Below are 57671 nucleotides of genomic sequence, written 5' to 3'. Positions count from 1 at the left end.
ACCATTTTTGCACCGATTTGGGAAGAACTTTTATTTCGGGGGATGTTTTTTACGAAATTATCCCAGCGCTTTTCTGCACTTACTAGTGCCATTATAAGTGCTTTCATATTTACTTTTGGCCATCCCCTTACAGTAGGTAGTATTTTATATATTTTTGGTATGGGTATATGTTTAGCATACACATATAAGAAAACGAAGAATTTACTCGTTCCAATTGGGATTCATTTATTAAATAATTCGTTTTATTTATTAGTAAATTTTCAACTATAAAAAGACGCCTTTTAAAAAGGAAGTCTTTTTTATTTTGTAGTAGATAGAAAAGTATTTACAAGTATTGTGTAGAGGAAAGATAATAGAAAAAAATATGCGCATGGGGGAAGATGATGAGTAAATATAAATTACATATAGATAAAGAACAACTATGGAAAGGCTGCGTTTTAAATTCGATTGCCCATGCAATTAATGTAGCGCATTGTCCAGATTTCTCACATGAAAGTTCATGGGATGGATTTAACTATAGTATGCAAGATAGCCAAGGCGGACAAGGGACAATTACGTTTCATCCGAATTACACGATTGTATGTCTTCAAGATGTGAATAGCGAGAGAATTGATGAGTGGATTGATGCGAAAAATTATTTTGAAGGGGCACCTTCGGAAGTAATAGATATTGCGAAAGAAGAAGCACTTCAATACGTATTAGAAGAAGTAGAAGGCGAAACAGTTCCTTTTATTACAACTGCATTTTGGATTGAGGATAGTGGTGCGTATTCAATTGATTCATTTGAAGAGATGGAAGAGCACGGCGGATTCTTATTAGAAATTCCATTAATTGATACAGAATCAGCAATAGAAAGACTGGAAGAAGAGTATGAACTGACAGAGGAACAAATAGAGCTTTTACAACTCGTGTATAAGAAAAAAATCCAAAGTCCAAATGAGGAAATTAAGTTGTCTAAAGAAGAAATAGCAATGATTGGAACGGAAGATAGCGAAGGATTGGAAGTTAGTAAGGACTCATTTGAAGAAATGAATATTACTTGGGAGTTGTAGGGGGATAACATGTTTCCGATTGGTGATCAGCCGAAGATTATGAAAGACTTAGCAAGTATAGCTGGTGATTTAGAAGAAGTAGCGATTGAGGGGAAAACAAAAAATATAGAACGACTAGCATCTTTGAAAGTTAAAAAGTTATGGATGTTCACAGTAAATCAAAAGCAGTTTGATCATATTCTTACGTATGTTTGTCCCGATATATTATACGTTTACGAAATGAGGGTCGAGGATTTAAGTAGCCTTCAGAAATTGTCTAATTTACAACAGTTGTATATGTGCTGGAATACAAAAGCGAAGACGTTATGGGATATTGATTATAATAAAAAACTCAAATCCTTACTAATTGATGATTTTTCTAAGTTAGAAGATTTAAGTGCTTTAAGTAAGTGCACACAACTTAATACCTTCTATATGGGTGGTGGAATAAATACAGCGATGAAAGTACAAACTTTAAAACCACTCGCTGAATTACAGCAGTTGCAAAAGCTTACTTTGATGAATTTAAAGGTTAAAGATGATTCATTAGAACCGTTAATGCAATTGAAAAATTTAAAGGAGTTAAGCTTATCTAATCAATTTAAAGTGGAAGAGTATGCAAAACTCTCTGTAGCATTGCCATATACGGTATGTGAGTCTTTTAAACCTTACGTATATATGAACGATGCAATAGATGGGAAAAATATAATGGTGACTGGGAGAAGAAGGCCAGTCCTTAATTCAAAAACGGATACTGTGAAGATGCAAAAGTATGAAGAACGATTTAAAAAGTTACAAGAAGAATATAAAGCACTAGTAGAAAGCACAATGTGAAATTACATTGCACTTTTTACTAGTTTTTTCATATACATATCAACTTCATGAAAGAATATGGGCTCTTTTTCCTCGGTATTCAGATGCACGGCGCAATGTAAATATTGCTGTAAGTAGCGAGTAGCTTGTTCGTACTGTTTTAATTTGTAGAAAGAAAAACAGGTAAGAAGTAGAAACGCTTTTTCTTCTAATATTGGAACGACAGCTAGTACGGGAGTAATGGAATGTATATTTATTTCCACTAAATTTTTATAAGATGCCCACGTTTGAAACCAGTCGAAAATAGTAGAAAGGTAATTCGGAATTTCGATAGTTTCATGTGAAACATTATGCAATAACTGGTTCTGTTTGATATGCATAGGCTCTATTCTCGTTTGTAGAATGCAATCGAATATTGAAATGTTCTCTTTTATTTGTAATTGGTTCGTAATAAGCTGCGGGAGACCGATAGGGTGGACTCCTATATTTATATAAAAGTCATCTCCAAACTGGCTTTTTTGTATGTTAATGAGCTTATAAAATCCGTTTTCAGCTTTGAAAAATGTATGTCTTTTTTTCTTAAAGCCGAGTGATTTTAAAGTGGCGTGTAAATTTGTAATAAAATCTTGCTCCTTTTTAGAGCCAGGCTTACTCTTCGTCATATTCATACGTAGTTAAGTTTTGTAAGAAACTTTCAAAGTTAGGTGCTAATTCAATAATTTCCTCAAACTCATTATCGATAAATATAACTGGAGGATTTTCAGCTACATTTCGATAGTCTAATGCAATCCATGTATGTCCATCACCAGATAAAAGTACGATATTCTCAGGCATTTCCCATTCTCGAATTAAATAGCAGCTCTCTAAAATACTAGATTCATTTTCATCAAAAGAAATACCATATAAACCAGATACATTAACGTGATCGTCTGCCCAAGGATTTGGCTTTGAAGTAGGGTGAACATCGAGACGAAGAGTTCCCCCATTTTGTTCTTTTAGAAGGGTTATATATGATTCTGGAAGCTTTACGTTCAGTACTTCTTCTGCTTTTTTGATTAGTTCATCGTTAATGGGTGCTAGTTTTAAATAGTCATCGTCTGCCCAAATTGTACTCTTCATATTCGGTTACCTCAAATAATAGTTTTAAGAATCTTATGTCATATATTATAGTTAGTTTAGATAACACGCAATAGAGGGAGGGACGGAGTATGGATGTGTATGAATACCTCGATCACGTAAATTCTAAAGAAGATTTATTAAAATTTCTTGTATACCTCCAAAAGGATTTTAAAGTGAATAAAGATGAATGGGAGAATGTAGAGGTAGAGACTTATTTAGAGGCATTAAATAGTTGGTTAGGTTCTTGTGAATCGGTTTATATAAATCAAGGAGAGAAGTTTCCAGAAAATATTTCATGGAAGTTTATTGCTCAAATGTTACTTGCGGCAGCTCATTATGAATAAAATTAGATTTTTAAAAGATAGAATGGAGAAGATATCATGATTAATCATAATAAAATTAAACAACTTTTAGCACATGTAGATCGTGCTGAGGATAATGAAATTGAGCTAGAGTATGAATCTGAACCTATGACGATAGAATTGTTTAATAGTGAAGAAATAGAAGAAGGGCAACTTGGTTATAGTTTTGATGAAGAAGGAGATTGGAAAGAAGGATGGATTGTAATAGGGATAGATTCATATCTTGGAGACCCGATTTTTGTAGATAGTAATGATGAGAACTGTCCAGTTTATACAGCTATGCACGGTGAGGGAGAATGGGAGCCGGAATGTATAGCGGAGCGTATAGAAGATATTATTGAGAAAGTGAAGGGGAATGTGCGAGAAATAAAATAGTATTTCAATGTGATTAAGAGGGAGGAAATGTAGTATATATTTACTAAAAAAGATGTATAAAAATGATTTTGATGCATCCTTTTTAGTGAATATATAAAATAATTAACTTAGTGTATTAAAGATATGATACATGATTATTTTAATATATTTAAAAGTAAAATGAAATAAGAAACGGATAATTGTCGGAATATATTCGATTTCCGTTCATTTTTATGAAATATGTGTACTTTTTGTTAGATTCCTTCATTTTGTCCATATACAATAAATGTATATAGAAATAAGAAAAGGATGAGGTACGTGAAGGACACTGTTTTACAAGAAACGATTTCTCCACAAGAATTACATAAAGTTGTTCAAAAGAATACAGCTTATTATGATTTTAAGTGGGGTAAAGTAGAAAACCCTGCGCAAGGGAATACATGGAATTGGGTAGCCTTTTTCTTCCCAACCTTTTGGTTAGCTTATCGCAAAATGTATAAGTTATTTATTATATTTGCGTTATTGGCTATACCTAGTATAGTTATAACCCCTTTTATAGATATTCCAGAGGGGATTTATGTAACATTTAGTTTAGCTCTTCAATTAGGAATGATGATATTTACTGGATGGCAAGGAAACCGTTTATATTATAAGCAGGCTGTTCGTGTTTTTCGTAAGGGAGAAGATGCGTCTGATCATGAGAAGGCGTATTTCTTACAATCTAAGGGTGGCGCTAGTGTAGCTGGTATGATTGGTTTACAAGTTATAGTCGGGATTGTGTTTGGCGGAGCTATGCTCGGACTTTCTCTTTTACCAACTGAGCCGAATATTAAAAACGTTGTTCGTTCAACTGGTGAAGGGGTTACTTTAGAGATTATGACTGATAATCCAAACTGGAAGTTTGTGAAGAAAGAAAAAGATTATGATGTAGTAGAGTTTACTGGTTATGATTATACAGAGAAGAAAAACGTGAAAATTAAATTTGCTGTTTATTTCGATGAAGATTATTTCGAGTGGCAAGAGGTATATGAAAATAATAAGAAGTTAAGTGAAGAAGAAGTAGAAGAATATCAAATTTATATTGAAGAAAATAATTGGGGTTTCTAGAGGGAACTCGTTCATTTTGAAAAGAAGAATCTTGTGAAGGTTCTTCTTTTATTTATTAGGGGGAGAGAAATGATTTCAGCATTAATAGAAGCTCTAATAGGATCTATTAGTTTAAGTACGGGTTTACACACGAAAAAGATTGATGCTAACATACTTTACTTGCAGCAGTATGAATGGTTTCGAATGATATATGAAGACGAGAAGTATCGAAAGTTATTTATTACGAACTACAAAGTTCGCTCATATTTACAAAGTAAGTTAAGAGTTCGATTGCTCGTAAAAAATAAAAATGCACAACGAAGATTTTTAAAATTAGTAGAAGAACAAATAGAAAAAAAGCATACGAATTGAAATTTTGTAAAATACAATAAAAAATGAGAATTTGAGGTAGGCTTGTCAATAACGTGAGACTATGGCACTATAAAGAAATGCTATACAAATTTTATTTATCGAGATGTAAACATCAATTTTGATTTTTACGTATAAATAATGAACGGAGGAAATGAATTTATGGCTACTTTACCAAATTGTCCAAAATGTAATTCAGAATATACGTATGAGGATGGTGTTCTTTTCGTATGTCCAGAATGTGCTCATGAGTGGGGCCAAGACGCAGAAGCTGAAAATAATGATGGTGCAAAAGTTGTAAAAGATGCGAACGGAAACGTTCTTCAAGATGGCGATGCAGTTACTGTTATTAAAGACTTAAAAGTAAAAGGAACTTCTTCAGTTGTGAAGATCGGTACGAAAGTAAAAAGTATCCGTCTAGTTGATGGCGATCACGATATCGATTGCAAAATCGACGGTTTCGGAGCTATGAAGTTAAAATCACAGTTCGTTAAGAAGGCGTAAGACAATAAAAAGAGGAGGCGAATAGCCTCCTCTTTTTATTATGTCACTTTTTGTCGGTAAATCGATATTTCGTACAAAATCGTTGATATATTCTGAGTTATGATAGATATATTTGAAAAATCGTTGATATATTGCAAGTTATGATAGATATATTGAAAAAATCGTTAATATAATTTCATTCATCGTGAACTACGCAAGATTCACCGTGCATCATAGTCAATTTCTTTCAACTGACATCGTTTAGTAAAGAATGTTTTATATCCAAGCTGTAAAAAGATAATGACAGCAAAGGCAGTACTTCCAGAAATACCGAGTATGATAGCGATTTGATATTGAATGGCTGTGAATGGTGATACACCGGATAATATTTGACCAGTCATCATGCCTGGTAAGCTTATAATCCCCATTCCGACCATAGAATTAATTGTTGGTAAAATAGCAGAATCAAAAGCGTCTCGAATGAGCGGAGCAGCAGCTTCTTTCGGTGTTGCTCCGAGCATAAGTGCACCTTCAATTTGACCTCTTTGCGACTTCATATTGTTTAAGAACGTATTCGCGCCGAGAGAAACACCAGTCATGGCATTCCCAACTAACATTCCTGTAATAGGGACGATATATTGCGGAGCATACCAAGGGTCATGACCGATAATAACGAAGATAAATAGTAGAAGTGGCCCAATTGATCCGGCGACCATGGAAAGGGCGGCTACTCGTTTTAATTCTTTAGACATCGGGATGTTAACTCGTTTATAAATATTAAAAATTGCAAAGGTAGTAATAGAAGTAATGAGAGCAATTGTATAAAATGGATTACTGTTTTCAAATACGTATGTAAGGACATATGCAACAAGTACGAGCTGAATGGTCATACGGAATGTTGCGAGCGCGATTTGTTTTTCGCGAGGTATTCCTTTTAATTTTACAAGTCCAATTAAAATAAGAATAAAAATATAGGCAGCTGCAAGTTGCCAAATTTGGAGTTCAATAACGCCCTTCAACAGAGAGCACTTCCTTTCTAGTTGCACCGTTTGCTTTACTAATCTCAATAATGTCGTCTGCAATTTCTTCTGGAAGTTGTTGTGAGTGTGTGATGAAGATAATTGTTTTTTTCTTTTTTCGTGCTAGTTCAGTAAATTGTTTCATAACGCGGCGTTCTGTATCACTGTCTAATGCTGAAGTTGGTTCATCTAATAAATAGACAGGCGGATCCATAAGTACGATACGTGCAAAGGCAAGTCTTTGTTTTTCACCGCCGGATAATGAGGAGGCGCTATCTTCTAATTGCTTGTCTAAGCTAACGGTTTGTAGTGCGCTCCGCAGGGCATCATCATTTGGAAATGGTTTTTCAGAAAGACGAAGTCCCATTAATAGATTTTCTTTAACGGTTCCATCAAAAAGAGGTGGAGTTTGCCCAAGCATAACTACGTCACGACGTAATTGAATAGGCGGATAATCAGAAATTAACTTTCCGTTATATTCAATTGTGCCGGATGTTGGAGATTGTAAATCGTTTAACATGCGAAGCAATGTGCTTTTTCCGCTTCCGCTTTCACCGATAATGCAAGTGATCTTTTCTTTTTGAATCTGTAAATAAGGAATGTGTAGTATATCTTTATATATAACGTCTTTTAATATAAACATAAATCGCTCCTTTCTGATTCTAGTTATATCGTATCAAAAAAGAGGGGGAAATGGTTATAACGAACAACGTTTTTTCTGCGTCTTGAGTTTTATTAATAAGTTAAGTAAACGATCTAATTCTTGGCTGAAAGAAATCACTTTATCATGAGTGAATCCGTATCGTTCAACGAGATAGATTAACTCTTTCTTTTTCGCTTCTATTCGATTGTTTAGTTTCGATAAGTTCATAAGTGGAATGTAATGCCTCCTACAAAAGTATTTATAACATAAAAAATAAGACCGAATGAATTCGGTCTTCAAGGAAATAATAAAACAACTTACAAATAGCATACACTGTTTATCAATAGTTTTTAATATAAAAATGAAAAATAAATCATTATACATATTGAGAAAGATGTGTCTGATAATTTTTAAAAACTGATGCAAAGAAGCTGCCTACATAGTAGACAGCCTGTAAAGTATTAACCTTTATGATATTTGTACATCCAAAGAAGGCCGGATTTTAATAATCTTGGTACACGTCCCATTAACGGTTGATTTGCGAGTAAACCGAATCCATGCTTCTTACCAAGAGATCCTAGAACACCTTTTAATTTAATAACAGGTAGTTCATCAGGGAGTGGTTCATTATTCCAACGTTTTAATAATATTTGGACAATTTGTTCTCCTTGACCTTCAGCAAGTTGGGCAGATGGTGCATGTGGAAGTGCTGCGCAATCTCCTACAACGTAAACGTGCTCGTTGTTTGGAATATTGTGATATTTCGTTAAGACAACCCGTCCGCTACCATCTTGTTCAACTGGAAGGTTTCGAACAACTTCATTTGCTTGAATACCAGCTGTCCAGACAATTGCATCACATTCAAGTGGTTCATCGTGATTATACACAATATTTGGTTCCACTTTTGTAATGTTAGAGTTTCTTATAATATTAACTTTATGTTTTACGAACCATTCTTCTACGTATCTACTTAATTTCTCTGGATACGGGAATAAAATTCTATCTTTTCGATCAAATAAATAGATTTTTAAATCAGAACGGCTTTCGCGAAGTTCACTTGCAACTTCCACACCACTTAAGCCAGCACCAACGACAGCTACTGTTGCATTTGGTTCTAGACTATTTAATTGTTCATATGTTTTACGTGTTTGTTCAATTGATTGTAGACTATGTGTATATTCCTTCGCCCCAGGAACGTTATGATATTTATCTTCACAGCCAAGTCCGATAATTAAATCATCATATTGGATTGCTTCGCCGCCATCGAGATGAACCGCTTTTTCTTCGAGGTCAATATTTGTTATTGTGCCGTATTGAATATTGAGGCGTGGGTGCTCAGGAAACGGTATACGAATATGCGTTTCTGAAATAGTACCCGCAACTAATGCATAATATTCAGTTTTGAAGCAATGATATGGTACTTTGTCGATTAATGTCACTTGTACATCATCTGGAAGTTGGTTGCTTGGAAGTAGCCTTTGTAGAATTCTCATTCCACCGTAGCCGCCACCTAGTATTACGAGGTGTTTCATGATGGATTACCCCTTTTCTGTTGAAATATCCCCTAATCATAAAAATTTATATTAATAAAATATTTTGACTTTACTCAATCAAATTATATCGAATTTGTGAACAAATAACAATGCATGAATGAATACTCTGTTGTACAATAAGAAGAAAAGTAAAGTAAACTGTTTTGCCCTTTTAGTTACTATTTCATTGCAAGTAGCATGTTATATAAAATAAAATCATCTACTTTGAAGTGAAATAGTGAAGTAACTAAATAGTTTAGGATGTATAACGAAAACAACAAGAGACAGCTTAGTTTTCTTCTTATAGATGAAGTCAGAAGGTAATTTGTTTTGTAGTACAGGGGGGAGAATTTTGATTAAACCATTAATTGAATTTTGTGTAGGTAACCTTGCAAGTGGTTCACAAGCAGCTCTAGAAAAATTAGAAAAAGATCCGAATTTAGATGTAATGGAGTATGGTTGTCTAGGGTATTGTGGTATTTGTTTTGAAGGACCGTTTGCACTTGTAAATGGTGAAGTTGTACAAGGTGCAACAGTAGAAGAGCTTGTTAATAATGTATATGAGTATTTGGATGAAAATCCAATGTTTTAAGGTGTTGCGAATGAGCAACGCCTTTTTCATTTTATTTTAGATAAAACGTTATTTTGGAGGGTAGTTTAATACTATAGATAAATAAAAAAAGGCCCTTTTTAGAAGGGCTTTTTTCTTACACAATGTGTGTAAGAGTGGCTCATCGCCAAACGTTGTCAAATATGAGAAACGGGGGACATTCATATTGTGTTCTAAAAGCATGCATTCTATACTTAAAATAACAAATTATTTTTGGAGTGAATACAAATGAGCCAATTTTCTTTTACAAAAATGCATGGTCTTGGCAATAGTTATATATATGTAAATATGTTTGAAGAGCAAATTCCCGAAGAAGATTTAGCTCTTGTGGCGGAAAAGGTTTCAAATATTAATACTGGTATTGGAGCAGACGGAATGATTTTAATTTGTCCGTCTGATGTAGCTCCGGTGAAAATGCGTATGTTTAATAATGATGGATCAGAAGGAAAGAGCTGTGGTAATGGTTTGCGCTGCGTAGCGAAATATGCGTATGAGCATAAACTAGTAGAGGAAACAGTTTTCACAATTGAAACGTTAGCTGGCATTGTAACGGCTGAAGTAACAGTAGAAGATGGTTTCGTGACATTAGCGAAAATCGATATGGGAGCACCGCGTCTAACACGTGCAGAAATACCGATGCTCGGTGAAGGTGAAACACCATTTATTCGTGAAAACTTCTTATATAATAATCATCGTTATGCATTTACGGCTGTTTCAATGGGGAACCCGCACGCGGTTATTTTTGTTGAGGATGTAGAGAAGGCACCTCTTACAACACTTGGTCCAGTTCTTGAGACACATGAAATGTTCCCAGAGCGAGTGAATGTTGAATTTATCGAGATTTTAAACGATGAAGAAATGAATTTCCGCGTTTGGGAACGTGGTTCAGGTGTAACGCAAGCTTGCGGAACAGGGGCATGCGCTGCCGTTGTAGCTGCTATTTTGAATGGGAAGATGGAACGTGGTAAAGAAATTACAGTCCATTTAGCTGGCGGCGATTTAATGATTGCGTGGACAGAAGAAGGAAACGTGTTAATGAAAGGACCTGCGGAAGTAATTTGCCGCGGAGTGTATGAGTACAAGATAGAAGCGTAAAGATGTATAATAGAATGAGAACAGAAAGGATGGTGTATTTCATGATTGAAGTAACAGAACAAGCAGCTTTTCAAATTAAAGATATGTTAAAAGATGCTGAAGATGGAGAGAAGTATGTGCGCCTTGCTGTACATGGCGGCGGATGTACTGGCCTTTCTTACGGCTTAGGATTTGAAGTAGAACCAAAAGAAGACGACACAGTTCTTGAGTTTTTCGGTGTTGAATTTGTTATCGATACAGAAAGTGCTCCAATTGTTAAAGGAGTAAAAATTGATTATAAACAATCTATGCTTGGTGGCGGATTCACAATCGACAATCCAAACGCAATCGCATCATGCGGATGTGGATCATCTTTCCGTACAGCGACGAATGCTGGTACGCCAGAAGAGTGCTAAGGTTTTAGCCGAAATAGAAAAAGACCTTTTTAGCGATGGAATAAAATCGTTAAGGAGGTCTTTTCTTTTGCCGTAAAAGCCCGATTACCAAGGTGAATCAATATTTCACTTTATTTTTGCATAGATGCAAGTATCAGTTAGTTGTTTGCTGTCAGCTGAAAAATCTTCATTACGTAATATCCCTTCAAGTTCAAAGCCTAGTTTTTCAGGGAGTGCACGACTTTTCGTGTTATTACATTCACATCGTATTTCAATCCTTCTAAATTTGAATAACTGAAATCCAAGGTTTGTTAACGCACTTACTGTTTCTGTCATATATCCACTGCCACTAAATTGCGTGTTAATCCAGTATCCAATTTCACATTTAGAAACCTTCCAATCAATTCGATGAAGGCTAGCTGTTCCAACAAAATCATTCGTCTCTTTATGATAGATAAGATAGCGAAAGCTTTCTCTTTTCAAAAAATCTATATGTGCATTTCTCAGAAGAATTTCCGTTTCTTCAACAGTAGGAATGGACTGAAATAAAGACAACCATTGCTTTAATTCATTAATGGAATCTTTAATAGCTTGTTGTACTATATCCCCTTCACCAGCTTGAAGTGGTGCTCGAAGAATGAGTCTGTCTGTTTCTATTTGTAACGGAACATCTAATAAAATAGAGTTCATATCATTTCTCCTCTCGAAAACTTTAAATTAGGACAGAATGAAACTTATATCATAAAAAAACTTTCACCCAAAAGAAATAATTCTGGAGGACGAGAGTTGCAATTTATAATAAATGAATTGAAAAATACTTTATCTCACTAATAGAAAATCACGTCACAGCATCACCATTAGTTATTATAGAACTGTGCGAAGTACAGGAATATAGTAAAGCTTATCTCCCATAAAGGAACCTCTCAAAAACGCGTAAACAATAAATATATATTCAATTCATTATTTAGAAATCCCTTTTCACATATTGAAAACTAAACTATCATTCGGTACAGCAGCATTAGGCTGTTAAACTAATGCATATGTTAATTGAATAAGGAATTATTATTTTTTAACCTGCTTTAAATTGAACGCATAATTCACGATTGATTATCTAAACGCAATCGCATCATGCAGATTTGGATCACTTTTCCGTACAGCGATGAATGCTGGTAAGCCAGAAGAGTGCTAAGTTTTTAGCCAAAATAGAAAAGACCTTTTTAGCGATAGAATAAAATCGTTAGAAAGGTCTTTTCTTTTGGCGTTAAAACAGAAAATGCATGTAAAGTTACTTTAGAATTTAATTTGAATGTTATTATATAGAGAATATATGATAATTATTGTGAATTCGACTTTCATATTGTTCGTTTAAGACAAGATTATGCAACAGAAATGTAAATGAATAGAAGAAATATACTATTTATTAGTTATATTTAATGTTAATATTTGTAACGAAGATGATTGGTGAGGGCTGATTAAAGTTTCACTTTATATAAAAAAGGTGCATGAGAGAGAAGGCTATAGCAAATTGTATAGAACTGAATAGTTCCGTATTAATTAAAATACGTTGATTACTAGATATTAAAAAATACCGGGGGGATTAGAGTGAAGTCATTTAAGAGAATACTTATAGTAGGGATGGCGTTGACTACAGTATCGATTTTGGGAGCTTGTTCTAGCGATACAGACGTATTAACAAAAGTAGGAGCAAAGCAACCAGCGAAGGAGGAAGGTGACGTACTAAAAGATCAGAAGAAAACACCTATGACTACGAGTAAACGTGAAAGTATTAAAAATGAGGACGCTTCATCATCACAGAAGCGTTATATTTCTCATGATGAATCTCAAAAAATTGAGGAAGGTATGACGTATACGGATATTCTTAATACGATTGACTACGGTGGTGAGAACATAAAATATTATAATAACAATGAAAAACGCGTATTTTATACTGAAAAAGATACGGATGGTACATATGAAATTATGGTTGAATTAAATACATATGGTTACGTTGTGAATATTGAACGTACTGCTATAAAAGATACAGATACAGATAAAGATAAAGATAAAGGTAAGGAGAATCGGGTATCTACGAAACGTATTGAAGAGCCTGTAAAGGAATATGAAGAAAAAAACGATCGTGTACCGTGGTATAAAGATGTAAATAACAATTCGGCAGCAGTAAGTTACAATCAATATTTGAAAATAAAAAAAGGTATGCCCGCGAATCAGGTAAAAGCTACAATTGGACAGCCACATGTGATTGAGAAATATAAATCTTATTCAGTATATGACTATACTGGTTATGGTGGAGAAGGATCATTACGTGTAATCTTTGAACCGAATGGAACTGTTACGGATGTAGTGGAAGATGGTTTACCACGATAATAAATTAATTACGGGAAGAATTGTAGTAAAGTTGTCTTTGATTTTATAAAGTTTTTGGGAGCATCTCCCAATATAGGTGAAAAAATAATTATAGTATTAGTATTTACCGAAGCTTCTTCCAAATTCAATAGCGTTATTGTGGATGTTGTTGCCGTATTATTTTTGTTGATATATACCGCAGTAGGGCAGCAATTGTAATTGGACGTAAAAGGATGCGGAGGAGTAGCAGCTTCCTTTTGAAAGAAGGAGGAAAATATGATGGAGGATATTTTTGAATTCATAGGGAGATACGTAATTAAACCTATTATTAATTTAGTAAGATATCTTGTAATAGAGATTATAATTGAGGGCATAATAGAAGGCGTAATAAACGGTATAAGGAAATTACGTGATAAGTTGCGAAATTGGCGTGAAAGACGTTATTGGCGGTAGTGTAGCTGATGAGAGTGTGAAACAAAAACGTTATACAGAAGTTATGAAGAAGTTTAATGAAATGATAGCAAACCACCCGCATTTAGAATCTGTACTCGTTCCAATTGGTGATGGAATGACAATTTCTAAAGTGAAGAAATAATTATTATCTTACAAAAGTGTAATGTTCATGTCATGTTTTTGAATTTCTTCTTTAAGCTCTGGGCTTTAAGATAAGAATATAAGAAAAAACATATGAGGTGAAGGAAATGAAAAGATACATTGCACTATTTAGTATTTTAGTTGTATTCGCAAGCTTGTTAGTTGGTTGTGATTTAAACCGTATGGGTAAAGATGAGTACTACGTTCAAATTACAGTAGATGGAAAAGAAGTTCATAGTAAAGCTGATAATGGTCAAAAATTTAAAGATTATGAATATAAGTTGACTGGCTTTGATAAAGACGGTAAAGAGAAAGAATTAGAATTTACAGCTCAAAAAAATCTTCGTAAAGAAGCATTCCTACGCGTATATCACTCAGATAAAAAAGGTGTATCAGCTTGGGAAGAAGTAAAGAAAGACGAGCTTCCAGCGAAAGTGAAAGAAAAATTAGGCGTGAAATAAGACAGATAGAAAAGGAATTGACGAACAGGGTCAATTCCTTTTTTTGCTTTCAAATTCTTCTTCTGAAATGACTTTAAATCCGTGTCTTTTAAATAAAGCAGTAGTTACCCCGTAACCAGTTTGCTTATTGCCATTAAATTCACCAGTGTAAATCGTAGAACTGCCACAAGATGGACTACGTTCCTTTAAAATAATATATTCTGGGTGTAAATTTTTAATTTGTTCTAATGCTTTATAAGCACCATTTACGAAAGCTTCTGTGACATCTTCACCATCTTTTGTCATCACTTTCGCTTTTCCGTCCAAAACGTCGTCGCCATTCCCGCCAATAATTTCAGCAGAAGGACGAGGTGTTGGCAGTCCTCCTAATACTTCAGGACAAATGAGGACTGTATCTTCTTTTTGTAGTAGCTCCTCTATTTTTGAAACGAGATTGTCATTTCCGTCATATCGACAAGCTATACCACCTAAACAAGCGCTAATTACGATCATATTTTCATCTCCATTAAAAAAATATTAAATTCCACGCCAAATTCTCTTCCTGCCTCTTACTTATAAATGAGGTGATATAAATGGGAAGCTTATATAATTTAATGAAACCATACAGTGAATTTCGAAGTAAAGAAGAGTTTAATACATATCAAAAACAAGTTTTGAAGTGCTATCGATTTCAATTGAATAAAACGGATGCTACCATTATTCATTTTTTAGGAAAGTATGCGGTGAATGAGAAACAAAAAACAGTAGGAGTCGCCTGTCCGTTAATGGAGACGATTGCGAAGAATGTTGGAAAGAGTATTCGTACAGTACGCCGTTCAATTGCAAAGTTAGAGGAACTAGGAATTATAAAGCGTGTTGCAACAAAAGAAAGACATAAGCGCGGCGGGTATAGTGCGAACTTATATATTTTTCTTATATCTGCAATTGACCGCATGGATGACCGTATGAAAATGTCCGCATGTGAAAGTGAGGATTATACAGCTGGCTGTAGCGGAAAGGAGCAAAAAAGCGAAAGGGAAACAATTCTTTCTAAAAACATTCCACAAATAAAAGAGAAAAGAAAAATAACGTACGAGCTTGATGAGACATATTGCCGTCATGATATACCGAAGCCTTTTATATACGCACTGGTACCGATGACGAGTAATCCGCAGAAAATTAATATATTTTGGAGTAAGGTCGAGCTTGCGTATAAAAAGAGCGGGTTACTAGAACAAGGTGTTTTACTAGAGCAAATATTAGCTGATGAAGAAGTGTATGGAAATTTCATTTGGCGAGTGAAGAGTGTTGTGAGAGCTTATAAATATGGGGAAATCCGTAAAAATGTGAAGGCACTTTTATATAGTACAGTGCGAGATCTATTTTTAGAGGTTGGATTAGAGTGGGGAGCTGCATTAAGGAGAAGTAAGGGGATAGTGCTGTTTGAACCATTTAAAAAAGAGCCATGCGTATAATACATGACTCCAAGTAGCTAGTCGAACTTTCTTACAACTGGAACACGAATCGCTACAAATAGTACGAAGACGATAACAGCAATTGCACCGCTTTTCATAACGGTTACGATTGGAATTTCCATTGCAAGTGCGATTGATGTGAATGCATAAGAGAGCGGGATAAAGCCCATTGATGATAGCATAAGTAAGCTCATTACGCGTCCCATCATTTCCTCTTTTACTGTCGATTGAATCATCGCCATAAGCGGAACGATAGCCATTGCGATTGTAATACCGTAAAACATGCCGGCTAATAATGCTTGCCAAAGTACGGTGCTAAAGTTGATGGATAAGAAGAATACACCAGACAGTAGCATCATGATAATGCAAAATAGTCCGCGTCTACGATTAATATTTTTTAAACCGACAATGATAGCGCCTATTGCCATTCCGCCGCCTACAGATGCTTCTAAGTAACTGAAATGGAGCGAGTCACCGTGCAGAACATTTTTAACGAAAAGCGGGAAACCGACTTGCATCGGACCAATTAAAAATAAATTTAAAAAGGCGCTACAAAGAAGGAAAGTTGAAAGGAATGGCGATTCCTTTACATATAAGATTCCTTCTTTAATGGAAGTGAACATACCTTTATCTGTATCTTTTAGTTCTGGCATCGTAAATTGTATTTTTTGAACGAGTATGGCTGCGACAATCAGTAATAAAATTGTAATAGAAAATATTGTCTCGTAGTTTGTAAATTTGATCAGAATTCCGCCAAGTACAGGGCCTAAGATGACCGATGCTTGGTTCGTCATTTGTGTAAGTGAATTCGCTTGTGTTAACCGGCTTTTTTCTACCAATTCAGGTAAGATAGATCCATCTGCTGACCAGAAAAAAGCATCAGCAAGTCCAAAGAATAAAGCGAATAAAGCAAATGTATATAGTGTTACATCACCAACGATAAACCATGTGAGAATGGTTGCGACAAGAATCGCTCGAATAATATTGGAGTAAAACATAATGTTTTTTTTCGGGAATTTATCAGCTACAGCGCCGCCGATAATCATAAAAATAAGCCTTGGAACACTAAGAGCTACGAAAACAACACCGAGTGAAGCTTCAAGGTTTAATGTTTTTGCTATGTACCACGTTTGTGAAAAAGTAAAAAAGGCTAAAGCAAAGCTTGAAAAAAGAGTAGCTGCCCAAAGAAAAAGGAAATTCGTATTTTTTAATAACGGTTTTCCGCTTCCTTCTAAAGCAGTTTTATTTTGTTGTAGTTCCTCCATATTGCTTCCTTTCTATGTGACAAATTTAAACTAAAAAACCAGTAAACGCCCGATTGGTGAGGGCTAATACTTAATGGGAGATGCCCCCACTGATTATAGTTTCACTTTATACAGTTTCTAATATTTCTATACTGCACTTTCTCATTGTAGACAATAATAATGAATTTGCCCAGTAGCTATTTAACGACAAAAAAAGATGCCGAATGGGCATCTTTTTTTAGGCTAACGCAATATAAATATCCAATTGTGCATGATTTGGATCTAATGCTCTTTCGTCGTAAAGCTCGAAGTCTGTTGTGAAGGCACGTTTATTTTCTTTCGACCATTGCCAAATATATTCCCAAGCTTCGCAAACGACTTCAGCAACTGGTCCCTTTCTCGTTGTAAATACCGCATACGTAGCGGCAGGTATTGTTAAAGTTGTCATATTTTCAGGAACATCTTCTAATGAAGAAACGGGCATACCGATTGTAAATGTATATGTACCGGTTTCATCTGATTCGTAGTTTGAGTAGAAAGCGAATGTTTCTTTCGTTTGTTGATTTGGGATGTGATGCATCATTTGTTCTTGAAAGTATCGGTTCCAAAGCTCGGGAATGTTTCCTTCAGTAGATGCCTCTTTTTCGTTAGTCGTCGTAATCGAAACGCCGATTGCTTGGAAAGCTTCTTTTTTTACGATAATGGGTTCGTTTATCATTAACAATTCCTCCTCTAAATTAAGAACATACGTTCTTTGATAATGTAACATATTTTTACATGTATCGGTTATTATTTTTTGAAAATTTTAATCATAAACAACAAACTGAAATAACTAAAAAATGGTAAAAATTCTATTGTATGTATGAATAGGTTAGGGAGTATGTTAAGATTTTTATGTATCCTTTAACTGTTATATAAGCCTATACAGTAGAGTGTTTTTACTATATTAAAAAATGGTAAAGGTTTGTATAAGTGTCCGATATATATGCTATTTTTGATAAATTAAAATAGTAATATTCTATGAGATTTATATTGTTGAAATTGGGATTTCAACGATACATTTTCGTAGGGCGGATTGTTGCGAGTGGATATATATTGCTATGCCTCCGGCTACTAAATGAAAGGGTTACTGAAATTAAGTAGACGGATAGCAAGTATATAGAAAGGAGAAAGGTAGAAAATATGAAGCAAGTATTGAAGTGTTTTAATGTCGTAACGATGATCACACTTCTCCTATCCATCATATTGCCTTCACCCAGTGCTTTTGCTACAGAGATAAATAAAAAAAGCTGGGATGAGTTACAAGGAAATGATGTGAAAATTAAGGCAGAGCAAGTAAATGCTGAAATATATAAGGGAGAAGTAGCGAAGAGGGAGCACGTATTTCAATATACGATTGAAAATACGGGAGCTACACCAATTCAAGAATTGGTGCTTAAACAAAATAATGAAAATGAAATTACGTTCTCTTCGCAATCTGTGAAAGTAAACGGAGAGAAGTTACCTGAAAATAAGGTAGCGGATTTCTATGTAGAGGAAAAAGATAAGGGAGGAAAGGTTCTTTCTTCTAATCTTAAAATTAAAGATTTAAAATCACATGAAAAAATGACTGTGTTAATAAAAGCTCGTCGTGCACAACATTTTAATAAAGAGTATAAGCAAAAAATTAGTGTGCAAAAGGATCAACTACAAATAGGAAACATGTCTGTAGATGTTGAAGGGCTTCCTTCTGAAGAGAAGTTAGAAGCTAATACCGATGATGAGGCTGACAGTAGTAAGAAAGCTATCGGATCAACAACTGATTCAAAAGCTAAAGAAGTGGATGCAAAAGTATCTGCAGAGGATAAAAATAAACTTGCACCAAAAACAGAAATAGAGAAGATAAAACAACCTGAAGCTGAGAAGCAACTAGAAAAAGAGAAAAAGCAATCACCTTTAGCAGTAAAGCAGAGCGATGCAAAAGTACAAGCTGCATCAGAGAATGCTTCGAAGGTTCAAATCCAAACAGGAGATAAACAAGGGTTTGGAGATCCACTGTATTCTACAATTGCTCCTGGTAATTTAGTACAGACTGGTAATGTGACGCTTGGTTTGACAACTGATCATTATGACAGACAAAGTATGGGTTATAAAACGAATAAAATGACTGTGGACGTTGATAACGATGATAGTACTTTTAATTCGTCAACAGGTGCATTTCCTAATATTCCTGCCGGAAGTAAAGTGAAAAAGGCTTACTTATTCTGGACAGCAGCAATGGGGTTACCAGGAAATATTGCTGATAGAAAGGTTACCGAGGATCAAGTAAGGCAACCAGTCAAAATGAAAATGGGAAATAAAGAATATGCAGATGTAACTGCTGATAGCATACGAAAAGCGGATAGCTTACCTTTTATTTCTAATTACTCAGGTGCTGGTGCTGGTTATGTTGCATATGCGGATGTAACAAATGTAATTGCGCAGCAAGGGATTTCTCAAACGTTGACAGTTGCAAATGTGCCACAAATTAAAGATGTAACAGGTGGCGGCTATTACTGGGGCAACTGGAATCTTATATTAGTTTATGAAAACTATAAAGAAACAGTAAAAGACATGAAGATTTGGGAAGGGCTAGTCTCTCAAAAAAGTACAGCCTGGACAGATATTAGTGTTAATAAAATAAATACACCAAAAGAAGGTGCTTTTAAGGCGAAATTTAGTTATTTTTCATCGCAAGGTGATCCAGCTGAGAAAGATGGATATGCATATGATTATGGAGAATATGATTTTGGTGCTGGATATATAAAGATAAAAAATATTAACGGTAAAGATAATGATGCGAATGATTCGTCTATGACAGAAGTACAAGTAGACGGTACTAACGAGTTTGTTACGAAAAAATATCCAGGATATAATCCGGATTGGACGAATTCATTCAGTACTGACATTCATACGTATCATCTTGAAGGACCGAATCAAGTAAAAAATGATTTAAAAGAAGCAAAAATGCGTTTTAGAGCAAATAGTGGCTATGGTGATATTTACGTATTAAATAACGCTACATTTGTTACAGAACATAATGCTCCAAACTTACAAGTTGATAAAAAGGCGTTAGATAGTGCTGGTAAAGAAGTTAAGGAAATTAAAGCTGGTGAAGAGTTTACGTATCAAATTGAAGTGAAAAATGATACGAAAAATAACCAAGCACCTGTATCTAATGTAAAAGGTTTTGATAAATTAGATGATCGTTTAGAGTATGTTCCGGAATCTATACAATATATTTCTGGAAGTAATAAAGGAAATAAAACAGATAATGCAAGCGATGATGAAGCGGAGTTTGTAAATAATCAAATTGATTTCCGTGTTGGTGAAGGTGCTAATGCTAAAGACGGCGGTGTTTTAAAGCCTGGTGAAAGTGCCATTATTACATTCAAAGTAAAAGTGAAAGCTTCTGTACAATCAGATACAACAATAAAAAATATCGTTGCTGTAAAGGGACAAGATAGTAGCGAGGTAAATTATGAAACTGCAGATGATGCAGATATTACGGTTACGACTCCAAAAGAGATCCCTGGAGAAATAGAAGCTAAAAAAATAGCATCTAATAAAACACCGAAGCTAGGTGACGAGGTAGAGTATCGTATTACATTTAAAAATAAGACAAAAGATGGACGTCTAGATGTATTGACCATTGAAGATGAATTACCAAGCAATCTTGAATACGTGAAAGATAGTTTGAAAGCAGAAGGTGCAAAACCAGAGCCAGTAGAGCTGAAGTTTGAAAATGGAAAAGTAATTGCAAAGTATCCAGAAATTATGGATATGGAAGAAAGAAGTATCGTCTTTAAAACAAAAGTAAAAGAAACTGCAAAAATTGGTGAAGAAATTGTTAATAAAGCAACCGTTAGTGATAAAACAAATCCACCAAAGGATTTAGAAGAGAAGATTACACCACAGCATAAGGCTGGTAAAATTGCTGCAAAGAAAAAAGCAACAAATAAAAAGCCGAAGCTAGGAGAAGAAGTTGAATATCAAATTAGCTTCAAAAATACGGTGGAAAACGGAAAACTAGATGCAGTTACAATAGAAGATGAAATTCCAGCTAACTTAGAATTTGTTCAAGGCAGTGAGCGAGCTGAAGGTGCTGAACCAAATCCAGTAGAGTTAAAAGTAGAAAATGGTAAGGTAATCGCCAAATATCCAGAGATTATGGATACAAAAGAGCGAAGCATTGCCTTTAAAGTGAAAGTAAAAGAAGAGGCAAAAGCCGGAGAAACAATTGTTAATAAAGCGGTTGTGAGTGAGCCAAATGGACAAACTGAGCATCCAGAAGAAAAGATTACGCCGGATTATAAATACGGTAAAGTGGATGTTGAAAAAAGCGTAACGAATCAAACACCAAAACTAGGAGAAGAAGTGGAATACCGAATTACATTTTATAATACGGTAGAAAACGGAAAACTAGAAAAGGTGCTAGTAGAAGATACACTACCTAAAGGTGTTGAATACGTGAAAGATAGTTTGAAAGCTGAAGGTATAAAACCAGAGCCAGTAGAACTAAAAGTGGAAGACGGCAAAGTAATGGCAAAGTATCCAGAAATTACGGATACAGAAAAAAGAAGTATTGTTTTTAAAGTGAAAGTAAAAGATTCGGCAAAAGTAGGGGAGGCAATCGTAAATAAAGCAATTGCAAAAGATCCGAAAAATGAGCCTGTTGAATCGAAGGTTGTTATTACACCGCAAAGTAAAAAAGGTGAAGTTGCTGCTACAAAGGTAGTTAATAATAAGAAACCGAAGCTAGGCGAGGAAATCGAGTACCGCATTAGTTTTCATAATACGGTTGAGAACGGAAAACTAGAAGAGGTGCGAGTGGAAGATACAATTCCAAAAGGTCTTGAATATGTAGAAAATAGTATCAAGGCCGAAGGAGAAGCACCTGGACCAGTAGAATTAGCTGTTGAAAATGGAATAGTCAAAGCTAAGTATATCGATATTATGGATATGAAAGAAAGAAGTATCGTCTTTAAAGTAAAGGTGAAGGAAGAAGCAAAAGTAGATAAAGAGATTGTCAATAAAGCAATTGTTGATGATACGAAAAATCCACCGATTGAGCCGGAAGAAAGAATTACTCCGCAATATAAGGATGGAATAATTGATTCGAAGAAGACAGTAGATAATCCATCACCAAAACTAGGAGAAGAAGTAGAATACCGAATTAGCTTTAAAAATACGGTAGAAAACGGAAAACTAGAAAAGGTAACGATAGAGGATACAATTCCTAACGGTTTAGAGTATGTAAAAGGCAGTGAAAAGGCTGAAGGTGATAAACCAGCTCCATTAAAGTTAAGTGTGAAAGATGGAAAAGTCATTGCTGAATACGAAAATATTACGGATATGAAAGAAAGAAGTATTGTCTTTAAGGTAAAGGTGAAGGAAGAAGCGGAAGTAGGTAAGGAAATCATTAATAAGGCAATTGTTGATGATATGAAACATCCGAAAGAACCAGAAGCAAAAATCACACCATTACACAAAGATGGAAAAATTAAAGCGAAGAAAATCGTAAATAATGAAACACCGAAGTTAGGAGAAGAAGTAGAATACCGAATTAGTATGAAAAATACGGTTAAGTACGGAAAGCTAACAGACGTGATAATAGAGGATACTCTACCAGAAGGTTTAGAGTATGTAGAAAATAGTTTGAAAGCAGAAGGTGCCGGAACAGATTTAGTAGAGCTGAAATTTGAAAACGGTAAGGTAATGGCAAAATATCCAGAAATTACGGATACAGAAGAAAGAAGTATCGTTTTTAAAGTGAAAGTAAAAGAAGGAGTAACAGTCGGTAAAAAAATCATTAATAAAGCAACTATTGATGATTCGCAAAATAAGCCAGTTAATCCGACTGCGGAAATTATTCCTCAGTATAAAGATGGAAAAATTGAAGCGAAAAAGATGGTAGATAATGAAACGCCGAAGTTAGGAGAAGAAGTGGAATACCGAATCAGCTTTAAAAATACGGTAGAACATGGAAAGCTAACAGAGGTAAAAATAGAAGATGATTTACCAAATGGATTAGAGTATGTGAAAGATAGTGTAAAAGCAGAAGGTTCTAAGCCAGATCCAGTGGAATTGAAATTTGAAAACGGTAAGGTAATGGCAAAGTATCCTGAGATTACAGATACAAAAGAGAGAAGTATTACCTTTAAAGTGAAAGTAAAAGGTAAAGTGAGCGATTCAATTGTTAATGAAGCGATTGTGAGCGATACGAAACATCCGCCAGAAACACCGACAGCAGAAATTATTCCGCAACATAAAGACGGAAAAGTGAAAGCGAAGAAGACGGTAAATAATGAAACGCCGAAGTTAGGAGAAGAAGTAGAATACCGAATTAGTATGAAAAACACGGTAGAAGACGGAAAACTAGCAGAGGTGAAAATAGAAGATACTTTACCAGAAGGTGTAGAATATGTAGAAAATAGTGTAAAAGCAGAAGGTTCTAAGCCGGATCCAGTAGAATTAAAATTTGAAAATGGTAAGGTAATGGCGAAGTATCCAGAGATTACGGATACAGAAGAAAGAAGTATCACTTTTAAAGTGAAAGTAAAAGATGAAGTGAAAGTCGGTAAAAAAATCGTCAATAAAGCAATTATTGATGATACGAAAAATGAGCCAGAAACACCGACGGCAGAAATTACTCCACAGCATAAAGACGGAAAAGTGGAAGCGAAGAAAACGGTAAATAATGAAACGCCGAAGTTAGGAGAAGAAGTGGAATACCGAATTAGCTTTAAAAATACGGTAGAAAACGGAAAGCTAGCAGAGTTAAAAATAGAAGACGATTTACCAAATGGATTAGAGTATGTGAAAGATAGTTTACGAGCAGAAGGTTCTAAGCCAAATCCGGTAGAACTGAAAGTGAAAGATGGAAAAGTAATCGCAAAATATCCAGAAATTACGGATCTAGAAGAAAGAAGTATCGTCTTTAAAGCAAAAGTAAAAGAAGAATTTAAGGTTGGTGAAGGCATTGTCAATAAAGTAGTTGTTGATGATACAAAAGATCCAACAACTTCAGAAGTAACAATTACGCCAGAATATAAAGACGGTAAGCTTAAAGCGGAGAAATTTGTAAACAATAAAAAACCGAAATTAGGAGAAGAAGTAGAATACCGAATTAGTTTTAAAAACACGGTAGAAAACGGAAAACTAGTAGAGGTTACAGTAGAAGATGAAATTCCAGCTGGATTAGAGTATGTAGAGAACAGTTTACAAGCAGAAGGATCTAAGCCTAGTCCAGTAGAATTGAAATTTGAAAACGGTAAGGTAATGGCAAAGTATCTAGAAATTACCGATACAAAAGAAAGAAGTATTATCTTTAAAGTGAAAGTAAAAGAAGAGGTAGAAATAGGTAAGGAGATTGTTAATAAAGCAATCGTAGTAGATACAAAAAATAAGCCAGAAGAGCCTCATGTGGAAATTACTCCGCAATATAAAGATGGTAAAATTGTTGCGCAGAAAGTAGCAAATAATCATAAACCGAAACTAGGAGAAGAAGTAGAATACCGGATTAGTTTTAAAAACACGGTAGAAAACGGAAAACTAGCAGAGGTAAATATAAAGGATACATTACCAAATGGTTTAGAGTATGTAGAAGGAAGCATCACAGCAGAAGGTTCTAAACCGAATCCAGTAGAGCTACAGGTGAAAAATAATAAGGTAATGGCAAAGTATCCAGAAATTACAGATACAGAGGAAAGAAGCATTGTCTTTAAAGCGAAGGTAAAAGAAAGCGTAAAAGTGGGAGAAGAAATCGTAAATAAGGCAATTATAGATGATACAAAGAATCTGCCAGAAGAGCCTTATGTACCGATTACACCACAATATAAAGATGGGAAAATTGAGGCAAGAAAAGAAGTAAGTAATCATGAACCGAAGTTAGGTGAGGAAATCGAATATCGAATTATTTTTAATAATACGGTGAAAGATGGAAAACTAGCAGAGGTAAAAATTGAGGATGAAATTCCAGCTGGATTAGAGTTTGTAGAAGGAAGCGAAAAGGCTGAAGGTGAAGAGCCAAAACCAGTGGAGTTGAAAGTAGAAAATGGTAAGGTAATGGCAAAGTATTCAGAGATTATGGATACGAAAGAAAGAAGTATCGTCTTTAAAGTGAAGGTGAAAGATTCAGTTGCAATAGGTAAAGACATTACAAATAAAGCGATTATCCATGTTGATGATCCGAACCATCCAGTAATTGATCCGACAGCAAAAATTACACCGCAATATAAAGACGGTAAAATTGCTGCTCATAAAAAGGTGAATAATCATAAACCGAAGCTAGGGGAAGAAATCGAATACCGAATTTCATTTAATAATACGGTGAAAGATGGAAAGCTGGCAGAGGTAAAAATTGAGGATGAAATTCCGTCTGGTTTAGAGTATGTGAAAAATAGTCTAAAAGCAGAAGGTGATAAGCCAGCCCCAGTAGAGTTGAAAGAAGAAGCTGGTAAGGTTAGTGCGAAGTATGAAAATATCACTGACGTGAAAGAAAGAAGTATTATCTTTAAAGTGAAGGTGAAAGATTCTGTTGAAGTGGACAAAGTAATTGTAAATAAAGCAATTGTTGATGATACAAAAAATCCACCAGAGCGACCGGAAGTAGATATTACACCGCAGCATAAAGACGGTAAAATTAAAGCTGATAAAAAGGTAAATAAAAAAGATCCAAAGCTAGGAGAAGAAGTAGAGTACCGAATTAGTTTTAAAAATACGGTAGAAAACGGAAAACTAGCAGAAGTGAAAATTGAGGATGAAATTCCGTCTGGTTTAGAGTATGTGAAGGATAGTTTAAAATCAGAAGGTAATGAGCCAGCGCCAGTAGAGTTAAAAGAAGAAGCTGGGAAAATTACAGCGAAGTATGAAAATATTACTGATACAGCTGAGCGTAGTATTAGCTTTAAAGTGAAAGTAACGGAAGTAGCAAAAGTCGGTAAGAAAATCGTGAATACGGCAATTGTGGATGATGACAATCCGAAGAATCCTCCGCAAAAACCAGAAGCGATTATTACGCCGGAGTATAAGGACGGAAAACTAAAAGCTGAGAAAACAGTAAATAATCCAGCTCCAAAATTAGGAGAAGAAGTAGAGTATCGAATTACTTTCCGTAACGTAGTAGAGCATGGAAAAGTAGCGAAGGTGAAGATTAAGGATGAATTACCAACTGGCTTAGAGTTTGTAGAAGGTAGTGAAAGAGCCGAGGGAGAGAATCCGAAACCGTTGTATGTGAAAGTGAAAAACGGAATCGTCCTTGCGGAATATCCAGAAATTACGGATATGAAAGAAAGAAGTATCGTCTTTAAAGTGAAAGTGAAAGAAAAAGCTAAAGTAGGCGAAGAGATTGTGAACAAGGCGATTGTGGAAGATACAATAAATCCACCAGAGCAACCGAATATCTCTATTCAGCCTCAATATAAAGATGGTGCATTACAAGTAGAAAAAACAGTAAGTAATCATGAACCAAAGTTAGGAGAAGAAGTAGAATATCGAATTAGCTTTGAAAATACGGTAGAGAACGGAAAACTAACTGAGGTAAAGGTAGAAGATGAAATTCCAGCCGGTTTAGAATACGTACAAGATAGTATAAAGTCTGATGGGCCGGAACCACATCCGGTGGAACTTAAAGTAGAGAATGGAAAAGTAACAGCAAAGTATCCAGAAATTACGGATACGAAAAAAAGAAGTATCATCTTTAAAGCGAAAGTACAAGAAACGGTACAAGTAGGAAAAGAAATTATAAACAAGGCGGTTGTGGATGATAATAATCCGACAAATCCACCGGTTGAGTCACTTGTACCAATTACACCGCAATATAAAGATGGGAAACTAGAGGCAAGGAAAGAAGTAAGTAATCATGAACCAAAGCTAGGGGAAGAAATCGAATATCGAATTACTTTTAACGGCATAGTAGATGGCGGGAAGTTAGTTGATGTAAAGATTGAAGATGAAATTCCGTCTGGTTTAGAGTATGTGAAAGATAGTCTGAAGGCTGTAGGTGATAAGCCTGTACCAACAGAACTTAAAGTTGAGAATGGAAAAGTAATAGTAAAGTATCCAGAAATTACGGATACGAAAGAAAGAAGTATCATCTTTAAAGTAAAGGTAAAAGAATCAGTAAAAGTTGGAGAGGAAATAACAAATAAAGCGATTATTCACGTAGATGATCCAAATCATCCAGTTATGGAACCGACAGCGACAATAAAGCCAGAATATAAAGATGGTAAGGTAAAAGCAACGAAGACAGTAAGTAATAAAGAACCGAAGCTAGGAGAAGAAATCGAATACCGAATTAGCTTTGAAAATACGGTAGAAAACGGAAAATTAGCTGAGGTAAAGGTAGAAGATGAAATTCCAGCCGGTTTAGAGTACGTGCAAGATAGTATTCGATTTGAAGGGGCTGAACCAAATCCAGTAGAGTTAAAAATGGAGTTTGGAAAAGTAATAGCGAAGTATCTAGAAATTACAGATACGAAAGAACGTAGTATTATTTTTAAAGCGAAGGTAAAAGCAGCACCAAGTAAAGGGATAACAAATAGAGCGACAGTGGACGATAGAATAAATCCACCACTTGAGCCTACAGTTACAATTTTACCGAAAACAAAAGAAGATTTTAAGATACCAGAAGATCCGAAAGAACCAGAAGTGAAACCGGAGGATCCGAAAGAACCGAAGGAGCCAGAAGTGAAACCGGAGGATCCGAAAGAACCGAAGGAGCCAGAAGTGAAACCAGAGGATCCGAAAGAACCGAAGGAGCCAGAAGTGAAACCGGAAGATCCGAAAGAACCGAAAGAACCAGAAGTGAAACCGGAAGATCCGAAAGAGCCGAAGGAACCAGAAGTGAAACCGGAAGACCCGAAAGAACCGAAGGAGCCAGAAGTGAAACCGGAAGATCCGAAAGAACCGAAAGAGCCAGAAGTGAAACCGGAAGACCCGAAAGAGCCGAAGGAGCCAGAAGTGAAACCGGAAGACCCGAAAGAGCCGAAGGAGCCAGAAGTGAAACCGGAAGATCCGAAAGAGCCGAAGGAGCCAGAAGTGAAACCGGAAGATCCGAAAGAGCCGAAGGAGCCAGAAGTGAAACCGGAAGATCCGAAAGATCTGAAGAAACCGGAAGTAAGACTGGAAAAGTTAAATAAAGACCCGCAAGTAAAAGTAGAAAAAGAATTACCGAAAACAGGGGCAGCACATCCATGGATGATGTCAGTTGGTGCGGGAATTTCATTCTTAGTTGGCGGAGTATTATTCGTATTAGGTAGAAGAAGAAAACAATAATTTTTGTAGACGAAAAGCACACTGAGTTCGATAGTTTATCGAATTCAGTGTGCTTTCGTGGTATATAAAATAAAAGCTCCTTCCGCGTATGGAAGGAGCTTTTATTTTTACATATTAAAACATGCTTGAGCTATGCATTGGTTGAAGTTTTGCATTTGGATCGAAGTAAGCTTTTGCATTGTTTACTGCTGTCGGTGCTTCGCCAAATCCACAAGCGATAAGTTTTACTTTTCCTTCATATGTACAAATGTCACCAGCAGCGTAAATGCCAGGAATATTTGTTTCCATTTTTGAATTCACAAGGATGCTATTTTTTTGTATATCTAAGCCCCAGTTTTTAATTGGGCCAAGAGAGGAAACGAAGCCGTAGTTTACAATTACATCATCAACATCGATGATAACTTTTTCTTCAGTTTTTACGTGCTGAAGAACGACTTGTTCAATTTTGTCATCACCAATGAGTTCAACTGGAACATACGGTGTACTTACTTCTGCATGAGAATTCATTAAGTTTTCGACGCTATGTTCATGTGCGCGGAATTTATCACGGCGATGAACGATTGTAACTTTGTCAGCAATCGGTTCTAACATCATCGTCCAGTCTACTGCTGAGTCGCCACCGCCAAATACTACGACGCGCTTGCCAGCAAATTTATTCATATCATCAACGAAATAATGTAAGTTTTTCTTTTCGTATTTTGCTGTACCTTCTAATTCTAAGCGGCGTGGTTGGAAAGCACCATTGCCGGCAGTAATAATGACTGATTTAGAATAGTGAGTTTGTTTATTCGTAACAAGTTTAAATATACCATCAGCTTGTTTTTCAAGCGTATCAACAGCTTCTTCTAAGCAAATGGTTGGATCAAATTTCTTCATTTGCTCTTTTAAGTTATCAACTAATTCTTGTGCGCGCACTTTTGGAAATCCAGCTACATCATAAATGTATTTTTCAGGGTAGAGTGCGGATAATTGTCCTCCAAGTTGAGGTAAGCTTTCAATGATTTTTACACTTGCTTGTCTCATCCCGCCATAAAATGCTGTGAATAGTCCTGTTGGACCACCACCAATAATTGTTATGTCGTAAACTTTTTGATTTTCTGCCACTTTCATTCCCCCTATAGATGGAATTTTGATATTGATTTCATATATTGTTCATATGTACACGAAAATCCTGCAAATGATGACACTTTCAAATAAATGATAGCATATTTGAGTTCATAATACTTCTGAAAACGACTGAATTGTGTGTAAGTTTTCGCATAGATGCTTTTTGTATTGTATAAAATATACAGAAAGGAAAATACATGAAAAAAAGGCTGAAAAACCCTTGAAAACGCTATGTTATTTTAAAATATTGATAATTCTCCAGAAGCTTGAATTCTGGAATAAAACCGACTAATATAGGGAAGTATTATGTTAAATTTCTATGACAAAATTCGTACGATTTTTTGACTGCGTTTTGTTATGATATAGAATGTGATAAATTCCACATTCTTGACAAATAGAGTTTTTAGTACTTGGTATTATTTCTCATTACTATTATATAAAGAAAAGGGTTGTGATTTGGTGAAGACTCCAAAAATCGTAGTTTTAGGTGCAGGTTATGGCGGGATGATTACGACTGTTCGTCTGCAAAAAGCATTATCTGTAAATGAAGCTGAAATTACGTTAGTAAACAACAACAGCTATCACTACCAAGCGACTTGGTTACACGAGAGCGCAGCTGGTACATTACAAGATGAAAAAATCTGTCTAGATATTCAAGACGTTATTGATACAAATAAAGTGAACTTTGTACAAGACACAGTAGTAGAAATTAAAGCTGCTGAAAAACGTATTATCTTAAAAGACGGCGAGTTAGAGTATGACTACTTAGTAATCGGTCTTGGTTTCGAATCAGAAACATTCGGAATTACAGGATTAAAAGAGCATGCATTCTCAATCGCTAACATTAATGCAACTCGTGAAATTCGTGAGCATATGGAAGCTAGTTTCGCTAAATATGCAGATGAAAAGCGCGATGAGTTAGTAACAATCGTTGTTGGTGGTGCTGGATTTACTGGTATCGAGTACGTAGGTGAGCTTGCAAACCGTGTTCCTGAACTTTGCAAACAGTACAATGTACCACGTGAAAAAGCACGTATCATCTGTGTAGAAGCTGCTCCAACAGCACTTCCAGGTTTCGATCCAGCATTAGTAGAATATGCTGTAAAACAACTTGAGAAAAAAGGCGTAGAATTCCGCATCGGTACAGCAATTAAAGAAGCAACTGAAGAAGGTATTATTGTTGCAAATGGTGATGATACTGAATTAATTAAGTCTGAAACAGTAGTTTGGGCTGCAGGTGTTCGTGGTAATGGTATTGTGGAAGAGTCTGGCTTTGAAGCAATGCGCGGACGTGTAAAAGTTGATGAGTACATGCACGCTCCAGGATACGAAGAGGTATTCATGGTTGGTGATGCAGCGTTAATCATTAACGAAGAAATTAACCGTCCTTACCCACCAACAGCACAAATTGCAATTCAACAAGGTTACAATATTGCACACAACTTAACTGTATTAGTTCGTGGCAAGGGCGAAATGAAAAAATTCGCATTCGATAATAAAGGATCTGTATGTTCTTTAGGTCATGACGATGCAATGGGCGTTGTTATGGGTAAAAAGTTAACAGGTTGGAAAGCTTCCTTCATGAAGAAAGTAATCGATAACCGCTACTTATTCTTATTAGGTGGACCTTTATTAGTTCTTAAAAAAGGTAAATTAAAGTTCTTTTAATATATAGTAGAAAAAGCAGAAACGGCTAAGCGCCGTTTCTGCTTTTTTTTTCATATAATACATGTTTTCGATATAACAATAGAAAGATGGGAGAAATGTTTTATTTGAACATTGCCTTATCATGAAATGGATGAATCCAATGTTTTATTTTCTTCATAATTACATTTGTGCATCTTGATATTTTTTTGTTAACAGTATATCGACAAAATGGGTTTTTTCACTTTTTGAAAAAAGGAAATTTCACAGCGAATTAAAAAGTATAGTATAATATATAGAAAAGAAAGAATATTCTGTCCGTTCGGATGGAGGAGGATGCATCATGGGGAAGCGCGGGAAAGTATGGTTAGCTGTTAGTGGCTTAGTAGCTACAAAAGATGGCAGGTGGCTATTCGTTAAGAAGAAATACAGTGGATTAAAAGGGAAATGGTCTTTACCGGCTGGTTTTGTAAATGAAGGTGAGACAGTTGATGAAGCTGTGAAACGCGAAGTGTTAGAAGAGACAGGCATTGTCGCTCATGTGAAGGGGATCATTGGTGTTCGATCGGGTGTTATTCGTGATGAAATTAGTGATAATATGATTATTTTCCTTTTGGAGCCTGAAGGAGAAAATATTATTGTACAGGAGAAAGAATTGTCTGAAGTGGCGTTCTTACATCCAGATAAGATTGCGGACGATCCGAATACGTCTGTACTTATTAAATATTTGTTAGAAGGAAGATCAGAACTACATCTTGAAGTGGACAAAACATTAAATCCAGGAGAACCATTTGGTTATACAGCCTATCACGTATTTACGGCACGTGCGAAGGAGAGGGAGAAAGAGTGAGTATACCGGTACTACTTATTTCAATGATGTTATTTTTTATTTTGTTCTTTGGAATTGGATTTTTACTCAATATGATTTTGCGAGCTACTTGGGTAATGGTTATTGTGTATCCGATTGTTTGTATGCTTATTATTAATAAAGCGAGTATGTGGGATTATTTTTCAAAACCGAAAGAAACATTTTCTTCATTTGGGACAAGTGTATCGCACTTAGGACAAGCAGACGTGTTTATTCTATCTACTGGATTAGTAGGGGCTGCTTTAGCAGGAGTCGTAATCAAGAAACTTCGGAAAAGCGGATATCAAATGTTTTAATCTCCAACTAAGTTGGAGATTATTTTTTGCATATTCCTTCATCGTATAGGGAATGATTAACGATGAAGGAGTGTGGAATATAAAAATGTTAAAACGATATTGTATTCGCATTATGATGACTTGTTTACTTGCATTTGCATTATGCGTAACATGGAAGGCTTTCACTGGAGTTTCTTTATTAGAGATTGTAAAGACATATGAAGGAATGAGTGCAAAAGAAGTACATGCAGCAGAAGTTAAGAGAAATGTTGCTCCGAGTAAAGCAGTGATAAATGCTTTAGAGCAGGCAAACGACTGGTCTAAATATCGTTCAATTGAAATGACTGCAACAGGTTATACATCGGGGATTGAGTCAACAGGTAAGAGGCCAGGGCATCCAGAGTATGGTATTACATATTCAGGTGTTAAAGTGAAAAGGGATTTATATTCCACAATTGCTGCGGACTTACGCGTATTCCCGATTGGAACGATTCTCTTCGTGCCAGGTTACGGGTATGGTGTAGTAGCTGATAAGGGCGGAGCAATAAAAGGAAACCGTCTTGATTTATATTATGATACGGTGAAAGATGTTTATAGCCAATGGGGTAAGAAAAAAGTAAATGTGTATGTAGTAAAAGTAGGAAAAGGTAAGTTTACAGAAGAAGAGTTAACGATGTTAAATCAAGACGAAACGATGCAAGTGTTTCGTGGTCAATATTTAAAGCAAAGATAGTCTAGTCGTAATTACGCTAGACTTTTTTTCTTGGCTTATTTCATAATAGAGGAGATTTTACACGTCATATAACTGTAGTTAGAATTGTCGCATTTTATCGAAAATAAAGTTATAATGGTGGTAGAGAAATTTAGGGGGTCTGAACATGTTTCAAGTACAAAAAGAATTAGCAGGTCACGAAGCAGTAATTGTCGCTTTATTTGAAGAAGAGAAAATGAGTAGTTTTGTACAAGAACTGGACAAAGCGTTTGAAGGACAATTACAAGTTTTACTAGAAGAGAAAGAATTATCTACGAAGAAAAAGGCCATTTCGAAAGTACATAGCTTAGGAAAAACAAATGTGAAACGTTATTACTTTGTTGGTTTAGGCAAGAAAGAGTCTTATACGACAGAAACGTTACGTGTGGCTCTTGGAAAAACGTTTAAAACACTACAAGCAGCAAAAGTACAAGATGCAGCAATCTTACTTGATTCTTTCGTAACAGAGAAATTAGACGCGATTGATGTCGCTCATATTGCAGCAGAGGTACAAGGCCTTGGTACATATGAATTACAAACGTATAAATCAGATAAAAAGGATCGTGTAGAGTTAGAGAAGTTCACGGCTATTACAGCGGAAGATGCACAAGAAATTGAAGCCGCATTAACAGTTGGCTACGTACATGGACGTGCAACAAATTCAGCTCGTACACTTGTAAATATGCCGCCAAACGTATTAACAGCGACAAAGCTTGCTGAGTATGCTGTTGAGTTAGCGGAGAAGTATGATATGGACTATAAAGTTCTTGAAAAAGAAGAGATGGAAGATCTTGGTATGGGTGCGTTACTTGCAGTAAACCAAGGTAGTACAGAGCCACCCAAAATGATTGCTCTTATTTATAAAGGAAAAGAAGAGTGGACAGATGTCATTGGATTCGTTGGAAAAGGTATTACATACGATACAGGTGGTTATTCTTTAAAACCACGTGAAGGCATGGTTGGTATGAAAGGTGATATGGGCGGTGCAGCTGCTGTATTAGGTGCGATGGAAATTATCGGAGAACTGCGTCCAGAACAAAATGTGATCGCTGTTATTCCTTCAACTGATAACGTTGTAAGTGGTACGGCATTTAAGCCAGACGATGTAATCACATCTATGAGTGGAAAAACAATTGAAGTATTAAATACGGATGCAGAAGGTCGTCTAGCTTTAGCTGATGGTATTACGTATGCGAAAAAACTTGGTGCAAACTACCTTGTTGATGTTGCAACATTAACAGGCGGTGTAATTGTTGCACTTGGAAACCATACGACAGGCGCAATGACAAATAATGAAGAGTTGTTTGAGCAAGTGCTAGAGGCTTCTATGGAAACAGATGAGCCAATTTGGCAACTACCGATTTTTGATCGTGATAAAGAACGTGTGAGAAATAGTAAGTTTGCTGATTTAAATAACTCACCAGGCCGTGAAGGACATGCGGTTATGGCAGGTACATTCCTAGGCGAATTCGCTGAAGATACACCGTGGGTACACTTAGATATCGCTGGAACATCAGAAACAAAAGGCGCGCACGACTTAGGTCCAGCTGGAGCAACTGGTGCAATGGTACGTACACTTGCAACACTTGTGGAGCGTTTCGGAGAAGAATAAGAGTATAAGTGAAGACTGTTCCAATATTTTGGAACAGTCTTCTTTTTTATAGGTTTGTTTATCCTGCTATTTGTCGGGCTGTAAGACCCACACCTCAAAATTCAGTGGAAGCAAAGAAGTGAGGTGGGGTTGCCCGTAAACGCTCGATTGGTGAGGGCTGATTAAAGTTTCACTTTATAAAGAAATCGTATACAAAATCCCATTTAAAGCAAAAGAAGTACGGCCCGTTTCTTCAGAGACAACTAATATAAGTGCATCACTCTTTTCTGATAAGCCTATTGCAGCTCTGTGACGTGTTCCTAGCTCAGGATCAACTTCTGTACTTTTCGTTAAAGGAAGAATATTAGCAGCTGAGACTATATGATTATTTTTTACGAGAACGGCACCGTCATGAAGAGGGTTACCTGGGTAAAATATTGATTCGAGTAATGGCGCAGTTAAATGAGCGTTTAATGTCGTTCCAGTTTGAATGAAAGCTTCAAGCGTCTCATTTCGTTCCACAACGATAAGAGCACCATGTTTTCTAGCGCTTAAATGTTGGATAGCTGTCGTAATAAAAGATGAACTTTCCGTATAAGGTGATAAATATGCCTGAATATAGTATGTAGCTGCCAATGTTTGTACATTTGCTAACATATGATGAATATCTTCCATTTTGCATAAAATACATTCGTCTTCTTTATCGATTGCGTTCCTCATAATCGATAGTTCTTTTTCAGCAATTTCAATCATTTGCTTTGTTTGTATTTTGAGCTCTTCTGACAAGCCCCATTCGTGCATAATCCTCATTCCCTTTAGTGGAGTATTTAACCATAGTGTATACAAATATTCCTAGTAAAATCCTGCTAGATTTTATAAAATATTGAGATACAGCATGTTTTTTTCATATAATAAAGGTATGACGAGCGAGAGGAGAGAGAAGAATGAATTGGAAACAAGAATTTGATCGCTGGCTTTCTTACGCGCAATTAGATGCAGAATTAAAAGAACAGCTAGAAAACATGAAGCAAGATGAGAAGAAAATCGAGGATAGCTTTTATAAAAATCTAGAGTTTGGCACAGGTGGTATGCGTGGTGAACTTGGTGCTGGTACGAACCGCTTAAACGTATATACAGTTCGTAAAGCAACAAAAGGATTAGCAAGCTTTATTGAAAAGTTAGGTGAGGAAGCGAAAAAACGAGGTGTTGTTGTAGCCTATGATTCTCGACATAAATCACCTGAGTTCGCAATGGAAGTCGCTGCTACACTTGGTGCACGTGGTATCACAACATATGTGTTTGAAAGCTTACGTCCAACGCCAGTGCTTTCTTTCGCAGTTCGTCATTTACATACAGTAAGTGGAATCGTTCTTACGGCAAGCCATAATCCGCCTGAATATAACGGATATAAAGTATACGGTGAAGATGGTGGACAGTTACCTCCAAAAGAGGCAGATGAGTTAATTAGCTACGTAAATGCAGTAGAAGATGAATTAACAGTTGAAGTCGCTGATGTAGAGCAATTAAAAGCTGACGGTTTATTACATATTATTGGACAAGAAGTAGATGATGCATATGCTGCAGAATTGAACAATGTCATCATTAATAAAGAAATGGTACAAAGGGTTGGTAAAGACTTAAAAATCGTCTTTACACCATTACACGGAACATCAAATATTTCTGTACGCCGTGGTTTAAAAGAAGTTGGATTTACAGATGTAACAGTTGTAAAAGAGCAAGAGTTACCAGATCCAAACTTCTCTACAGTAAAATCACCGAACCCAGAAGAGCACGCAGCGTTTGAGTATGCAATTCGTGACGGTGAAAAGGTAGGCGCAGATGTATTAATCGCAACTGATCCTGACGCAGATCGCCTTGGTGTAGCAGTTCGTAATCATAATGGTGAGTTCCAAGTATTAACTGGTAACCAAACAGGTGCTTTAATGCTTGATTACTTACTATCTCAAAAGAAAGAAAACGGAACACTTCCAGAGAACGGTGTCGTATTAAAAACAATCGTAACGTCTGAAATTGGCCGTACAATTGCAAAAGCATACGGTTTAGATACAGTTGATACGTTAACTGGATTTAAATTTATCGGTGAGAAAATTAGACAGTATGAAGAAAGCGGACAATACGAATTCCAATTCGGTTATGAGGAAAGCTATGGTTATTTAATCCGTCCATTCTGCCGTGATAAAGATGCAGTACAATCTGTCCTATTTGCATGTGAAGTAGCTGCATACTACAAATCACAAGGGAAAACGTTATATGATGGTCTATTAGAAGTATTTGAGAAGTATGGTTTCTTCCGTGAAGACCTTGTATCGTTAACGTTAAAAGGAAAAGATGGAGCGGAACAAATCCAAGAGATGATGGCGACGTTCCGTGAGAATCCTCCGAAAGAAGTAGCGGGCTTAACAGTCGTAGCAGTGGAGGACTATAAAGCAAGTATCGTTACATCTTTACAAGATGGACATAAAGAAGAGATTCACTTACCGAAATCAAATGTGTTAAAATATCAATTAGAAGATGGTTCATGGTTCTGCCTACGTCCATCTGGAACTGAACCGAAGATTAAGTTCTACTTCGGTGTACAAGATAGTTCTTTACAAAATAGTGAACAAAAGTTACTTACTATTAAAGAAGACATTATGAATCGTTTATAATACAAAGTAATTTTAAGTAGTAAGGAACAAAAGGGAGCGAAATCTCCCTTTTGTTTTATGTAGGAAATAATTGCTATTAATTCCGACAGGAGAGAGGGTATTTTGTGATGAAAAAAGTAAGAAAAGCGATAATCCCAGCAGCTGGATTAGGAACACGTTTTTTACCAGCAACGAAAGCAATGCCGAAAGAAATGTTACCGATAGTAGATAAACCAACGATCCAGTACATTGTAGAAGAAGCAGTGAAATCGGGCATCGAAGATATTATTATCGTTACTGGTAAAACAAAGCGTTCTATCGAAGATCATTTCGATAACGCATTTGAACTAGAGCAAAACTTATTAGAGAAGAAAAAATATGAGTTACTTGAAAAAGTACAAGCTTCTTCAAAAATGGTAGATATTCATTACATCCGTCAAAAAGAGCCGAAGGGGCTAGGGCATGCTGTTTGGTGCGCGCGTAAATTCATTGGTGATGAGCCGTTTGCAGTGTTACTAGGTGATGATATTGTCCAAGCTGAGAAACCATGTTTACGTCAATTAATGGATGAGTATGAAAAAACACTTTCTTCTGTTATTGGTGTACAAACTGTTCCAGAAAATGAAACACACCGTTACGGAATTATCGATCCATTAGAACAAGAAGGTCGTCGTTACCAAGTTCGCAATTTCGTTGAGAAACCAGCACAAGGTACAGCACCTTCAAACTTAGCAATTATGGGACGTTACATTTTAACGCCTGAAATCTTTATGTTCTTAGAACAGCAACATGTCGGTGCTGGTGGTGAAATTCAATTAACAGATGCAATCCAAAGCTTAAATGAAATTCAACGTGTATTTGCTTACGATTTCGAAGGAAAGCGCTACGACGTAGGTGAAAAGCTAGGATTTGTTCAAACGACAATTGAAATGGCCCTGCAACACCCAGAATTACGTGATGACATGGTTGTAATGATGAAGAAAATTTTAGAAGAACAAGTGAATCAAGAGTCTTAATATAAAAAAAGAGTTATTGCAGCAAGCTGCAATAACTCTTTTTTATTATGAAATCGTCGAATGAGAATGCTGATAAGCAGAACGACGCACAGCATAGTATATGCGAGGGGCGATAATAGCACCGATAATTGTAAATGCAATATCTTTTACTGCAAACCACATCATAATCATCCAAGCAGCATTATAGCTCATATTACCGCCCATAAAGAGATTGACTGCCCCGTACATGTAAGTAGTACCGATTATATAAGTTAAAATAATTCCTGTGAAAGAGGCAATCGCAAATGTAATGAATGTTGGTCTTTCTTTTTGTTCTACTAGTTTCCCCGATACGTAAGCAACGATAATAAATGCGATAATAAAACCACCAGTAGGATCTAAAAGTGCTCCAAATCCAGCCTTGAAGTTAGCGAAGATTGGTGCGCCGGCTACGCCAACGAGCATATAAACAGTCATGGATAAAGCACCAAGTCTACTTCCAAGAAGAAGACCTGCTAAAATTGCGAAAAATGGTTGCATAGATAATGGGATACCTGCTACTTGAAGGAATGGTGCCCAAGATACAATATTTGCACCGATGGCCATAAGAGCAACGAACATGGCAGCTAATGCTAAATCTAAAACATGTAATCTTCTCATAATGTTAACCTCCTGTTGTTTTTAGGTTAACATTATCGTAGCTAAAATATTTACTTGTTGTCAATCAAAATATTTTGATAAGAAGGCTTTAAATAGTCTCTTAACAACGTATATGGAATACGAAATTGCGGAATTCCACTTGAATACGGAGCAATCTCATATAAAGGGAAATAAATGACGAGATTGTCTGGCTCTAAAAAGAAGTGAAACTTTTTCATACTCATTACCTTTTCAGTTGCATCAGGAAAATAAATACTTTCATTTTGTTTAATTTGTCTTACAATCTCTGCACGGATTACATCTTTATATTTATCTTTTTGTTGAAATAAATCGTCTAAGTGCAGTAGCTTTTTTTCTTTTAAATCAAATGTATTTGCCTTCCACGTATAAAGACCGTGTGCTCCGCCAGTATATTGATAGTAATTCACATATAGGCTAAGAAAAGGTGGTTTGTTTAAAGAGACTTTATAATCAACATTTGCTACGTACGGATGAAATGGTGTACTAGATCCTTCTGTCTCTTTATAGTATTTTTTTGCTTCTTTTTCTAATTTGTTTTTAAATTTGTCAGTGGATTTTTTGTAGTATAAATTGAGCTTATTTTGAAATGTAGAGTCAGAAAAGTTGTGAAAAGAAGGCCTATTTATTTGATATTCTATATAAGGTTTCTTACCTTTTTGCGTTACAGTCTTAACATCGATTGTCAGGTTAGATGCTTTGGCTGTTATTGCACAATTTGGTACAATAGTCAGCAAGGAGAACATAAGCAGTAATATACAAAATTTCTGTTTCATTTAGGTGAAGCCTCCTTATATAAGTGTTATAAGTAGTTTGAAAATAAATAGGTAAAATTATACATTTAATTAAAGCAAGAGAAGGAGGAAGCGATATGGCAAAAACTTTAATGGATTCACTTGGAATTGAGTTGTTAGAGATGACAGAAGATAAGGTGGTTGCTACGATGCCTGTTGATGAGCGTACGCATCAGCCATTTGGATTTTTACATGGCGGTGCATCGGTTGCATTAGCAGAAACAGTGGCAAGTGTTGGTTCATACAATTTAATTGATCAAGAAAAATGTATTTGTTTCGGATTAGAAATTAATGCAAACCACATTCGCTCAAAGAAAGATGGAATTGTAACAGCGATCGGAACACCGATACATAGAGGACAATCGACAATGGTTTGGGATGTTCGTATTATTGATGAAAATGATGATTTACTATGTATATCAAGATGTACAGTAGCAATTAAAGAAAAACGTGAAAAGTAAAAAAGAGGCGCTCTTATGAGCAGCCTCTTTTTCTTATAATTAGAACTGGATTTTCTTCTCTAAGAAACCTTTTAGTTCGCTAATTGGCATACGAACTTGTTCCATTGTATCACGGTCACGTACTGTAACAGCTTTGTCTTCAACTGAGTCGAAGTCGTATGTGATACAGAATGGTGTACCGATTTCGTCTTGACGACGGTAACGTTTACCGATAGAACCAGTTTCATCAAAGTCTACCATGAAGTCTTTAGCTAATTCTGCGAATACTTCAGTAGCACCTTCAGATAGCTTTTTAGATAGTGGTAAGATAGCTGCTTTGTATGGTGCTAAAGCAGGGTGGAAACGAAGAACTGTACGAGAATCGTTTTCTAATTGCTCTTCTTCATATGCATCACATAAGAATGCTAATGTTACACGGTCTGCGCCTAAAGATGGCTCGATGCAGTATGGTACGTAACGCTCATTCGTTTGTGGATCGATATAGTTAAAGTCTTCGTTTGAGTGTTCCATGTGACGTTTTAAGTCGAAGTCTGTACGAGATGCAACGCCCCAAAGTTCGCCCCAACCGAATGGGAATTTGAATTCAATGTCAGTTGTTGCATTACTATAGTGAGATAACTCTTCTTCACCGTGGTCACGAAGACGCATGCTCTCTTCAGTCATACCAAGTGAAAGTAACCAGTTTTTACAAGTTTCACGCCAGAATGCGAACCACTCTAAATCTTCACCAGGCTTACAGAAGAATTCAAGTTCCATTTGTTCGAATTCACGTGTACGGAATGTGAAGTTACCAGGCGTGATTTCGTTACGGAAACTCTTACCGATTTGGCCAATACCAAATGGAAGCTTTTTACGCATAGAGCGTTGAACGTTTTTGAAGTTTACGAAAATACCTTGTGCTGTTTCAGGACGAAGGAAGATTTCGTTTGTGCTAGACTCTGTAACACCTTGGAATGTTTTGAACATTAAGTTGAACTGACGGATTTCAGTGAATTCTTCACTACCGCAATCAGGACATTTTACTTCATGTTCTTTCATTAAGTCAGCCATTTGGTCGAAAGTAAGACCATCAACAACCATTTCGATGCCTTTTGCATCTAAAGCATCCTCAATTAATTTGTCAGCACGGTGACGAGCTTTACATTTTTTACAGTCGATCATTGGATCGTTGAAGTTACCAACGTGACCAGAAGCGATCCAAGTTTTAGGGTTCATTAAAATAGCTGCGTCTAAACCAACGTTGTATGGAGATTCTTGAATGAATTTTTTCCACCAAGCTTTTTTAACGTTATTTTTTAATTCGATTCCAAGTGGACCGTAATCCCAAGTGTTTGCAAGACCACCGTAAATTTCAGAACCAGGGAAAACAAAACCGCGATGTTTTGCTAAGTTTACAACTTGTTCCATTGAATACATAAGAAAATCCTCCTTTTGAAAGTTAACGTATTGGCGATGACATACTCTGATACTTTGGAAACGAGCAGTATAGCTAAAAAGAACATAAAAAAACGCTCATCCCAAGGCTATTTGCCTAGGGACGAGCGTTTGCCCGCGGTTCCACCCTAGTTGATACACAAAAGGTGCATCCACTTTATCATGTATTGCTCGGGACTGCCGTTTCCTTGCGGCTTCAGGCTTTCACTATCCCTGAATCGCTTTTTATGCAAGTACTTATAAGTCCGTCATCGCTACTTATATTAGTAATAATGAACATATTCTAACACGTTCTTTTTTAAATCTCAATAGAGGAACGCGTCTATCTATGATAGAGTCTCGCCTATTTTTTCATTATTTATTCCGTAATTTTCTTTAATATGCTTAATTGCTTCACGCTTACTTAATGGAGCGAGCTCGTTGTTTTGCACGTATTCCCAAACTACATCCGGATTTGTTTTTGCATATTCACGAAGGACCCAGCCAATCGCTTTTTGAATGAAAAATTCTTTTGAAGAATGTAGTTGTCCAATAATCCAGAAAAGAAGTTCCTCATCCATCTTTTGTTTATATTTCAGTTGGAATAAAATAGCGGCGCGTTGTAACCATATGTTATCTGATGCAATCCATTTTGGAATATAAGCAGAAATCAATTCTGGGTGTTTTAAAAAGATAGTACCTAAGAATGTAGGGACGATGCTATCGACAGAGTCCCACCAAGATTTTGTGACAATAAGTTCTTCTAAGAAGGGGATATGAGTTTCGTTTATATGCTTTTTATATTTTTGCATAATATCAAGTGCGGCCGCTTGGAATTCACGTTCTGGTAAGTCCCAAAGCTCACGTACGATAATTTGGAAGTCTTTTTTATCTGGGAGAGTATGTATTTGAATGACGTCTTTTAATAATTGGCGTCTTTCCGGTGTTTGAATACCTAGAAATGGGAAGTGATTTTTCATATAACGAGCCATAGGTTCTGCTTTTTCAGGATTTTTATGAGCTGTGAAATGCTCTTGTAATGCTTTTACAAATGGATGCATAAGTGTTTCTCCTCTCTTATTCTCTTTCTTCTCTTATTATACAAAGAGTTTGGATAAATTTTAAAACATAACTTGCAATGTAATGAAATATGTTGAAAGTAGAGAGGAGAGGATAAGATGGAGGATCAAGGCGTACTAGCAGGTTTCTTTGCTCTTAGTTTTGCGTTTATTCTTGTTATATTGATTTGGGCAATTATTTCATATTTGTTAACGGCTTTTGCACTTTATTCGATGGCGAAAAATGATGGTGCAACGGACGGGGTGCTTGCGTTTATTCCGTTTTTGAATAGTAAGACGTGGGGTGACTTAGCGAAAGATAAATTACCAGATTTTTTGAAAGAAGAAGCAGGGTGGAAAGTATTCGGTATATATGTTGCATGTTTCATTTTTAATTTCGTACCAATTATAAGTTTACTAGCAACAGCTGTATCGATTGTATTATCTATTTATCTTATCTACGCTATTTTAGACAGATATGGAACGAACTCTATATTATTTACGATTATTCATGTAATCACATTTTCGGTGTTCTTACCGATTCATTTATTTATTATTCGAAATGAACCGGTGAGATATAAAGAGTAGATTTTTCGTTTTTGTTGATAAGTCGATATATTTTAGATATAAGTAAAAAAGCGCCCTGATTATCAGAGCGCTCTTTTTACTACATAAGGTAGCGTAAATAAATATAAATGTGAGAAATGATTAATGAAACGATCATAATTGGGAAACCGACTTTTAGGAATTCCATGTAACTAAATTTATGTCCTTCGCGGCTCGCAATACCTGCAACGATTACGTTAGCAGAAGCTCCGATTAATGTTCCGTTTCCACCGAGACAAGCACCTAGTGCTAATGCCCACCATAATACATCGATTTGTGCGTCAGATGGTGATAAGCCTAGCCCGACTGCCATATCGTTAATAAGTGGAATCATTGTTGCGACGAATGGGATGTTATCAATTGTTGCAGAGGCGATACCAGATACCCATAAAATAAGGATGGATGCGTAAGAAATATCTCCGCCTGTTATACCAATTACTTTTTGAGCTAACATTTTAATAAGACCGATATCGATAAGTCCTCCAACAAGTACGAATAGCCCTGCGAAGAAGAAGATTGTTACCCACTCTACGCTTGCAAATACTTCTTCAATTTCATGCTCTTTCACACCAATTAACATAAGTACAGTAGCACCAGTTAAGGCAATGATAGCCGCATCAATATGGAAAATAGAATGAGTCATGAAACCTACAATCGTAAGTCCAAGCACCGTTAAAGATTTTTTCATTAATACTGGATCTTTAATGTATTGTTTTTCATCTAAGCTCATTAATTTTTTAACCTGTACAGGATCGGCAATTAATTGTTTACGGTACATGAAGTAAAGTATGGTTGCTGTAACGCCAATAATAATAATTACGATTGGTGCTAGATTCAATAGGAAAGCATTGAAGTCTAAATGCTTATTGGCAGAACCAATCATAATGTTAGGTGGATCACCAATTAATGTTGCCGTTCCCCCAATGTTTGAAAAAATAATTTCAGAAAGTAAATATGGAACAGGATTTACTTGCAGTATGCGCGTAATAGATAAAGTAACTGGAACAACAAGAAGTACAGTTGTAACGTTATCTAAAAATGCGGAGCCAAGCGCGGTAAGTAGGGAAAGGGAAATTAAAATTTTAATTGGATTTCCTTGTGCCCCTTTTGCTGCTTTAATGGCAACGTATTGGAAAACACCTGATTTACTCGTAATGTTCACCAAAATCATCATACCGATGAGTAGCGTAATCGTTCCCCATTCAATATGTTTCGTAAAGGCGTTATGTAAATCGACGACCCCCACAATTACCATGAATGCTGCACCAAGAAGTGCGATGACAGCGCGATTAATTTTTTCAGAAATAATAATGGCATATGTAATTAAAAAGACTGCGATAGCAAAATAATACTGCCAGTTAGCGAGTTCTTGCGTTGTTTCGTGCAAAAATCTCATCTCCTTTCATTCATTTTTCTTAGTGTGTCAAATATTAACTAGATGAAACACACATAACGTCATTATAAAGTAGAAAAACTGCGGATGTAAATGAAAGGAGGGATTTTGTCATATTTTCTGCATAGGTCATTTTTTCTTATTTTTTAAAATATTTGTGGGCATTTGACATATATATAAGATACATCCAATCTGAATATTTAAAATGGAATTAGCATTCGAGCTTGTTCGTGTAGGAGTGTCAAATAGAAAGGAATGATAAAAATGATAAGGAAGGGATCGTATGGATGAACAACGATTTTTATTTTTAGACTTTGAGTTTACGATGCCCCAGCATAGAAAGAAACCGAAAGGATTTTTTCCGGAAATTATTGAGGTAGGACTCGTTTCAGTTGCTGGCCGTAAGGTGGAAGATACGTATTCATCACATGTCAGGCCGAAAACATTTCCCTCTTTAACGGATCGATGTAAGAAGTTTTTAGGAATAAAACAAGAAGTCGTGGATAAAGGGATTTCATTTCCTGAACTCGTTAAGAAGCTTGCGGAATACGAAACGAAATGTAAACCGACAATTGTAACGTGGGGAAATATGGATATGAAAGTGCTGAAGCATAATTGTGAAATGGCAGGGATAGCTTTTCCATTCTTCGGACAGTGTCGTGATTTATCGCTTGAGTATAAGAAGTTTTTTGGAGAAAGAAATCAAACAGGATTATGGAAAGCAATTGAGGCGTACGGAAAAGTAGGGACAGGGAAGCATCATTGTGCGCTTGATGATGCGATGACGACGTACAATATTTTTAAACTAGTAGAAAAAGATAAAGAGTATTTAGTAAAACCAGCACCTCCAACATTAGGAGAACTCGTTGATTTTTCAAAAGTGTTAAAGAAAGTGAGCACACAGTAACGACCAAATTGCACATTATGTAATTTGGTCGTTTTGTTTTTTAAAGTTTGTAGTCTTTCTTTAACTGTTCTAATGTTTCTAGACTACGCTCTGCAAAAGGTGAATCATCTTCAGAAAATGAATTCATTTGGGTTTCTAATGCTAATTTTAGTGACTTGGTATAATCCGGAATTCCTCCTTCATATTTTTTCACCATTTGCTCTGGAATGTTCGTCTGTTCACGGAAAGCTAAAGCGCGTCTTTCATGGAAAAATGGTACGTCAGCTTGTTTTACGTTATGTAAGTCACCTTGCACCGGATGTTTTAAAACAGCTAATACTTTTACGACGTAACTGCCAGGGCGGCTATTTGTAACTTCGCCGATGTATTTGCCAGTTTTATAAATGCCAGTAACGATTTCACCAATTTCAAATGTTTCTCTCATATTTTTCACCTCAAGTTTATAGTAAGGAAAGTAGGAGAAGGAGTCAAAGAAATCATTCACTTTCGGAACGCCCCCTTGAGAATATGTATAGGTTCCACTATAATTTAAAGTTATATAACAGAAAATTCTGATGTTTTACAAATCCTATAATAAGGAGTGTTCTATATGATGCCTTTATATTTTCCGGAAGATAAAACAGAATATATTATTCCAGGGATTGTTTGCGTGCTATTTATAATTGGTGCCGTTGCTACGTGGCGTATGTTCATTCGTGTATCAAAACGCGAAGCGGAGCGATTACAGAAAGTTGAAGAAAAACTATTAGCTGAAAAGAAACAGTAACGCATTTTTGTATGTTTCCCTCTATGCTCGGACAATCTAAGGGCAGAATATATTTTGGAGGGAATGGAATGAAGAAACGGCTTTTTTTCAGTTGTTGTTTATTATTTCTGATGGCAGGTTGTGACCAAGGAAAGCCGAAAGAAATTGAAGTGAAATTACATAATGCTTCAGGAGATGAAGTAGGGACTGCGAAAGTAGTGCAGCAAACAAGTGGCGTGAAAATTACGATTAAAGGAGAAGGTTTCACGCCAGGACCACACGGACTACATGTACATGAAATCGGAGAGTGTAAGGCACCTCGTTTTGAATCATCCGGGAATCATTTTAATCCTGATGATAAAAAACATGGTCTTCTTAATCCGAAGGGTGCAGAAAACGGTGATTTACCGAACGTAGTTGCAGATGGTTCTGGGAAGATTAAAGCGGAAATCGATGCACCTCACATCACACTTGAAGAAGGAAAAACGACGATTCATAGAAAGGATGGAGCGTCTATTATTATTACAGAAAACCCTGATGATGGTATGACACAACCGACAGGTAAATCAGGCGATCGAATTGCTTGTGGTGTAATTGTAAAAAAAGCAGCGGATATGAAGAAAAAGTAAAAGCTACCGTGCTGGTAGCTTTTTTTGTGTAGTATAAGTGAAAATATATCAGCGATTATTGGAATATATCGATTGTAACTCAAATTATATCGGCGATTATTAGAATATATTGACCGTAACTTGAAATATATCAACTTACCGACAAAATATGACAAAGGAGTCTGTCCAAGAATGATTAGGGGACAGACTCCTCTATTATTATGAAAACGTATGACGCAGTCTGTTCAAAATTTCTTCTAAAACAGATCGTGGACAGCCGATGTTAATTCGAATATGTTCTTCGCCACCTAACCCGTATTTCTCACCAGCTTCAACGATGATTTTTCCTTTTTCCTCAAGTAATGCAGTACGCTCGTTTTGAGAAAGTTTTAGACGAGAACAATCAATCCATAATAAAAAGCTACCTTCTGGCTTCGTTACGGAAAGAGCAGGTATGTGAGTTTTAATATATTCACAAGCAAATTGAGCATTATCTTCTATATATAATCGAATTTCGTTTAACCAATCATTACATTCTGTATAGGCACTTTGCATCGCTGTGTAGGCAAAGATATTTAACCCGTGGAAGCCTTGTCTATATTGGATAGCTGTAAAGGCGTGACGGAGTTTTTCGTTTGGAATGATAATAATCGAAGCTTGTAATCCAGCGATATTAAATGTTTTACTTGGAGCCATACAAGTGATAGTGCGCTCTGCTAATTCTTCAGATAAGGAAGCGAACGGCGTATGTGTATGGTCTGCATAAATGATATCGGAATGAATTTCATCCGCGACAACGATAACGTCATATTTAGTACATAACAATCCGAGCTGCACAAGTTCCTCTTTCGTCCAAACGCGTCCGATTGGGTTATGAGGGCTACAAAGAAGCATGAGTTTGACACCTTGCTGAAACTGCTTTTCTAAATGCTCAAAGTCTATCACATATGTATCATTTTGTTTCTGTAATGGACTCACGCATAACTGCCTGTTGTTTGTTGTGACCATTTCGAAAAATGGAGGATAAATAGGTGGTTGTACGAGAACGGATTCGTTTTCTTTTGTGAAAGCCTGTATGCTCGTACTAAGAGCTGGAACGATCCCCGCGCTAAAAACAATCCATTCTTTTTGAATGTCCCAGTTATATTGTTTTTTTGTCCAGTTACAAATAATATCTCCAATATTTTCGGGAGGAAGTGTATAGCCGAAAATAGGATGCTCAATACGTTTCTTTAAAGCAGTTTGAATTTGTGTTGGTACTTCAAAATCCATATCAGCAATCCAAGCATGGATAAGTTCTTCGTTTTTATATGTATCCCATTTTATACTATGCGTTCCACGTCGATTGATTGCTTTATGAAATAGTTGCATACGTTTGCCCCCTTCTTCTGTAAAACCAATAAGTTATGAAAGTTCTCTCTCTTCTTATAGAATAGCTGATGTGATAGGATAAAGAAAAGTATTAAAAAGTGAAAAGGCGGGAAGCGAATGGGTACATATGAAAAGATGATAGAGGTTGTGAAGAATTGGGATCCGTTTCAAATGGGACCGGAGTTTTATGAAACAGAAGCGAGCGATGTTGTGAACGTCATAAGTGTGTTTGATGATCCAAAATACATCGCAAAGAAGATTCAACATATATACTTTATGTCTTTTGAGGAAGTACCTGCGCTTGAAAAATGTGAGAAATTAGCTGTGGAATTACTTGTAATAAAAGAAGGCGGAAGCTGTTCATTATAGGCTGTCGGAATTTCCGACGGCCTTTTTTATATTATCCCGCTATTTGCCGGGCAGTAAGACCCCCACCTCAAAATTCAGCAGAAGCAAAGAAGTTAGGTGGGGGCTAATTAAAGTTTCACTTTATTGCGCAGAAAAAGCGATAATTTCTTCATAAACATGTTCAGGCTTTTCTTCAGGTAGTAAATGTCCTGTATTTTCGTAAGAAATAAATTTTGAATTCGGTAAATCTTTGTGTAGACGATGACCTACATGTACAGGGACGACGCGGTCTTTTTCACCCCAAATGAGTAGTGTAGGTGTTTCGATTTTTTGTAATTCAGTTGAAGATAAGTCACCTTCACGGTCTCGTATCATGCGAGTTAAAGCGGGAAATATACGGTCGTCATAAAAAGGAGCGGAGTAACCTTTTTTCATTTCATCGTCAATTAATGAGTGATCATGAACGACATTCATTAAGTTATGAACAATACCGCGTCTAATAATCCAGTTCTTTACGTATAAATGAAAGAACGGTAAATAAGAAGAGTATAGTAAAGGTAAGGTTGCGCGTGCTAAATAGCTAGAGCTGCATAGTAAAATCGTTTTTGAAATGAGTTCAGGACGTATACGGTTTACATAGAGAGAAATTTGCCCACCCATAGAGTGCCCAACTAATACAATGTTTGAGAGAGATAAATGTTCAATTAAATCAATAATAATCGTTGCTAAATTGTGATAAGAATACTTAAACAGATGAGACTTATCACTTTTTCCGAACGGTGGTAAATCAAGAGCAATCACTGTTCCTGCTTTCGATAGTAAGGGAATGAGACGACGGTAACTGAATGAGGAAGATAAAAAGCCGTGAACGAGTACGAAAGTAGGACGTTCTGTTTTGTTATCGTGTTCATACAATTCGTAATGAATAGTAGTGCCGCGAGTGGAAAAAGTGAAATAAGGACAAGTATATTCGTGATTCATTTTTTGTCACTCCATTGATTTTTGTTCATATCATCTCCAAGGAAGAAGAAAATATGTTAACAAAAAAAGGCAAGATGACGACGTCATCTTGCCTTTCGTTTATTCAGTATTACCCGCGAACAATATTAGGCGGTGTTTTTCCTTGTAATCCTGCAACTAAATTTTCAGCGGCGGTCATAGCCATTTGCTGCCTAGTTTTTAATGTTGCAGATCCGATGTGTGGTAAAGTTACAATATTTTGTAATGATAAGAGTGGATTATCTTTTTGAATCGGCTCTTGTGTAAATGTATCGATACCTGCTGCAAAGATTTTCTTTTCTGTTAAAGCATGGATTAACGCTTCTTCATCTACTGTTTTCCCGCGAGAAGCATTAATGAAGATTGCTGTTTCTTTCATTAATGAAAATTCCTTTTCTCCAATAAGGTGATATGTTTCATCTGTTAATGGAGTAAGAAGAACAATAAAGTCAGACTGCTTCAGTAGCGTTTGTAAATCACAATATGTAGCATCGAATTTTTGTTCAGCTTCTTCTTTACGACGGCGGTTATAGTAAAGAACATTCATATCAAATCCGAATTTTGCTCGTTTTGCAACGGCTTCTCCAATTCGGCCCATACCGATAATACCAATTGTGCTATGGTGTACATCTAGTCCGAAGTGTTCTTTTCCGATTTCAGCGTTCCATTCACCATTTTTCACGTAAGAATCGAGTTCGCAAACGCGGCGCCCAGCTGATAGCATAAGGGCGAAAACGAGATCAGCTACTGTATCATCTAATACGTATGGTGTATTCGTTCCGATAACATTTCGGTTTTTCATCGCTTGTAAATCAAAATTATCGTAACCGACAGAAATGTTGCTCACTACTTTTAAGTTAGGAGCCACTGTCAGTAATTCTTCATTAATAGCAGATCCGAAATTTAATAACCCATCTTTATCTTGTATTTTCTCTAATAGAACATCACGAGGTACTTTCTCATTTTGATCCCATTTTTCATAATCACAGTGTTCTGATAAATAGTTTTCTACAAATGTTGGAACTGGTTCAGCAATATAAACTTTTGGTTTCACGGTTCCATCCCCTTTCGCTTTATCACGCATTTTTCCGCTGATTAAAGTTTCACTTTATTTTGACATAATTCAATAGAAAAATCTTCTTTTCAAACTGGAAAGGGTATTTGTATAATTTAGACACAAACGAAAAGGAAGGATGATTTATATGGTGACAGAAAAAGAATTAGAATTATTAGCTTGTCTTGAAAAGAGTAGTCGATTATCTGTAGATACATTAGCGAAGCTGTTAAATATAGAGGTAGAAGAAGTAAAGAAGATGGTTGCGAGGTTAGAAAATGAAAAGATTATTGTGGATTATGTAACACATATTGATTGGACGAAGGTGAAAGAACATACAGGTTTAACGGCAATGATCGATGTGAAAGTTACGCCAAAGCATGGCGTTGGGTTTGATGCGGTTGCTGAACAAATTTATCGTTATTCAGAAGTGAAATCCGTTTATTTAATGTCAGGGACATATGATCTTTCTATTACATTAGAAGGGAAAACGATGGGAGAAGTAGCGATGTTTGTTTCTGAGAAATTAGCAACAATTGAATCTGTTGTTTCTACAACTACTCATTTCATTTTGAAGAAGTATAAACATGAGGGTGTTATTTATGAAAAAGACGATGATGATAAGCGAATTGTGGTGACACCATGAAGCAATTTGAACTATCTAGATCAGCAGAATCTTTAAAACCATCTGGTATTCGAAAATTTTTTGATTTAGCAGCAAATATGAAAGGTGTTATTTCCCTCGGGGTAGGAGAGCCGGATTTTGTTACACCTTGGAATGTAAGGCAAGCATGTATTCGTTCTTTGGAACAAGGGTATACGTCATATACAGCAAATGCAGGATTATTGGAGCTCCGTCAAGAAATAGCAAAGTATCTAAAAAAACAATTTGCAGTATCTTATGATCCAAGTGATGAAATCATTGTTACAGTTGGAGCGAGCCAGGCGTTAGATGTAGCGATGCGCGCCATTATAAATCCTGATGATGAAGTGCTCATTATTGAACCGAGCTTCGTTTCTTATGCACCACTTGTGACATTAGCTGGAGGAGTTCCGGTTCCTGTGGCGACTACGTTAGAAAACGAGTTTAAAGTACAACCAGAACAAATTGAAGCAGCTATTACAGCGAAAACAAAGGCAATTTTGCTTTGTTCACCAAATAACCCGACAGGTGCAATGCTAAATAAATCCGAGCTTGAAGAAATAGCAGTGATTGTTGAGAAGTACAATTTAATCGTATTATCTGATGAAATTTATGCAGAACTTGTATACGACGAAGTATATACAAGTTTCGCGAGTATTAAAAATATGCGTGAGCATACGATTTTAATTTCAGGATTTTCAAAAGGATTTGCGATGACAGGATGGCGCCTCGGTATGATTGCATCTCCTGTTCAATTTTCAGAATTAATGCTCAAAATCCATCAGTATTCAATGATGTGTGCACCGACGATGTCTCAGTTTGCAGCACTTGAGGCGTTACGCGCAGGGAACGATGAAGTAATTCGAATGAGAGATAGCTATAAGAAGCGTCGTAACTTCATGACGACATCTTTCAATGAAATGGGCTTAACGTGTCATGTGCCGGGCGGAGCATTTTATGTTTTTCCTTCTATATCTTCAACCGGATTATCTTCAGCGGAATTTGCAGAACAGTTATTGTTGGAAGAAAAAGTGGCCGTTGTCCCTGGTAGCGTATTTGGCGAAAGTGGTGAAGGATTTATTCGTTGTTCATATGCGACGTCGCTTGAACAACTTATGGAAGCGATGAAGAGAATGGAACGATTTGTAGAAAATAAAAAAAGGACAAAACGTAATACGCTTTGTCCATAAAAGGGGGGGAATACTAGAAAGCCATGTGTTAGTAGTCTATCCCAATATTGGAGAATTATACTTCTTTAAGGGAAATTTTTCATGAATTTTGAATGAGTTCTGTCATAGTGGTATAATTTACTAATATAAGGTATACGCATTCTAGATATCATTATCTAGAATGCGTACTAACCAATCGGATATTTAAAATAAATATATCTGCTTTGCTCTCTATAATTGTAGAGAGAATGGTAAACGTATGGGAGTGTTTCATATGTCAGAACAATATACAACAGGAGTGGTTGTAACAGGGAAAGTGACTGGAATTCAAGATTACGGTGCATTTGTAGCGTTAGATGCAGAAACACAAGGACTTGTGCATATATCTGAAATTACAAATGGATATGTAAAGGATATTCATGACTTTTTAAAAGTCGGCGATACAGTAGAAGTAAAGGTACTTTCAATTGATGAAGAGCACAGAAAAATGAGTTTATCGTTAAAAGCGGCGAAAAGAAAACAAGGAAGGATTCTTATACCGAACCCATCTGAAAACGGATTTAATACGCTGCGAGAAAAGTTGGCAGAATGGATTGAAGAGTCCGAGTTAACAAAGTAAAAGAGGAACGCATATGAGCGTTCCTCTTTTACTTTATCTTATGATATATATTTGCAAATATGATTGCATGCAATCATATTCGTATGTCGGAGGTGAAAGGACATACTGATTATCGAATTTCGTTTGTTTCTGGGTGCGTACCAAGATTTTCAGATGGTTTAAACAGTAAACCAAGGTTGATAAGCCCAGATATACCAACGATGCCGTAAATAATACGTGCAAGAGCTGAATTTTGTCCACCGAAAATGGCTGCTACTAAGTCAAACTGGAAAAATCCGATTAGTCCCCAGTTCACAGCGCCAATTACAGTAAAGACTAATGCGATACGTTGCAAAGTACTCATGAAAAAGCCCCCCTTAATTGTGAAGCATGAGCAAGCGATGAGTTAATTAACTCTTTTATAGAATGGGGTAGTTATGTTGTTTTTATACATAAAAAATGTTCGAAAGAGGATGTATATACATCTATACCGAAAAATGCGAATTTTTATGCAAAAAATGAACTTTTTCTAAAAAATATATATTGGTTACGTTTACAATGGTTGAATCGCTTGATTTACAACTTCAGTTTCGCTAAAGTGAATACAGAAATACATATCCATAATTGGAGGGAAAAAGATGAGTACACATGTAACGTTCGACTATTCTAAAGCGTTATCCTTCATCGGTGAACATGAAATCACTTATTTACGTGATGCAGTGAAAGTAACACATCATGCAATCCACGAAAAAACTGGAGCTGGGAACGATTTCCTTGGGTGGGTAGACCTTCCGCTTCAATATGACAAAGAAGAATTCGCTCGCATTCAAAAATGCGCAGAAAAAATTAAAAACGACTCTGACATTTTACTTGTTGTAGGTATTGGTGGTTCTTACCTAGGAGCACGCGCAGCAATCGAAATGTTAAGCCATTCTTTCTACAACACGCTATCTAAAGAACAACGTAAAACTCCACAAGTGCTATTTGTTGGACAAAACATTAGCTCCACTTACATGAAAGATTTAATGGACGTATTAGAAGGTAAAGACTTCTCTATTAACGTTATTTCCAAATCAGGTACAACAACAGAGCCAGCACTAGCATTCCGTATTTTCCGTAAGTTATTAGAAGAGAAGTATGGAAAAGAAGAAGCTCGCAAACGTATTTATGCAACTACAGATAAAGCACGTGGTGCATTAAAAACATTAGCTGATAACGAAGGTTACGAAACATTCGTTATTCCAGATGATGTTGGAGGACGTTTCTCTGTATTAACGCCAGTTGGTTTATTACCAATCGCAGTAAGTGGCTTAAATATTGAAGAGATGATGAAAGGTGCAGCTGCTGGTCATGATGACTTCGGAACATCAGAACTAGCAGAAAACCCAGCTTACCAATACGCAGTAGTTCGTAACGCTTTATACAATAAAGGAAAAACAATTGAAATGCTTGTTAACTATGAGCCAGCACTTCAATACTTCGCTGAGTGGTGGAAACAGTTATTTGGTGAAAGTGAAGGAAAAGATCAAAAAGGTATTTTCCCATCTTCAGCAAACTTCTCAACTGACTTACACTCATTAGGTCAATACGTTCAAGAAGGTCGTCGTGACTTATTTGAAACAGTTCTTAAAGTAGGTAAATCTACACATGAACTAACAATCGAATTAGAAGACAACGATTTAGACGGATTAAACTACCTTGCTGGTGAAACTGTAGACTTCGTAAACACAAAAGCATACGAAGGTACATTACTTGCACATAGCGACGGGGGAGTACCAAATTTAATCGTAAATATTCCTGAATTAAATGAGTACACATTCGGTTACCTTGTATACTTCTTCGAAAAAGCATGTGCGATGAGCGGCTACTTATTAGGCGTAAATCCATTTGACCAACCTGGCGTAGAAGCATACAAGAAAAACATGTTTGCTTTACTTGGTAAACCAGGATTTGAAGAATTAAAAGCAGAATTAGAAGAGCGTTTAAAATAATAAAAAGCGACCGGATTCCGGTCGCTTTTTATTATTTTATCGAAAAGTCCATCAGTATATTCAAACTAGAGTGGGTATGCTAAAGGAAAAGTCTTGGAGGGATGGACTTGATTCCGATTCAATCAAATTTAGAAGGACGTACATATGCGTTATATAAATTAGAAGAGGTTATGAAACCACTTGGATATAGTATTGGTGGTAATTGGGATTATGATAAAGGATGCTTCGATTACAAAATCGATGAAGAAGATGGGTATCAATTTTTACGAGTGCCGTTTACAGCAGTAGATGGTGAACTAGATGTACCTGGTGTAGTAGTCCGTCTTGAAACGCCGTATATTCTTTCGCACGTATATCAAGACGAACTAGATGATAATGTGAATACTTTAACCGCGGGAACGAGTGGGATGGATCAATTTGCTGAACCGAAAGATCCAGATGCAGAAGTGAAAAGAAAATATATCAATATTGGAAAAGTGCTCATGCGGGAACTAGAAAAACATTTTCTTAATGGTGAATAACAATGAGTACGTCGCTTTCGATAAGAATGAAAGTATGGACTGGGTTAATCATATATTGATCGTCGCGCTTTATACCTAGTAAGAGAATGTTTTGTTTTAAAAGGGTATAGCTACAATTTGCAAAGGTTTGTCCGGTGCAGGACGGAGAAAGCTCCATCAGTTGTAATTTATTATCAGAGATTTCATCGTAAAGTGAGAATAGTACACCTGAAATAGAAGGGAATAAAAGAGAAGCGGTAAATACATAACTCGTTAATTTATTTCCTTCTATAATTTCTGACGCGCCAGCTCTCGTTGCATTTTGAATTTGTTCAGTAGTAAGTAGTTCTGCGATGCAGTGAATGTTTGGATTGAGTCCTTTTGCAGTTAAAATATTTAAAATGGATTGTGTATCTGCTAAGCTTTCGTTCTTTTCTTTATCCGCTGTTATTAATATGGTGTGTGCCGTTTTAATATTAGCTTTTAATAAAGTTTGATCGTGGTGCGGACAACCTTTTATAAATTCTAAATGATGAAATGGTTTTGGGAGTAAAGAAAGTGTTTCATCAATTAAAACGATATCAAGGTTTGGTTGTAATACATGCATTTGCTTTACAACATGTTTTGCACGCTCATTCCAGCCAACGATAATTATATGACCGTTAGAGGTAGCGGCTTCTTCACCTTTAATTTTCATATATTGTTTACTGATCATCTCAGTAGCGAATAGAACCATATAATAAGAACAAAAGCCAGTTCCTAATAAAATAATACTTATACCTATTAGTTTTCCTATCGTTGTATGGGGAGCAAAGTCGCCATATCCAACTGTAAAAATGGTAACGATTGACCACCAAATTCCGTCAAACCATGTAGTGAAATGAGAGGGTTCTAATCTATGTATAAGAAAACCAGAAAAAGCAGTGAATACAATAATAAAACAAATTAAACGAAAAATAATGGAATCACGAAATGTATCTACTAAATTCGGACGGGATTTCAATAGTAAATTCCTCCTTGTTTTGCAGGACTACATTCATTGTTACCATTATAGAAAAAAGAAAAACTCTCTAATTAAAGAGAGTTTGTTTTATGCTACATACTTTCCACTTCAGTTTGTTGGACACTTTCAAGATGTTGAAGAGCATAGTAAACATCAGCAGTAGGTCTTTTTTGATCAATGGACAGTTTAAGATGTAAATAGTGAGAACCGTTTTCTAATGTTTTAAGCTTCATATTCTTAACTTTTATATCCATTTCCTTTATTTCTTCAATTACGATTGGGATATTGTCCATATTTCGTACAACAAGTTTCACAGCGATATCACGTTGACGAAATGACCTAGGGCCTACATATTTCATCGCGAGTGGTATAAGTTCGACACTAATCATAAGGAAACACATTCCGAAAATCGCCTCGATATAGAAACCAGCTCCAACGGCAATACCAATACCAGAAGCACCCCAGATCATAGCGGCAGTCGTGAGCCCTGCAATGCTATCGTTGCCTCTTCTTAAAATTACGCCAGCACCTAAAAAACCAATTCCTGATACAATTTGAGCGGCAAGTCGAAGTGGATCCATATTCATATGATCGGTATGTGGTAAGTTATAAGCTGCTTTAATAGAAACAATCGTTAGGAGGCAACTAATAATAGAAATAACTAAACACGTTTTTAAACCAAGTGGTTTCCGTTTTAATTCGCGTTCTAAACCAATGGCAAACCCTAAAATAGCCGAGAGACCTAGTTTGATTAATAAATCGGTATAGTCCATATATATTCCTCCTTGTATGATATGGTATATGAATAAAACGCTTAGTATAGAAAGAAACGTTTTTTGATAGAGTAACTTTATATAAAATATATGTAGGAATTACTCATACATGAAAGAGATATTTCGTTTAAGTATATGATATTAAAAAAGAAATGTGGGCAGTTTTAAAAAAAGTTTATAAAAGGTGTTGCATTTCATTTTTCACCATGATATATTAATAACCGTCGCTGATGCGGAAACGCAGAAAACGACAAAAAAAGAAATTGAAAAACTTAGTTGACATCGAAAAACGAAGATGTTAACATAAGGAAGTCGCAAATGAGCGACCAAGTAGTTCTTTGAAAACTGAACGAAACAAACAACGTGAAACGTCAATTT

At 36.1% G+C, this 57671-nt stretch carries 58 protein-coding genes and 2 pseudogenes (1 of these 60 running past the window's edge); 36 read left to right on the top strand and 24 right to left on the bottom strand.

The genetic code is table 11. The features are described 5' to 3' along the window. The 3 genes from H6481_RS13565 to H6481_RS13555 all read left to right on the top strand — a co-directional run. On the top strand, positions 1-270 hold the 3' end of the coding sequence (locus tag H6481_RS13565; protein WP_098852460.1) for a type II CAAX endopeptidase family protein. It extends 408 nt beyond the left edge of the window; 270 of the gene's 678 nt are visible here — the last part of the coding sequence; its start codon lies beyond the left edge, outside the window; it ends in the stop codon at positions 268-270. A 113-nt stretch (positions 271-383) separates the two neighbouring features. Further along, positions 384-1052: a hypothetical protein gene (locus H6481_RS13560; protein ID WP_098852461.1), complete on the top strand. Its 669-nt coding sequence runs from the start codon at positions 384-386 to the stop codon at positions 1050-1052. A 9-nt stretch (positions 1053-1061) separates the two neighbouring features. Beyond that, on the top strand, positions 1062-1865 hold the full coding sequence (locus tag H6481_RS13555) for an internalin (RefSeq protein WP_071730777.1): 804 nt from the start codon (positions 1062-1064) through the stop codon (positions 1863-1865). 2 nt (positions 1866-1867) lie between these two features. Here H6481_RS13555 and H6481_RS13550 read toward each other — a convergent pair whose 3' ends face one another. Continuing rightward, positions 1868-2506 carry a DUF4304 domain-containing protein gene (locus H6481_RS13550; RefSeq protein ID WP_182812065.1) on the bottom strand — a complete coding sequence of 213 codons (639 nt, stop codon included), beginning with the start codon at positions 2504-2506 and terminating at the stop codon, positions 1868-1870. Then, a complete protein-coding gene (locus H6481_RS13545) occupies positions 2493-2963 on the bottom strand; it encodes an SMI1/KNR4 family protein (RefSeq protein WP_071730779.1) in 471 nt (156 codons plus the stop codon). Before H6481_RS13545 ends, H6481_RS13550 begins: the two co-directional genes overlap by 14 nt. A gap of 89 nt (positions 2964-3052) precedes the next feature. Here H6481_RS13545 and H6481_RS13540 point away from each other — a divergent pair, with 89 nt between their 5' ends. The 5 genes from H6481_RS13540 to phnA all read left to right on the top strand — a co-directional run bounded on the left by H6481_RS13540 (position 3053) and on the right by phnA (position 5638). After that, a complete protein-coding gene (locus tag H6481_RS13540; protein WP_000383680.1) occupies positions 3053-3307 on the top strand; it encodes a hypothetical protein in 255 nt (84 codons plus the stop codon). Between the two features lie 36 nt (positions 3308-3343). Continuing rightward, complete coding sequence (locus H6481_RS13535) at positions 3344-3700, top strand: hypothetical protein (protein ID WP_071730781.1); 357 nt, start codon at positions 3344-3346, stop codon at positions 3698-3700. A gap of 288 nt (positions 3701-3988) precedes the next feature. Next, positions 3989-4786 (top strand): DUF2628 domain-containing protein, encoded by a 798-nt coding sequence (locus H6481_RS13530; RefSeq protein WP_098852463.1) that lies wholly within the window; start codon positions 3989-3991, stop codon positions 4784-4786. A gap of 69 nt (positions 4787-4855) precedes the next feature. Continuing rightward, a complete protein-coding gene (locus H6481_RS13525) occupies positions 4856-5137 on the top strand; it encodes a hypothetical protein (RefSeq protein ID WP_098852464.1) in 282 nt (93 codons plus the stop codon). 159 nt (positions 5138-5296) lie between these two features. Continuing rightward, a complete protein-coding gene (phnA, locus tag H6481_RS13520; protein WP_000212735.1) occupies positions 5297-5638 on the top strand; it encodes an alkylphosphonate utilization operon protein PhnA in 342 nt (113 codons plus the stop codon). A 200-nt stretch (positions 5639-5838) separates the two neighbouring features. On the opposite strand, the gene fetB is transcribed toward phnA, so the two are convergent. The 4 genes from fetB to H6481_RS13500 all read right to left on the bottom strand — a co-directional run bounded on the left by fetB (position 5839) and on the right by H6481_RS13500 (position 8811). Continuing rightward, positions 5839-6636: an iron export ABC transporter permease subunit FetB gene (fetB, locus tag H6481_RS13515; protein WP_016079861.1), complete on the bottom strand. Its 798-nt coding sequence runs from the start codon at positions 6634-6636 to the stop codon at positions 5839-5841. Further along, on the bottom strand, positions 6620-7279 hold the full coding sequence (locus H6481_RS13510; protein ID WP_000470263.1) for an ABC transporter ATP-binding protein: 660 nt from the start codon (positions 7277-7279) through the stop codon (positions 6620-6622). The genes fetB and H6481_RS13510 overlap by 17 nt, the downstream gene beginning before the upstream one ends. Before the next feature lie 54 nt (positions 7280-7333). Further along, complete coding sequence (locus tag H6481_RS13505; protein ID WP_001054090.1) at positions 7334-7507, bottom strand: aspartyl-phosphate phosphatase Spo0E family protein; 174 nt, start codon at positions 7505-7507, stop codon at positions 7334-7336. Between the two features lie 233 nt (positions 7508-7740). Continuing rightward, the gene (locus H6481_RS13500) at positions 7741-8811 is read right to left on the bottom strand and encodes an NAD(P)/FAD-dependent oxidoreductase (RefSeq protein WP_000682065.1); all 1071 of its coding nucleotides are present in this window, start codon (positions 8809-8811) and stop codon (positions 7741-7743) included. A 352-nt stretch (positions 8812-9163) separates the two neighbouring features. On the opposite strand from H6481_RS13500, the gene H6481_RS13495 reads away from it, so the two are divergent. The 3 genes from H6481_RS13495 to H6481_RS13485 all read left to right on the top strand — a co-directional run bounded on the left by H6481_RS13495 (position 9164) and on the right by H6481_RS13485 (position 10911). Beyond that, the gene (locus tag H6481_RS13495; RefSeq protein ID WP_000595026.1) at positions 9164-9403 is read left to right on the top strand and encodes a YuzB family protein; all 240 of its coding nucleotides are present in this window, start codon (positions 9164-9166) and stop codon (positions 9401-9403) included. A 246-nt stretch (positions 9404-9649) separates the two neighbouring features. Continuing rightward, entirely contained in the window at positions 9650-10516 is an 867-nt protein-coding gene (gene dapF / locus H6481_RS13490) for a diaminopimelate epimerase (RefSeq protein ID WP_000077392.1), read from the top strand. A 41-nt stretch (positions 10517-10557) separates the two neighbouring features. Continuing rightward, the gene (locus tag H6481_RS13485; RefSeq protein ID WP_053563443.1) at positions 10558-10911 is read left to right on the top strand and encodes an iron-sulfur cluster assembly accessory protein; all 354 of its coding nucleotides are present in this window, start codon (positions 10558-10560) and stop codon (positions 10909-10911) included. Positions 10912-11016: 105 nt separating this feature from the next. Here the strand turns inward: H6481_RS13485 and H6481_RS13480 are convergent, their stop codons facing one another. Then, complete coding sequence (locus H6481_RS13480; protein ID WP_182812039.1) at positions 11017-11580, bottom strand: GNAT family N-acetyltransferase; 564 nt, start codon at positions 11578-11580, stop codon at positions 11017-11019. Positions 11581-11986: 406 nt separating this feature from the next. Between H6481_RS13480 and H6481_RS13475 the strand changes: the two are divergent. The 5 genes and pseudogenes from H6481_RS13475 to H6481_RS13460 all read left to right on the top strand — a co-directional run. Further along, positions 11987-12079: pseudogene (locus tag H6481_RS13475) on the top strand (iron-sulfur cluster assembly accessory protein); the annotation flags it as partial. 413 nt (positions 12080-12492) lie between these two features. Continuing rightward, positions 12493-13275, top strand: a complete 783-nt coding sequence (locus H6481_RS13470) for a hypothetical protein (RefSeq protein WP_182812036.1) — start codon at positions 12493-12495, stop codon at positions 13273-13275. A 72-nt stretch (positions 13276-13347) separates the two neighbouring features. After that, a pseudogene (locus H6481_RS28820) lies at positions 13348-13550 on the top strand (hypothetical protein). 113 nt (positions 13551-13663) lie between these two features. Then, positions 13664-13849 (top strand): methyltransferase, encoded by a 186-nt coding sequence (locus tag H6481_RS13465; protein WP_098852468.1) that lies wholly within the window; start codon positions 13664-13666, stop codon positions 13847-13849. 106 nt (positions 13850-13955) lie between these two features. Further along, entirely contained in the window at positions 13956-14309 is a 354-nt protein-coding gene (locus tag H6481_RS13460) for a YxeA family protein (protein ID WP_000833148.1), read from the top strand. 30 nt (positions 14310-14339) lie between these two features. On the opposite strand, the gene H6481_RS13455 is transcribed toward H6481_RS13460, so the two are convergent. Next, the gene (locus H6481_RS13455; protein WP_000635489.1) at positions 14340-14801 is read right to left on the bottom strand and encodes a DUF523 domain-containing protein; all 462 of its coding nucleotides are present in this window, start codon (positions 14799-14801) and stop codon (positions 14340-14342) included. Between the two features lie 80 nt (positions 14802-14881). Between H6481_RS13455 and H6481_RS13450 the strand changes: the two genes are divergently transcribed. After that, positions 14882-15763: a helix-turn-helix domain-containing protein gene (locus H6481_RS13450; RefSeq protein WP_182812033.1), complete on the top strand. Its 882-nt coding sequence runs from the start codon at positions 14882-14884 to the stop codon at positions 15761-15763. Between the two features lie 17 nt (positions 15764-15780). Here H6481_RS13450 and H6481_RS13445 read toward each other — a convergent pair whose 3' ends face one another. Together H6481_RS13445 and H6481_RS13440 are read right to left on the bottom strand one after the other, a co-directional pair. Further along, entirely contained in the window at positions 15781-17028 is a 1248-nt protein-coding gene (locus tag H6481_RS13445) for an MFS transporter (protein ID WP_182812030.1), read from the bottom strand. A gap of 217 nt (positions 17029-17245) precedes the next feature. Further along, positions 17246-17725, bottom strand: a complete 480-nt coding sequence (locus H6481_RS13440; protein ID WP_000606660.1) for a GyrI-like domain-containing protein — start codon at positions 17723-17725, stop codon at positions 17246-17248. A 464-nt stretch (positions 17726-18189) separates the two neighbouring features. Between H6481_RS13440 and H6481_RS13435 the strand changes: the two genes are divergently transcribed. Then, entirely contained in the window at positions 18190-28302 is a 10113-nt protein-coding gene (locus H6481_RS13435) for an isopeptide-forming domain-containing fimbrial protein (RefSeq protein WP_182812027.1), read from the top strand. Between the two features lie 114 nt (positions 28303-28416). Here H6481_RS13435 and H6481_RS13430 read toward each other — a convergent pair whose 3' ends face one another. Further along, positions 28417-29406, bottom strand: a complete 990-nt coding sequence (locus tag H6481_RS13430) for an NAD(P)/FAD-dependent oxidoreductase (protein ID WP_182812024.1) — start codon at positions 29404-29406, stop codon at positions 28417-28419. A 462-nt stretch (positions 29407-29868) separates the two neighbouring features. Here H6481_RS13430 and H6481_RS13425 point away from each other — a divergent pair, with 462 nt between their 5' ends. The 5 genes from H6481_RS13425 (at position 29869) to pepA (ending at position 34559) form a co-directional block, all read left to right on the top strand. Next, on the top strand, positions 29869-31077 hold the full coding sequence (locus tag H6481_RS13425) for an NAD(P)/FAD-dependent oxidoreductase (protein WP_000856602.1): 1209 nt from the start codon (positions 29869-29871) through the stop codon (positions 31075-31077). 319 nt (positions 31078-31396) lie between these two features. Then, positions 31397-31903: an NUDIX domain-containing protein gene (locus tag H6481_RS13420; RefSeq protein WP_000517993.1), complete on the top strand. Its 507-nt coding sequence runs from the start codon at positions 31397-31399 to the stop codon at positions 31901-31903. After that, entirely contained in the window at positions 31900-32217 is a 318-nt protein-coding gene (locus H6481_RS13415) for a YuiB family protein (RefSeq protein ID WP_000027016.1), read from the top strand. The genes H6481_RS13420 and H6481_RS13415 overlap by 4 nt, the downstream gene beginning before the upstream one ends. 85 nt (positions 32218-32302) lie before the next feature. Then, complete coding sequence (locus H6481_RS13410; protein WP_142340464.1) at positions 32303-32929, top strand: 3D domain-containing protein; 627 nt, start codon at positions 32303-32305, stop codon at positions 32927-32929. Positions 32930-33074: 145 nt separating this feature from the next. Beyond that, positions 33075-34559, top strand: coding sequence for a cytosol aminopeptidase (pepA, locus tag H6481_RS13405; protein ID WP_000487953.1), 1485 nt, complete (start codon positions 33075-33077; stop codon positions 34557-34559). A gap of 174 nt (positions 34560-34733) precedes the next feature. Here pepA and cdaS read toward each other — a convergent pair whose 3' ends face one another. Further along, positions 34734-35339 carry a sporulation-specific diadenylate cyclase CdaS gene (gene cdaS, locus H6481_RS13400; protein WP_000545250.1) on the bottom strand — a complete coding sequence of 202 codons (606 nt, stop codon included), beginning with the start codon at positions 35337-35339 and terminating at the stop codon, positions 34734-34736. 143 nt (positions 35340-35482) lie between these two features. Here cdaS and H6481_RS13395 point away from each other — a divergent pair, with 143 nt between their 5' ends. Together H6481_RS13395 and galU are read left to right on the top strand one after the other, a co-directional pair. After that, positions 35483-37207 (top strand): phospho-sugar mutase, encoded by a 1725-nt coding sequence (locus tag H6481_RS13395; protein WP_098852472.1) that lies wholly within the window; start codon positions 35483-35485, stop codon positions 37205-37207. Between the two features lie 107 nt (positions 37208-37314). Continuing rightward, the gene (gene galU / locus H6481_RS13390; RefSeq protein WP_071714559.1) at positions 37315-38202 is read left to right on the top strand and encodes a UTP--glucose-1-phosphate uridylyltransferase GalU; all 888 of its coding nucleotides are present in this window, start codon (positions 37315-37317) and stop codon (positions 38200-38202) included. 45 nt (positions 38203-38247) lie between these two features. Here the strand turns inward: galU and H6481_RS13385 are convergent, their stop codons facing one another. Both H6481_RS13385 and H6481_RS13380 read right to left on the bottom strand, forming a co-directional pair. Continuing rightward, the gene (locus H6481_RS13385; protein ID WP_098852473.1) at positions 38248-38841 is read right to left on the bottom strand and encodes a biotin transporter BioY; all 594 of its coding nucleotides are present in this window, start codon (positions 38839-38841) and stop codon (positions 38248-38250) included. A gap of 50 nt (positions 38842-38891) precedes the next feature. Next, positions 38892-39635, bottom strand: a complete 744-nt coding sequence (locus tag H6481_RS13380) for a DUF3298 and DUF4163 domain-containing protein (RefSeq protein WP_000810334.1) — start codon at positions 39633-39635, stop codon at positions 38892-38894. Between the two features lie 95 nt (positions 39636-39730). Here H6481_RS13380 and H6481_RS13375 point away from each other — a divergent pair, with 95 nt between their 5' ends. After that, positions 39731-40114 (top strand): hotdog fold thioesterase, encoded by a 384-nt coding sequence (locus tag H6481_RS13375; protein WP_001140612.1) that lies wholly within the window; start codon positions 39731-39733, stop codon positions 40112-40114. Between the two features lie 39 nt (positions 40115-40153). Here the strand turns inward: H6481_RS13375 and H6481_RS13370 are convergent, their stop codons facing one another. Further along, positions 40154-41530 (bottom strand): glycine--tRNA ligase, encoded by a 1377-nt coding sequence (locus H6481_RS13370; protein WP_000287154.1) that lies wholly within the window; start codon positions 41528-41530, stop codon positions 40154-40156. Positions 41531-41874: 344 nt separating this feature from the next. Then, positions 41875-42588 (bottom strand): DNA alkylation repair protein, encoded by a 714-nt coding sequence (locus tag H6481_RS13365; RefSeq protein ID WP_023523268.1) that lies wholly within the window; start codon positions 42586-42588, stop codon positions 41875-41877. A gap of 117 nt (positions 42589-42705) precedes the next feature. On the opposite strand from H6481_RS13365, the gene H6481_RS13360 reads away from it, so the two are divergent. Next, positions 42706-43173 carry a hypothetical protein gene (locus tag H6481_RS13360; protein WP_000390061.1) on the top strand — a complete coding sequence of 156 codons (468 nt, stop codon included), beginning with the start codon at positions 42706-42708 and terminating at the stop codon, positions 43171-43173. Positions 43174-43252: 79 nt separating this feature from the next. On the opposite strand, the gene H6481_RS13355 is transcribed toward H6481_RS13360, so the two are convergent. Beyond that, entirely contained in the window at positions 43253-44578 is a 1326-nt protein-coding gene (locus H6481_RS13355) for an ArsB/NhaD family transporter (RefSeq protein WP_000545210.1), read from the bottom strand. Between the two features lie 289 nt (positions 44579-44867). Between H6481_RS13355 and kapD the strand changes: the two genes are divergently transcribed. Next, positions 44868-45491 (top strand): 3'-5' exonuclease KapD, encoded by a 624-nt coding sequence (kapD, locus tag H6481_RS13350; RefSeq protein WP_000344360.1) that lies wholly within the window; start codon positions 44868-44870, stop codon positions 45489-45491. Positions 45492-45531: 40 nt separating this feature from the next. Here kapD and H6481_RS13345 read toward each other — a convergent pair whose 3' ends face one another. Next, positions 45532-45915: a kinase-associated lipoprotein B gene (locus H6481_RS13345; protein ID WP_182812020.1), complete on the bottom strand. Its 384-nt coding sequence runs from the start codon at positions 45913-45915 to the stop codon at positions 45532-45534. Between the two features lie 165 nt (positions 45916-46080). On the opposite strand from H6481_RS13345, the gene H6481_RS13340 reads away from it, so the two are divergent. Then, on the top strand, positions 46081-46257 hold the full coding sequence (locus H6481_RS13340) for a hypothetical protein (protein WP_000982763.1): 177 nt from the start codon (positions 46081-46083) through the stop codon (positions 46255-46257). 68 nt (positions 46258-46325) lie between these two features. Further along, entirely contained in the window at positions 46326-46865 is a 540-nt protein-coding gene (sodC, locus tag H6481_RS13335) for a superoxide dismutase [Cu-Zn] (RefSeq protein ID WP_023523265.1), read from the top strand. 198 nt (positions 46866-47063) lie between these two features. Here sodC and H6481_RS13330 read toward each other — a convergent pair whose 3' ends face one another. Beyond that, a complete protein-coding gene (locus H6481_RS13330; protein WP_182812017.1) occupies positions 47064-48215 on the bottom strand; it encodes a MalY/PatB family protein in 1152 nt (383 codons plus the stop codon). Between the two features lie 117 nt (positions 48216-48332). Between H6481_RS13330 and H6481_RS13325 the strand changes: the two genes are divergently transcribed. Continuing rightward, positions 48333-48584 (top strand): YugE family protein, encoded by a 252-nt coding sequence (locus H6481_RS13325; RefSeq protein WP_000537641.1) that lies wholly within the window; start codon positions 48333-48335, stop codon positions 48582-48584. 120 nt (positions 48585-48704) lie between these two features. Here the strand turns inward: H6481_RS13325 and H6481_RS13320 are convergent, their stop codons facing one another. Then, on the bottom strand, positions 48705-49544 hold the full coding sequence (locus H6481_RS13320) for an alpha/beta hydrolase (protein WP_001015204.1): 840 nt from the start codon (positions 49542-49544) through the stop codon (positions 48705-48707). Positions 49545-49653: 109 nt separating this feature from the next. Then, positions 49654-50646 (bottom strand): D-glycerate dehydrogenase, encoded by a 993-nt coding sequence (locus tag H6481_RS13315; protein ID WP_063548923.1) that lies wholly within the window; start codon positions 50644-50646, stop codon positions 49654-49656. 118 nt (positions 50647-50764) lie between these two features. Between H6481_RS13315 and H6481_RS13310 the strand changes: the two genes are divergently transcribed. From H6481_RS13310 to yugI, 3 genes are all read left to right on the top strand, one after another. Further along, positions 50765-51262, top strand: a complete 498-nt coding sequence (locus tag H6481_RS13310) for an Lrp/AsnC family transcriptional regulator (protein WP_000255696.1) — start codon at positions 50765-50767, stop codon at positions 51260-51262. Continuing rightward, positions 51259-52449: an aminotransferase gene (locus H6481_RS13305; RefSeq protein WP_063548921.1), complete on the top strand. Its 1191-nt coding sequence runs from the start codon at positions 51259-51261 to the stop codon at positions 52447-52449. Before H6481_RS13310 ends, H6481_RS13305 begins: the two co-directional genes overlap by 4 nt. Positions 52450-52702: 253 nt before the next feature. Then, positions 52703-53047: a S1 domain-containing post-transcriptional regulator GSP13 gene (gene yugI / locus H6481_RS13300; protein ID WP_000003764.1), complete on the top strand. Its 345-nt coding sequence runs from the start codon at positions 52703-52705 to the stop codon at positions 53045-53047. 109 nt (positions 53048-53156) lie between these two features. On the opposite strand, the gene H6481_RS13295 is transcribed toward yugI, so the two are convergent. Beyond that, entirely contained in the window at positions 53157-53390 is a 234-nt protein-coding gene (locus H6481_RS13295; RefSeq protein WP_000105788.1) for a DUF378 domain-containing protein, read from the bottom strand. A gap of 274 nt (positions 53391-53664) precedes the next feature. Between H6481_RS13295 and H6481_RS13290 the strand changes: the two genes are divergently transcribed. Together H6481_RS13290 and H6481_RS13285 are read left to right on the top strand one after the other, a co-directional pair. Beyond that, the gene (locus H6481_RS13290) at positions 53665-55017 is read left to right on the top strand and encodes a glucose-6-phosphate isomerase (RefSeq protein WP_000103663.1); all 1353 of its coding nucleotides are present in this window, start codon (positions 53665-53667) and stop codon (positions 55015-55017) included. Between the two features lie 107 nt (positions 55018-55124). After that, on the top strand, positions 55125-55538 hold the full coding sequence (locus H6481_RS13285; RefSeq protein ID WP_000612347.1) for a YugN-like family protein: 414 nt from the start codon (positions 55125-55127) through the stop codon (positions 55536-55538). Here the strand turns inward: H6481_RS13285 and H6481_RS13280 are convergent. After that, on the bottom strand, positions 55525-56520 hold the full coding sequence (locus tag H6481_RS13280; protein WP_182812015.1) for a potassium channel family protein: 996 nt from the start codon (positions 56518-56520) through the stop codon (positions 55525-55527). The two genes, H6481_RS13285 and H6481_RS13280, sit on opposite strands and share 14 nt — an antisense overlap. 92 nt (positions 56521-56612) lie before the next feature. Next, positions 56613-57293 carry an MgtC/SapB family protein gene (locus H6481_RS13275; RefSeq protein ID WP_000386677.1) on the bottom strand — a complete coding sequence of 227 codons (681 nt, stop codon included), beginning with the start codon at positions 57291-57293 and terminating at the stop codon, positions 56613-56615. Between the last annotated feature and the right edge of the window lie 378 nt (positions 57294-57671).

The sequence above is a fragment of the Bacillus sp. ME78 genome, assembly GCF_903970865.1.
GTDB lineage: Bacteria > Bacillota > Bacilli > Bacillales > Bacillaceae_G > Bacillus_A > Bacillus_A cereus.
This window is presented reverse-complemented; position numbering and strand designations above follow the sequence as displayed.

Bases quoted from the DNA above. Each gene is read 5' to 3' on its own strand.
- H6481_RS13560 (WP_098852461.1), top strand. From the start codon at position 384: ATGAGTAAATATAAATTACATATAGATAAAGAACAACTATGGAAAGGC.
- H6481_RS13555 (WP_071730777.1), top strand. From the start codon at position 1,062: ATGTTTCCGATTGGTGATCAGCCGAAGATTATGAAAGACTTAGCAAGT.
- H6481_RS13550 (WP_182812065.1), bottom strand. From the start codon at position 2,506: ATGACGAAGAGTAAGCCTGGCTCTAAAAAGGAGCAAGATTTTATTACA.
- H6481_RS13545 (WP_071730779.1), bottom strand. From the start codon at position 2,963: ATGAAGAGTACAATTTGGGCAGACGATGACTATTTAAAACTAGCACCC.
- H6481_RS13540 (WP_000383680.1), top strand. From the start codon at position 3,053: ATGGATGTGTATGAATACCTCGATCACGTAAATTCTAAAGAAGATTTA.
- H6481_RS13535 (WP_071730781.1), top strand. From the start codon at position 3,344: ATGATTAATCATAATAAAATTAAACAACTTTTAGCACATGTAGATCGT.
- H6481_RS13530 (WP_098852463.1), top strand. From the start codon at position 3,989: ATGAGGTACGTGAAGGACACTGTTTTACAAGAAACGATTTCTCCACAA.
- H6481_RS13525 (WP_098852464.1), top strand. From the start codon at position 4,856: ATGATTTCAGCATTAATAGAAGCTCTAATAGGATCTATTAGTTTAAGT.
- phnA (WP_000212735.1), top strand. From the start codon at position 5,297: ATGGCTACTTTACCAAATTGTCCAAAATGTAATTCAGAATATACGTAT.
- H6481_RS13510 (WP_000470263.1), bottom strand. From the start codon at position 7,279: ATGTTTATATTAAAAGACGTTATATATAAAGATATACTACACATTCCT.
- H6481_RS13505 (WP_001054090.1), bottom strand. From the start codon at position 7,507: ATGAACTTATCGAAACTAAACAATCGAATAGAAGCGAAAAAGAAAGAG.
- H6481_RS13500 (WP_000682065.1), bottom strand. From the start codon at position 8,811: ATGAAACACCTCGTAATACTAGGTGGCGGCTACGGTGGAATGAGAATT.
- dapF (WP_000077392.1), top strand. From the start codon at position 9,650: ATGAGCCAATTTTCTTTTACAAAAATGCATGGTCTTGGCAATAGTTAT.
- H6481_RS13485 (WP_053563443.1), top strand. From the start codon at position 10,558: ATGATTGAAGTAACAGAACAAGCAGCTTTTCAAATTAAAGATATGTTA.
- H6481_RS13480 (WP_182812039.1), bottom strand. From the start codon at position 11,580: ATGAACTCTATTTTATTAGATGTTCCGTTACAAATAGAAACAGACAGA.
- H6481_RS13460 (WP_000833148.1), top strand. From the start codon at position 13,956: ATGAAAAGATACATTGCACTATTTAGTATTTTAGTTGTATTCGCAAGC.
- H6481_RS13455 (WP_000635489.1), bottom strand. From the start codon at position 14,801: ATGATCGTAATTAGCGCTTGTTTAGGTGGTATAGCTTGTCGATATGAC.
- H6481_RS13450 (WP_182812033.1), top strand. From the start codon at position 14,882: ATGGGAAGCTTATATAATTTAATGAAACCATACAGTGAATTTCGAAGT.
- H6481_RS13445 (WP_182812030.1), bottom strand. From the start codon at position 17,028: ATGGAGGAACTACAACAAAATAAAACTGCTTTAGAAGGAAGCGGAAAA.
- H6481_RS13440 (WP_000606660.1), bottom strand. From the start codon at position 17,725: ATGATAAACGAACCCATTATCGTAAAAAAAGAAGCTTTCCAAGCAATC.
- H6481_RS13435 (WP_182812027.1), top strand. From the start codon at position 18,190: ATGAAGCAAGTATTGAAGTGTTTTAATGTCGTAACGATGATCACACTT.
- H6481_RS13420 (WP_000517993.1), top strand. From the start codon at position 31,397: ATGGGGAAGCGCGGGAAAGTATGGTTAGCTGTTAGTGGCTTAGTAGCT.
- H6481_RS13410 (WP_142340464.1), top strand. From the start codon at position 32,303: ATGTTAAAACGATATTGTATTCGCATTATGATGACTTGTTTACTTGCA.
- pepA (WP_000487953.1), top strand. From the start codon at position 33,075: ATGTTTCAAGTACAAAAAGAATTAGCAGGTCACGAAGCAGTAATTGTC.
- cdaS (WP_000545250.1), bottom strand. From the start codon at position 35,339: ATGCACGAATGGGGCTTGTCAGAAGAGCTCAAAATACAAACAAAGCAA.
- H6481_RS13395 (WP_098852472.1), top strand. From the start codon at position 35,483: ATGAATTGGAAACAAGAATTTGATCGCTGGCTTTCTTACGCGCAATTA.
- galU (WP_071714559.1), top strand. From the start codon at position 37,315: ATGAAAAAAGTAAGAAAAGCGATAATCCCAGCAGCTGGATTAGGAACA.
- H6481_RS13385 (WP_098852473.1), bottom strand. From the start codon at position 38,841: ATGAGAAGATTACATGTTTTAGATTTAGCATTAGCTGCCATGTTCGTT.
- H6481_RS13380 (WP_000810334.1), bottom strand. From the start codon at position 39,635: ATGAAACAGAAATTTTGTATATTACTGCTTATGTTCTCCTTGCTGACT.
- H6481_RS13375 (WP_001140612.1), top strand. From the start codon at position 39,731: ATGGCAAAAACTTTAATGGATTCACTTGGAATTGAGTTGTTAGAGATG.
- H6481_RS13370 (WP_000287154.1), bottom strand. From the start codon at position 41,530: ATGTATTCAATGGAACAAGTTGTAAACTTAGCAAAACATCGCGGTTTT.
- H6481_RS13365 (WP_023523268.1), bottom strand. From the start codon at position 42,588: ATGCATCCATTTGTAAAAGCATTACAAGAGCATTTCACAGCTCATAAA.
- H6481_RS13360 (WP_000390061.1), top strand. From the start codon at position 42,706: ATGGAGGATCAAGGCGTACTAGCAGGTTTCTTTGCTCTTAGTTTTGCG.
- kapD (WP_000344360.1), top strand. From the start codon at position 44,868: ATGGATGAACAACGATTTTTATTTTTAGACTTTGAGTTTACGATGCCC.
- H6481_RS13345 (WP_182812020.1), bottom strand. From the start codon at position 45,915: ATGAGAGAAACATTTGAAATTGGTGAAATCGTTACTGGCATTTATAAA.
- H6481_RS13340 (WP_000982763.1), top strand. From the start codon at position 46,081: ATGATGCCTTTATATTTTCCGGAAGATAAAACAGAATATATTATTCCA.
- sodC (WP_023523265.1), top strand. From the start codon at position 46,326: ATGAAGAAACGGCTTTTTTTCAGTTGTTGTTTATTATTTCTGATGGCA.
- H6481_RS13330 (WP_182812017.1), bottom strand. From the start codon at position 48,215: ATGCAACTATTTCATAAAGCAATCAATCGACGTGGAACGCATAGTATA.
- H6481_RS13325 (WP_000537641.1), top strand. From the start codon at position 48,333: ATGGGTACATATGAAAAGATGATAGAGGTTGTGAAGAATTGGGATCCG.
- H6481_RS13320 (WP_001015204.1), bottom strand. From the start codon at position 49,544: ATGAATCACGAATATACTTGTCCTTATTTCACTTTTTCCACTCGCGGC.
- H6481_RS13315 (WP_063548923.1), bottom strand. From the start codon at position 50,646: ATGCGTGATAAAGCGAAAGGGGATGGAACCGTGAAACCAAAAGTTTAT.
- H6481_RS13310 (WP_000255696.1), top strand. From the start codon at position 50,765: ATGGTGACAGAAAAAGAATTAGAATTATTAGCTTGTCTTGAAAAGAGT.
- H6481_RS13305 (WP_063548921.1), top strand. From the start codon at position 51,259: ATGAAGCAATTTGAACTATCTAGATCAGCAGAATCTTTAAAACCATCT.
- yugI (WP_000003764.1), top strand. From the start codon at position 52,703: ATGTCAGAACAATATACAACAGGAGTGGTTGTAACAGGGAAAGTGACT.
- H6481_RS13295 (WP_000105788.1), bottom strand. From the start codon at position 53,390: ATGAGTACTTTGCAACGTATCGCATTAGTCTTTACTGTAATTGGCGCT.
- H6481_RS13290 (WP_000103663.1), top strand. From the start codon at position 53,665: ATGAGTACACATGTAACGTTCGACTATTCTAAAGCGTTATCCTTCATC.
- H6481_RS13275 (WP_000386677.1), bottom strand. From the start codon at position 57,293: ATGGACTATACCGATTTATTAATCAAACTAGGTCTCTCGGCTATTTTA.